The sequence below is a fragment of the Streptomyces sp. 3330 genome (genome assembly GCF_031456635.1).
GTDB lineage: Bacteria > Actinomycetota > Actinomycetes > Streptomycetales > Streptomycetaceae > Streptomyces.
Genome location: NZ_JAVDVA010000005.1, coordinates 55661 through 109195, shown reverse-complemented (window position 1 = coordinate 109195; position 53535 = coordinate 55661). Strand labels below are relative to the sequence as shown.

General features: G+C 70.1%; 67 protein-coding genes (2 of these 67 only partly in view). 14 read left to right on the top strand and 53 right to left on the bottom strand.

The window, feature by feature from the left end; genetic code table 11:
• Positions 1 to 1984 carry the 3' portion of a glycoside hydrolase family 3 N-terminal domain-containing protein gene (locus J2X68_RS10715; RefSeq protein WP_310432223.1) on the top strand. The gene continues 320 nt to the left of window position 1, outside the view, so the window shows 1984 of its 2304 coding nt (coding positions 321–2304); the start codon falls outside the window, past its left edge; it ends in the stop codon at positions 1982 to 1984.
• Positions 1985 to 2095: 111 nt separating this feature from the next.
• Here the strand turns inward: J2X68_RS10715 and J2X68_RS10710 are convergent, their stop codons facing one another.
• The 4 genes from J2X68_RS10710 to tsaB are packed head-to-tail and all read right to left on the bottom strand — an operon-like array spanning position 2096 to position 4662.
• The gene (locus J2X68_RS10710) at positions 2096 to 2350 is read right to left on the bottom strand and encodes a hypothetical protein (protein WP_310432222.1); all 255 of its coding nucleotides are present in this window, start codon (positions 2348 to 2350) and stop codon (positions 2096 to 2098) included.
• Positions 2347 to 3444, bottom strand: coding sequence for a tRNA (adenosine(37)-N6)-threonylcarbamoyltransferase complex transferase subunit TsaD (tsaD, locus tag J2X68_RS10705; RefSeq protein WP_310432221.1), 1098 nt, complete (start codon positions 3442 to 3444; stop codon positions 2347 to 2349). The genes J2X68_RS10710 and tsaD overlap by 4 nt, the downstream gene beginning before the upstream one ends.
• Positions 3437 to 3967: a GNAT family N-acetyltransferase gene (locus tag J2X68_RS10700; RefSeq protein ID WP_310432459.1), complete on the bottom strand. Its 531-nt coding sequence runs from the start codon at positions 3965 to 3967 to the stop codon at positions 3437 to 3439. Before J2X68_RS10700 ends, tsaD begins: the two co-directional genes overlap by 8 nt.
• A gap of 41 nt (positions 3968 to 4008) precedes the next feature.
• Positions 4009 to 4662, bottom strand: a complete 654-nt coding sequence (tsaB, locus tag J2X68_RS10695; RefSeq protein ID WP_310432220.1) for a tRNA (adenosine(37)-N6)-threonylcarbamoyltransferase complex dimerization subunit type 1 TsaB — start codon at positions 4660 to 4662, stop codon at positions 4009 to 4011.
• Between the two features lie 111 nt (positions 4663 to 4773).
• Between tsaB and J2X68_RS10690 the strand changes: the two genes are divergently transcribed.
• The gene (locus J2X68_RS10690; RefSeq protein ID WP_310432219.1) at positions 4774 to 5325 is read left to right on the top strand and encodes a hypothetical protein; all 552 of its coding nucleotides are present in this window, start codon (positions 4774 to 4776) and stop codon (positions 5323 to 5325) included.
• 160 nt (positions 5326 to 5485) lie between these two features.
• Positions 5486 to 5656, top strand: a complete 171-nt coding sequence (locus tag J2X68_RS10685; protein WP_310432218.1) for a hypothetical protein — start codon at positions 5486 to 5488, stop codon at positions 5654 to 5656.
• Positions 5657 to 5707: 51 nt separating this feature from the next.
• On the opposite strand, the gene tsaE is transcribed toward J2X68_RS10685, so the two are convergent.
• The 6 genes from tsaE to J2X68_RS10655 form a co-directional block, all read right to left on the bottom strand.
• Positions 5708 to 6238 (bottom strand): tRNA (adenosine(37)-N6)-threonylcarbamoyltransferase complex ATPase subunit type 1 TsaE, encoded by a 531-nt coding sequence (gene tsaE / locus J2X68_RS10680; protein ID WP_310432217.1) that lies wholly within the window; start codon positions 6236 to 6238, stop codon positions 5708 to 5710.
• On the bottom strand, positions 6207 to 7457 hold the full coding sequence (locus J2X68_RS10675; RefSeq protein ID WP_310432216.1) for an alpha/beta hydrolase: 1251 nt from the start codon (positions 7455 to 7457) through the stop codon (positions 6207 to 6209). Before J2X68_RS10675 ends, tsaE begins: the two co-directional genes overlap by 32 nt.
• 55 nt (positions 7458 to 7512) lie before the next feature.
• Positions 7513 to 8676 carry an alanine racemase gene (gene alr / locus J2X68_RS10670; RefSeq protein WP_310432215.1) on the bottom strand — a complete coding sequence of 388 codons (1164 nt, stop codon included), beginning with the start codon at positions 8674 to 8676 and terminating at the stop codon, positions 7513 to 7515.
• A 34-nt stretch (positions 8677 to 8710) separates the two neighbouring features.
• Positions 8711 to 9586, bottom strand: a complete 876-nt coding sequence (locus J2X68_RS10665; RefSeq protein WP_310432214.1) for a L,D-transpeptidase family protein — start codon at positions 9584 to 9586, stop codon at positions 8711 to 8713.
• A 153-nt stretch (positions 9587 to 9739) separates the two neighbouring features.
• Positions 9740 to 11179 (bottom strand): NAD(P)H-hydrate dehydratase, encoded by a 1440-nt coding sequence (locus J2X68_RS10660; protein ID WP_310432213.1) that lies wholly within the window; start codon positions 11177 to 11179, stop codon positions 9740 to 9742.
• A 168-nt stretch (positions 11180 to 11347) separates the two neighbouring features.
• Complete coding sequence (locus J2X68_RS10655) at positions 11348 to 11719, bottom strand: holo-ACP synthase (protein WP_310432212.1); 372 nt, start codon at positions 11717 to 11719, stop codon at positions 11348 to 11350.
• A 186-nt stretch (positions 11720 to 11905) separates the two neighbouring features.
• On the opposite strand from J2X68_RS10655, the gene J2X68_RS10650 reads away from it, so the two are divergent.
• Positions 11906 to 12895 (top strand): hypothetical protein, encoded by a 990-nt coding sequence (locus tag J2X68_RS10650; RefSeq protein WP_310432211.1) that lies wholly within the window; start codon positions 11906 to 11908, stop codon positions 12893 to 12895.
• Complete coding sequence (locus tag J2X68_RS10645) at positions 12892 to 14643, top strand: insulinase family protein (RefSeq protein WP_310432210.1); 1752 nt, start codon at positions 12892 to 12894, stop codon at positions 14641 to 14643. Before J2X68_RS10650 ends, J2X68_RS10645 begins: the two co-directional genes overlap by 4 nt.
• A gap of 158 nt (positions 14644 to 14801) precedes the next feature.
• Here J2X68_RS10645 and glmS read toward each other — a convergent pair whose 3' ends face one another.
• Positions 14802 to 16649 (bottom strand): glutamine--fructose-6-phosphate transaminase (isomerizing), encoded by a 1848-nt coding sequence (gene glmS, locus J2X68_RS10640; protein WP_310432209.1) that lies wholly within the window; start codon positions 16647 to 16649, stop codon positions 14802 to 14804.
• Positions 16650 to 16811: 162 nt separating this feature from the next.
• Between glmS and coaA the strand changes: the two genes are divergently transcribed.
• Both coaA and J2X68_RS10630 read left to right on the top strand, forming a co-directional pair.
• On the top strand, positions 16812 to 17780 hold the full coding sequence (gene coaA / locus J2X68_RS10635; protein WP_310432458.1) for a type I pantothenate kinase: 969 nt from the start codon (positions 16812 to 16814) through the stop codon (positions 17778 to 17780).
• Positions 17781 to 17796: 16 nt separating this feature from the next.
• Positions 17797 to 18735, top strand: coding sequence for a DUF389 domain-containing protein (locus tag J2X68_RS10630; RefSeq protein ID WP_310432208.1), 939 nt, complete (start codon positions 17797 to 17799; stop codon positions 18733 to 18735).
• 163 nt (positions 18736 to 18898) lie between these two features.
• On the opposite strand, the gene glmM is transcribed toward J2X68_RS10630, so the two are convergent.
• The 3 genes from glmM to rplM form a co-directional block, all read right to left on the bottom strand.
• Positions 18899 to 20257 (bottom strand): phosphoglucosamine mutase, encoded by a 1359-nt coding sequence (gene glmM, locus J2X68_RS10625; protein ID WP_310432207.1) that lies wholly within the window; start codon positions 20255 to 20257, stop codon positions 18899 to 18901.
• Between the two features lie 272 nt (positions 20258 to 20529).
• Positions 20530 to 21051: a 30S ribosomal protein S9 gene (rpsI, locus tag J2X68_RS10620; protein WP_310432206.1), complete on the bottom strand. Its 522-nt coding sequence runs from the start codon at positions 21049 to 21051 to the stop codon at positions 20530 to 20532.
• A gap of 40 nt (positions 21052 to 21091) precedes the next feature.
• A complete protein-coding gene (gene rplM, locus J2X68_RS10615; RefSeq protein ID WP_310432205.1) occupies positions 21092 to 21535 on the bottom strand; it encodes a 50S ribosomal protein L13 in 444 nt (147 codons plus the stop codon).
• A 440-nt stretch (positions 21536 to 21975) separates the two neighbouring features.
• Here rplM and J2X68_RS10610 point away from each other — a divergent pair, with 440 nt between their 5' ends.
• Positions 21976 to 22848, top strand: a complete 873-nt coding sequence (locus J2X68_RS10610; protein WP_310432204.1) for a hypothetical protein — start codon at positions 21976 to 21978, stop codon at positions 22846 to 22848.
• 28 nt (positions 22849 to 22876) lie between these two features.
• On the opposite strand, the gene truA is transcribed toward J2X68_RS10610, so the two are convergent.
• The 31 genes from truA to rpsJ all read right to left on the bottom strand — a co-directional run bounded on the left by truA (position 22877) and on the right by rpsJ (position 40477).
• A complete protein-coding gene (gene truA, locus J2X68_RS10605) occupies positions 22877 to 23734 on the bottom strand; it encodes a tRNA pseudouridine(38-40) synthase TruA (RefSeq protein WP_310432203.1) in 858 nt (285 codons plus the stop codon).
• 124 nt (positions 23735 to 23858) lie between these two features.
• The gene (gene rplQ, locus J2X68_RS10600) at positions 23859 to 24356 is read right to left on the bottom strand and encodes a 50S ribosomal protein L17 (protein ID WP_310432202.1); all 498 of its coding nucleotides are present in this window, start codon (positions 24354 to 24356) and stop codon (positions 23859 to 23861) included.
• Positions 24357 to 24534: 178 nt separating this feature from the next.
• Positions 24535 to 25557 (bottom strand): DNA-directed RNA polymerase subunit alpha, encoded by a 1023-nt coding sequence (locus J2X68_RS10595; protein WP_062640332.1) that lies wholly within the window; start codon positions 25555 to 25557, stop codon positions 24535 to 24537.
• A 154-nt stretch (positions 25558 to 25711) separates the two neighbouring features.
• Positions 25712 to 26116, bottom strand: coding sequence for a 30S ribosomal protein S11 (gene rpsK / locus J2X68_RS10590; protein WP_010354218.1), 405 nt, complete (start codon positions 26114 to 26116; stop codon positions 25712 to 25714).
• 71 nt (positions 26117 to 26187) lie between these two features.
• Entirely contained in the window at positions 26188 to 26568 is a 381-nt protein-coding gene (gene rpsM, locus J2X68_RS10585; protein WP_020132619.1) for a 30S ribosomal protein S13, read from the bottom strand.
• 230 nt (positions 26569 to 26798) lie between these two features.
• Complete coding sequence (gene rpmJ, locus J2X68_RS10580) at positions 26799 to 26912, bottom strand: 50S ribosomal protein L36 (protein WP_003998809.1); 114 nt, start codon at positions 26910 to 26912, stop codon at positions 26799 to 26801.
• Positions 26913 to 26984: 72 nt separating this feature from the next.
• A complete protein-coding gene (infA, locus tag J2X68_RS10575; RefSeq protein WP_003948620.1) occupies positions 26985 to 27206 on the bottom strand; it encodes a translation initiation factor IF-1 in 222 nt (73 codons plus the stop codon).
• A 306-nt stretch (positions 27207 to 27512) separates the two neighbouring features.
• The gene (gene map, locus J2X68_RS10570; RefSeq protein ID WP_310432201.1) at positions 27513 to 28349 is read right to left on the bottom strand and encodes a type I methionyl aminopeptidase; all 837 of its coding nucleotides are present in this window, start codon (positions 28347 to 28349) and stop codon (positions 27513 to 27515) included.
• A gap of 105 nt (positions 28350 to 28454) precedes the next feature.
• Positions 28455 to 29117: an adenylate kinase gene (locus tag J2X68_RS10565; protein ID WP_310432200.1), complete on the bottom strand. Its 663-nt coding sequence runs from the start codon at positions 29115 to 29117 to the stop codon at positions 28455 to 28457.
• Positions 29117 to 30430, bottom strand: coding sequence for a preprotein translocase subunit SecY (gene secY / locus J2X68_RS10560; RefSeq protein ID WP_310432199.1), 1314 nt, complete (start codon positions 30428 to 30430; stop codon positions 29117 to 29119). Before secY ends, J2X68_RS10565 begins: the two co-directional genes overlap by 1 nt.
• Positions 30431 to 30687: 257 nt before the next feature.
• Entirely contained in the window at positions 30688 to 31143 is a 456-nt protein-coding gene (gene rplO / locus J2X68_RS10555) for a 50S ribosomal protein L15 (RefSeq protein ID WP_171398930.1), read from the bottom strand.
• 2 nt (positions 31144 to 31145) lie between these two features.
• The gene (gene rpmD / locus J2X68_RS10550; protein ID WP_005313525.1) at positions 31146 to 31328 is read right to left on the bottom strand and encodes a 50S ribosomal protein L30; all 183 of its coding nucleotides are present in this window, start codon (positions 31326 to 31328) and stop codon (positions 31146 to 31148) included.
• Positions 31328 to 31933, bottom strand: coding sequence for a 30S ribosomal protein S5 (gene rpsE / locus J2X68_RS10545; protein ID WP_020132624.1), 606 nt, complete (start codon positions 31931 to 31933; stop codon positions 31328 to 31330). Before rpsE ends, rpmD begins: the two co-directional genes overlap by 1 nt.
• A gap of 64 nt (positions 31934 to 31997) precedes the next feature.
• A complete protein-coding gene (gene rplR / locus J2X68_RS10540) occupies positions 31998 to 32381 on the bottom strand; it encodes a 50S ribosomal protein L18 (RefSeq protein WP_020132625.1) in 384 nt (127 codons plus the stop codon).
• 3 nt (positions 32382 to 32384) lie between these two features.
• On the bottom strand, positions 32385 to 32924 hold the full coding sequence (gene rplF / locus J2X68_RS10535; protein ID WP_057602881.1) for a 50S ribosomal protein L6: 540 nt from the start codon (positions 32922 to 32924) through the stop codon (positions 32385 to 32387).
• A gap of 24 nt (positions 32925 to 32948) precedes the next feature.
• The gene (rpsH, locus tag J2X68_RS10530; RefSeq protein WP_028807312.1) at positions 32949 to 33347 is read right to left on the bottom strand and encodes a 30S ribosomal protein S8; all 399 of its coding nucleotides are present in this window, start codon (positions 33345 to 33347) and stop codon (positions 32949 to 32951) included.
• Between the two features lie 209 nt (positions 33348 to 33556).
• Complete coding sequence (locus J2X68_RS10525) at positions 33557 to 33742, bottom strand: type Z 30S ribosomal protein S14 (protein ID WP_030890724.1); 186 nt, start codon at positions 33740 to 33742, stop codon at positions 33557 to 33559.
• Positions 33743 to 33747: 5 nt separating this feature from the next.
• Positions 33748 to 34305 carry a 50S ribosomal protein L5 gene (gene rplE / locus J2X68_RS10520; RefSeq protein WP_030788262.1) on the bottom strand — a complete coding sequence of 186 codons (558 nt, stop codon included), beginning with the start codon at positions 34303 to 34305 and terminating at the stop codon, positions 33748 to 33750.
• On the bottom strand, positions 34305 to 34628 hold the full coding sequence (rplX, locus tag J2X68_RS10515) for a 50S ribosomal protein L24 (protein WP_030039760.1): 324 nt from the start codon (positions 34626 to 34628) through the stop codon (positions 34305 to 34307). Before rplX ends, rplE begins: the two co-directional genes overlap by 1 nt.
• Before the next feature lie 2 nt (positions 34629 to 34630).
• A complete protein-coding gene (gene rplN / locus J2X68_RS10510) occupies positions 34631 to 34999 on the bottom strand; it encodes a 50S ribosomal protein L14 (RefSeq protein ID WP_003992364.1) in 369 nt (122 codons plus the stop codon).
• 100 nt (positions 35000 to 35099) lie between these two features.
• Complete coding sequence (gene rpsQ / locus J2X68_RS10505) at positions 35100 to 35387, bottom strand: 30S ribosomal protein S17 (protein WP_057602880.1); 288 nt, start codon at positions 35385 to 35387, stop codon at positions 35100 to 35102.
• Positions 35387 to 35611, bottom strand: coding sequence for a 50S ribosomal protein L29 (gene rpmC, locus J2X68_RS10500; protein WP_005481220.1), 225 nt, complete (start codon positions 35609 to 35611; stop codon positions 35387 to 35389). Before rpmC ends, rpsQ begins: the two co-directional genes overlap by 1 nt.
• Positions 35611 to 36030: a 50S ribosomal protein L16 gene (rplP, locus tag J2X68_RS10495; RefSeq protein WP_006140905.1), complete on the bottom strand. Its 420-nt coding sequence runs from the start codon at positions 36028 to 36030 to the stop codon at positions 35611 to 35613. The genes rpmC and rplP overlap by 1 nt, the downstream gene beginning before the upstream one ends.
• A gap of 5 nt (positions 36031 to 36035) precedes the next feature.
• Entirely contained in the window at positions 36036 to 36863 is an 828-nt protein-coding gene (rpsC, locus tag J2X68_RS10490) for a 30S ribosomal protein S3 (protein ID WP_020132630.1), read from the bottom strand.
• Positions 36863 to 37210, bottom strand: a complete 348-nt coding sequence (rplV, locus tag J2X68_RS10485; RefSeq protein ID WP_003974262.1) for a 50S ribosomal protein L22 — start codon at positions 37208 to 37210, stop codon at positions 36863 to 36865. The genes rpsC and rplV overlap by 1 nt, the downstream gene beginning before the upstream one ends.
• A 41-nt stretch (positions 37211 to 37251) precedes the next feature.
• Positions 37252 to 37533 (bottom strand): 30S ribosomal protein S19, encoded by a 282-nt coding sequence (gene rpsS / locus J2X68_RS10480; protein ID WP_020132632.1) that lies wholly within the window; start codon positions 37531 to 37533, stop codon positions 37252 to 37254.
• Positions 37534 to 37545: 12 nt separating this feature from the next.
• Positions 37546 to 38382 carry a 50S ribosomal protein L2 gene (rplB, locus tag J2X68_RS10475; protein ID WP_020132633.1) on the bottom strand — a complete coding sequence of 279 codons (837 nt, stop codon included), beginning with the start codon at positions 38380 to 38382 and terminating at the stop codon, positions 37546 to 37548.
• 40 nt (positions 38383 to 38422) lie between these two features.
• Positions 38423 to 38842 (bottom strand): 50S ribosomal protein L23, encoded by a 420-nt coding sequence (gene rplW / locus J2X68_RS10470; protein WP_020132634.1) that lies wholly within the window; start codon positions 38840 to 38842, stop codon positions 38423 to 38425.
• The gene (gene rplD, locus J2X68_RS10465) at positions 38842 to 39498 is read right to left on the bottom strand and encodes a 50S ribosomal protein L4 (protein WP_057602879.1); all 657 of its coding nucleotides are present in this window, start codon (positions 39496 to 39498) and stop codon (positions 38842 to 38844) included. Before rplD ends, rplW begins: the two co-directional genes overlap by 1 nt.
• A 7-nt stretch (positions 39499 to 39505) precedes the next feature.
• A complete protein-coding gene (gene rplC / locus J2X68_RS10460) occupies positions 39506 to 40150 on the bottom strand; it encodes a 50S ribosomal protein L3 (RefSeq protein WP_020132636.1) in 645 nt (214 codons plus the stop codon).
• Between the two features lie 18 nt (positions 40151 to 40168).
• Positions 40169 to 40477, bottom strand: coding sequence for a 30S ribosomal protein S10 (gene rpsJ, locus J2X68_RS10455; RefSeq protein WP_003948644.1), 309 nt, complete (start codon positions 40475 to 40477; stop codon positions 40169 to 40171).
• A gap of 533 nt (positions 40478 to 41010) precedes the next feature.
• Here rpsJ and J2X68_RS10450 point away from each other — a divergent pair.
• Complete coding sequence (locus J2X68_RS10450) at positions 41011 to 41616, top strand: RNA polymerase sigma factor (protein WP_310432198.1); 606 nt, start codon at positions 41011 to 41013, stop codon at positions 41614 to 41616.
• Complete coding sequence (locus tag J2X68_RS10445; protein WP_310432197.1) at positions 41609 to 42625, top strand: hypothetical protein; 1017 nt, start codon at positions 41609 to 41611, stop codon at positions 42623 to 42625. Before J2X68_RS10450 ends, J2X68_RS10445 begins: the two co-directional genes overlap by 8 nt.
• Before the next feature lie 106 nt (positions 42626 to 42731).
• Here J2X68_RS10445 and tuf read toward each other — a convergent pair whose 3' ends face one another.
• From tuf to J2X68_RS10420, 5 genes are all read right to left on the bottom strand, one after another.
• Positions 42732 to 43925, bottom strand: coding sequence for an elongation factor Tu (gene tuf / locus J2X68_RS10440; protein WP_057602878.1), 1194 nt, complete (start codon positions 43923 to 43925; stop codon positions 42732 to 42734).
• Between the two features lie 155 nt (positions 43926 to 44080).
• Complete coding sequence (gene fusA, locus J2X68_RS10435) at positions 44081 to 46207, bottom strand: elongation factor G (RefSeq protein WP_310432196.1); 2127 nt, start codon at positions 46205 to 46207, stop codon at positions 44081 to 44083.
• A 39-nt stretch (positions 46208 to 46246) separates the two neighbouring features.
• Positions 46247 to 46717 (bottom strand): 30S ribosomal protein S7, encoded by a 471-nt coding sequence (rpsG, locus tag J2X68_RS10430; RefSeq protein ID WP_020132641.1) that lies wholly within the window; start codon positions 46715 to 46717, stop codon positions 46247 to 46249.
• Positions 46718 to 46720: 3 nt separating this feature from the next.
• The gene (gene rpsL, locus J2X68_RS10425; protein ID WP_003948652.1) at positions 46721 to 47092 is read right to left on the bottom strand and encodes a 30S ribosomal protein S12; all 372 of its coding nucleotides are present in this window, start codon (positions 47090 to 47092) and stop codon (positions 46721 to 46723) included.
• A gap of 257 nt (positions 47093 to 47349) precedes the next feature.
• On the bottom strand, positions 47350 to 48447 hold the full coding sequence (locus J2X68_RS10420; RefSeq protein ID WP_310432195.1) for a glycosyltransferase family 2 protein: 1098 nt from the start codon (positions 48445 to 48447) through the stop codon (positions 47350 to 47352).
• Positions 48448 to 48587: 140 nt separating this feature from the next.
• Between J2X68_RS10420 and J2X68_RS10415 the strand changes: the two genes are divergently transcribed.
• On the top strand, positions 48588 to 49865 hold the full coding sequence (locus tag J2X68_RS10415) for a hypothetical protein (protein WP_310432194.1): 1278 nt from the start codon (positions 48588 to 48590) through the stop codon (positions 49863 to 49865).
• A gap of 147 nt (positions 49866 to 50012) precedes the next feature.
• Here J2X68_RS10415 and J2X68_RS10410 read toward each other — a convergent pair whose 3' ends face one another.
• From J2X68_RS10410 to J2X68_RS10400, 3 genes are read right to left on the bottom strand one after another with little or no spacing between them, the layout of a single operon-like run.
• Positions 50013 to 50300, bottom strand: a complete 288-nt coding sequence (locus tag J2X68_RS10410; RefSeq protein WP_310432480.1) for a hypothetical protein — start codon at positions 50298 to 50300, stop codon at positions 50013 to 50015.
• Positions 50297 to 50962 carry a hypothetical protein gene (locus tag J2X68_RS10405; protein WP_310432193.1) on the bottom strand — a complete coding sequence of 222 codons (666 nt, stop codon included), beginning with the start codon at positions 50960 to 50962 and terminating at the stop codon, positions 50297 to 50299. The genes J2X68_RS10410 and J2X68_RS10405 overlap by 4 nt, the downstream gene beginning before the upstream one ends.
• Positions 50955 to 51272, bottom strand: a complete 318-nt coding sequence (locus tag J2X68_RS10400; RefSeq protein WP_310432192.1) for a WhiB family transcriptional regulator — start codon at positions 51270 to 51272, stop codon at positions 50955 to 50957. The genes J2X68_RS10405 and J2X68_RS10400 overlap by 8 nt, the downstream gene beginning before the upstream one ends.
• A 222-nt stretch (positions 51273 to 51494) precedes the next feature.
• Here J2X68_RS10400 and J2X68_RS10395 point away from each other — a divergent pair, with 222 nt between their 5' ends.
• The 3 genes from J2X68_RS10395 to J2X68_RS10385 all read left to right on the top strand — a co-directional run.
• Entirely contained in the window at positions 51495 to 51986 is a 492-nt protein-coding gene (locus J2X68_RS10395; RefSeq protein ID WP_310432191.1) for a helix-turn-helix transcriptional regulator, read from the top strand.
• Between the two features lie 682 nt (positions 51987 to 52668).
• Positions 52669 to 53082 carry a hypothetical protein gene (locus J2X68_RS10390; protein ID WP_307164906.1) on the top strand — a complete coding sequence of 138 codons (414 nt, stop codon included), beginning with the start codon at positions 52669 to 52671 and terminating at the stop codon, positions 53080 to 53082.
• Positions 53083 to 53380: 298 nt separating this feature from the next.
• Positions 53381 to 53535, top strand: partial view of a hypothetical protein gene (locus J2X68_RS10385; protein WP_020132649.1) — the start only. The gene runs 448 nt beyond the window's last position; 155 of the gene's 603 nt are visible here — the first part of the coding sequence; it begins with the start codon at positions 53381 to 53383; the stop codon falls past the right edge of the window.

Sequence of the window (53535 nt, the reverse complement as noted above, 5' to 3'; positions counted from 1 at the left end):
CGCCCACGAGGAGTGCCTGGCCGGTTTCACCGCCTGGCGGGCGACCGCCTACCCGGTCCCGCTGGCCTGGGGCGCCGCCTTCGACCCGCCGCTGGTGGAGGAGATGGGCCGGGCGATCGGCCGCGACCTGCGCGCGGTCGGCGTGCACCAGGGCCTCGCCCCCGTCCTGGACGTCGTCCGCGACCCGCGCTGGGGACGGGTCGAGGAGACCATCGGCGAGGACCCGTACCTGGTCGGCACGGTCGGGACGGCCTATGTCCGCGGGCTGGAGTCCGCCGGGATCGTCGCCACTCTCAAGCACTTCGCGGGGTATGCCTCCTCGGCGGGCGCCCGCAACCTGGCCCCGGTGCGGGCGGGCACCCGGGAGTTCGCCGACGTGACCCTGCCGCCCTTCGAGATGGCGCTGCGCGAGGGCGGCGCCCGCTCGGTCATGGCGGCCTACACGGAGCGCGACGGTATCCCGGCCTCCGCCGATCCCGAGCTGCTGACCCGCCTCCTGCGGGAGGAGTGGGGCTTCACCGGCACGGTCGTCGCCGACTACTTCGGCATCGGCTTCCTCCAGACCCTGCACCGGGTCGCCGGCACCCCCGCGGAAGCGGCCCACCTCGCCCTGGCGGCCGGCATCGACGTCGAGCTGCCCACCGTGAAGTACTACGGGGAGGCCCTGATCGCGGCCGTGCGCGCCGGCGGGCTCCCCGAGGAGCTGGTCGACCGGGCCGCCCGCCGCGTCCTGCTCCAGAAGTGCGAACTGGGCCTGCTGGACGAGGACTGGCAGCCGCCGAGCCCCGAGTCGGTCGACCTCGACACGGCGGGGAACCGCGCCCTGGCCCGCCGGCTGGCGGAGGAGTCGGTGGTCCTGCTGGACAACCCCGACGGGCTGCTCCCCCTCGCCCCCGACACCCGCGTCGCGGTGGTCGGCCCGCGGGCCGCCGACGCGCTGGCGATGCTGGGCTGCTACTCCTTCCCGTCCCATGTCCTCACCCACCACCCCGAGGTGGACCTGGGCATCGGCATCCCCACCGTGCTGGAGTCCCTGCGGACCGAACTGCCCGACGCGAAGGTCACGTTCACCGAAGGGTGCGGGGTCTCGGACCCGGACCCCTCCGGCTTCACCGAGGCCATCGCCCGCGCCGCGGAGGCGGACGTCTGTGTGGCCGTCCTGGGCGACCGGGCGGGCCTGTTCGGCCGCGGCACCTCGGGCGAGGGCTGCGACGTGGCCGACCTGACCCTGCCCGGCGTCCAGGGCGAACTGCTGGACGCGCTGGTCGCGACGGGCGTCCCGGTCGTCCTGGTCCTGCTCACCGGCCGCCCCTACGCGCTCGGCCGCTGGCACGGGCGGCTGGGAGCGGTCGTCCAGGCGTTCTTCCCGGGCGAGGAGGGCGGCCCGGCGGTGGCGGGCGTGCTGTCGGGCCGGGTGAACCCCTCGGGCCGCCTCCCGGTGAGCGTGCCGCGCCTGCCGGGCGGCCAGCCCTGGACCTACCTCCAGCCGCCGCTGGGCCTGGCCGGCGAGGTCAGCAACCTGGACCCGACCCCGCTGTACCCGTTCGGACACGGGCGCACGTACACGGAGTTCGGGTGGGAGGACTTCTCCGGCCCGGACGCGGAGATCGGCACGGACGGCTCGTACGACCTGGCGGTCACGGTCCGCAACACCGGGGAGCGGGCGGGCGCCGAGGTCGTGCAGCTCTATCTGCACGACCCGGTGGCGAGCGTGACCCGTCCCGACGTACGACTGATCGGCTATCAGCGGCTGGAGCTGGCGGCGGGCGGAGCGGCGCGGGTGACCTTCCGCTTCCACGCCGACCTGTCGGCGTTCACCGACCGCGCGGGACGCCGGGTGGTCGAACCCGGGGATCTGGAGCTGCGGCTGGGGACGTCCAGCGGACAGACGCGGGAGGTCGCCCGGGTGCGGCTCACCGGACCGGTGCGCGAGGTGGGGGCCGAGCGGCGGCTGCGGTGCGAGGCGGACGTCCTGCCGCGTTGACGCGTCCACGGGCGGTGCCCGTCCGCGGCGACGACGCGGTGCACTCCCCCGGGGCCCCGGCACCCGGCGCGCCCGGGGCACGGGGGCGCGAGGGCACGGGGGCCGGAGGCGCTACCCGTCGACCGGCTCGAACCGCCACCGGTGCGGTGCCCGGCTCGCCAACCCCGCTTCGGGATCCGGGAGTTCGGGGAGGACGGCCTCGTGGTCGGCGTCCCACCAGGTGATGACCAGCACCCGGTCCTGCGGGGCGCGGAAGGTCTCCCGGCGCGCGGGAGCGGGCGCGAGGTCCTGCGCCCGCGCCCAGGCCAGCAGTTCCTCGCCCCGGCCGGCGACCGCCCGGGCCTCCCACATCAGCGCGACCGTCATGAGTACAGGTTGCCCTTGCTGACCTCGTGGACGTGGTCGTGGCCGGGGGCGTTGCCGGGCACGTGCGGGTCGGTCACCGGCAGCGAGGAGTCCGCCGACAGGTCCCAGCCGGAGGCGGCGCGTCCCCGGGCCACCATCTCCGCGCCCAGGGCGGCCACCATCGCGCCGTTGTCCGTGCACAGCTTGGGGCGCGGGACGCGCAGCCGGATCCCGGCGGCCTCGCAGCGCTCCTGGGCCAGGGCCCGCAGCCGGGTGTTCGCGGCCACGCCGCCGCCGATCATCAGGTGGTCGACGCCCTCGTCCCGGCAGGCCCGTACGGCCTTGCGGGTCAGCACGTCCACGACCGCCTCCTGGAAGGAGGCCGCCACGTCACGGACCGGGACCTCCTCGCCCGCCGCGCGCTTCGCCTCGATCCAGCGGGCGACCGCCGTCTTCAGACCGGAGAAGGAGAAGTCGTACACCGGGTCCCGCGGGCCGGTCAGGCCGCGCGGGAACGCGATCGCCTTCGGGTCGCCCTCCCGCGCGTAACGGTCGATGACCGGGCCGCCCGGGAAGCCCAGGTTCAGCACCCGGGCGATCTTGTCGAAGGCCTCGCCCGCCGCGTCGTCGATCGTCGCGCCCATCGGACGGACGTCGGAGGTGATGTCGGTGGACAGCAGCAGGGACGAGTGGCCGCCGGACACCAGCAGCGCCATCGTCGGCTCGGGCAGCGCGCCGTGCTCCAGCTGGTCCACGCAGATGTGGGAGGCGAGGTGGTTCACGCCGTAGAGGGGCTTGCCGAGGGCGTAGGCGTACGCCTTCGCCGCCGAGACGCCGACCAGCAGGGCGCCCGCGAGGCCGGGACCGGCGGTGACCGCGATGCCGTCGAGGTCCTTCGGGCTCACCCCCGCTTCCTTCAGCGCCCGCTCGATGGTCGGGACCATCGCCTCCAGGTGGGCCCGGGACGCCACCTCCGGCACGACCCCGCCGAAACGGGCGTGCTCGTCGACGCTGGAGGCGATCGCGTCCGCCAGCAGGGTCGTCCCGCGCACGACGCCGACGCCGGTCTCGTCGCAGGAGGTCTCGATCCCCAGAACCAGGGGTTCGTCAGCCATTGTTCTCGGTTTCCTGTGTCCCTTGTACCGGGGTCGGTACGGATGTCGATGGATCGGTCAGCCGCATCACCAGGGCGTCCACGTTCCCCGGCTGGTAGTAGCCGCGCCGGAAGCCGATGGCCTCGAAGCCGAAGCGCTCGTAGAGCTTCTGGGCGCGGACGTTGTCGATCCGGCACTCCAGCATGACCTCGCCGCACTCGAAGGCGGTCGCCGCGCGCAGCAGCTCCGTCAGCAGGCGGCCGCCGAGCCCGGTGCCCCAGTGGCCGCGGGCGACGGCGATGGTCTGGACGTCGGCGACCGCGGCGAAGCCGCTGTCGGACCCCGTGCCGGCGGCGGCCAGGCCCGCGTACCCGACGATCCGCTCGCCCTCGGGCGTGGTCTCGACCGCGACGACATAGCGCCGGGTCGCCTCGGGGCCGCGGGCATGGGCCAGGTCGGACCAGAACATGCCCCGTGACCAGGCGTCCTCGGGGAAGAGGTCCTTCTCCAGCTCCAGCACGGGTTCGATGTCCCACCAGCGCATCTCCCGCAGCACGGGCCGGCCGGACGGGTTGGCGGCGTCGGTCACTTGGGGGTGACCACCTTGTAGTTCTTCGGCACCTGGGCGTCCGGCCTGCGCAGGTACAGCGGGCGCGGGGCCGGCAGCTCCTCGCCCCGGGCCAGCCGCTCGGCGGCCAGCGAGGCCAGGGCGGCGGCGGAGACGTGCTCGGGCTCGTGCGCGTCCGGGAAGGTGTCCGGGTACAGCAGCGCGCCCGCGCCCACGGACGGCAGTCCGGCCACCTCGTCGGCGATGTCGGCGGGCCGGTCCACCGCGGGCCCCGAGACGCGGGTCCGGGAGTTGTCGTACCGCGCCCAGTAGACCTCCTTGCGGCGGGCGTCGGTCGCCACGACGAAGGGGCCTTCGAGGTCGGAGGCGTAGGCGAGGCCGTCGAGCGTGCACAGGCCGTGCACCGGGACGCCGAGCGCGAGCCCGAAGGTGTCGGCGGTCATCAGGCCGACTCTCAGTCCCGTGTACGGGCCGGGGCCGACGCCGACGACGATCCCGGTGACGGCGTCGAGACTGCGCCCGGCGCCGGCGAGCAGCCGGTCCACGGCCGGCAGCAGCAGCTCGCCGTGCCGGCGCGCGTCCACCTGACTCGAGGAGGCGATGACGTCCGTGCCGTCGTGGAGCGCGACGGTGACGGCGGGGGTGGCGGTATCCAGAGCGAGCAAGAGCACGCAAACAGCCTACGGCTCCCGTGCCCCGGACATGGCCGCACCGGTCGGAGGCGTGAGGACTGCTAACGTCGCCGCGAAACGTGACGTACGGGACAGACTGGGTGGTCGTCGATGCCAAGCAACAGCGCGACTTTCGTGGCCGGGCTCACCTCGGCGGCTCTGGCGACGGTCGCGTTCCTGACGTTCCAGGCGTCGGCCGAGGCGCCGGCCGACCTGTCCCGGCCGCAGCGCAGCGGCGCTCCCGCGAAGGCGGTGAAGGCGCCCCGGGACAAGGACCGTCCCGCCGCGCTGCCGGCCGACTCCGGTCTCGGCGCGCGGGTCGTCTACTCGCTGGACGACGACCGGGTGTGGCTGGTGAGGCCGGACGGCGCGGTCAAGCGCACGTTCAAGGTGGCCCCCGGCAGTGTGGACCCGCTCCCGGGCACCTACGCGGTCACCTCCCGAGCGGGCGCCGTCACCGGCACCGACGGCACGCCGATCGAGCACGTCGTGCGCTTCGCGACCGTGCACAACGTGACGATCGGTTTCAGCGCGGCGCTGGACGGCTCGCTGCCCGAGCCCGACCCGACGGTGAAGACGGGCGGCATCCGGCAGACCGTCGCGGACGGCGACGCGATGTGGGACTTCGCGACGATCGGCCAGACCGTCGTCGTGATCCCGTAGGCGCCGCTCGTCCCCGGACGGCACGGCCGAGTGTCTCGTGAACGTTCCGACAAGACGTCGGCAAAATGTTGCGCCGGGTGTCCCGCGCGTGGTCACATGGTATCAACTTCGTAGTTAGGTCTACCTAACTACGCCCGCCCCCGAACCTCAGGAGGCGTCCATGTCGGTCACCGAACCCGAGGGCCGGCCGTCGCGGCCGTTCACGCTCGCCGGTGTGTCCATGCGGGAGCTGCTCGCCTCGTGCGCGGCCGCGGAAGCGGTCTCGACCCCTCCGCGGCTGCCCGACCCGGCGCTCGCGAAGCAGCCGGTGGAGCGCCCCGAGGCGGCGTGAGGCCCCACCGGCGGCCGGTCGCGGCCACCCGTCCGGCCCACCGGGCGCTGGTCAGGCCGACAGCACGCCGAGGTCCACCGGGGCCCAGCGCTCGCCGAGCCCCGTCACCGTCACGTGCCGCACCTCGTCCGTGGTGTCGCCGACGGCCCGGTGGATGAGGACCTGGAGCCGCTCGTCGGTCAGCTCCTCGACCTTGCCCTCGCCCCACTCCACGACGATCACGGACGCGGGCAGTGACACGTCCAGGTCGAGGTCCTCCATCTCGTCGAGCCCGCCGCCCAGGCGGTAGGCGTCGACGTGGACGAGCGGCGGCCCGTCCCCGAGCGGGGGGTGGACACGGGCGATCACGAACGTCGGGGAGGTGACCGCGCCCCTCACCCCGAGCCCCGCGCCGAGCCCGCGGGTGAGCGTCGTCTTGCCCGCGCCGAGTTCCCCGCTGAGCATCACGAGGTCGCCCGCGCGCAACAGCTCGGCGAGCCGGCGGCCCAGCTCACCCATCTGTTCGGGGGAGTTCACGACGATGTCGACGCGGTTTCCGAGAGACCCGGGCTCAGCCGGGTTGTGCGCTGCTGGTGCTTCCATAGCCGTTCACGGTAGCTCCTGCGGGCACGGCGCCCGCGCGGGTGAGCAGGTCGGCGAGGCGGTCGGTGACCACTTCCGGGTGTTCCAGCATCACCAGGTGCCCGGCGTCGGGCACGAGGACCAGTTCGGCGTCCGGCAGCAGGTCGGCGATCGCCTCGCTGTGCTCGCTCGGTGTGACGAGGTCCCCGATCCCGGCGAGCACCAGCACCGGCATGTCGGTGAAACCGGCCAGCGCCCCGGTCTTGTCGTGGTCCGTGAACGCCGGGTAGAACTCGGCGACCACGTCGATCGGCGTGCCCTCGATCATCCGCTCGGCGAACCGCGCCACCGCCGGATCCACGTCCCGCGAAGCGAACGAGTACCGCTTGATGATCCCGGCGAAGAGATCGGCGGTGGCCCGCCGCCCCTTCTCCACCAGCGCCGCCTGCTGGCCCAGCGCCTTCAGCACCCCCGGCAGCACCCGCCGCACCGCGTTCACGCCCGCGACCGGCAGCCCGAAGTTGACCTCGCCGAGCCGCCCCGACGACGTGCCCACGAAGGCCGTGGCGACGACCCGCTCGCGGATCAGCTCGGGGTGCAGCGCGGCCAGGGCCATCACCGTCATACCGCCCATGGAGTGCCCGACGAGCACCACCGGCCCCTCCGGCACGGCCGCGTCGATGACGGCCCTCAGGTCGTGCCCCAGCTGATCGATGGTGACCGGTTCGCCGTCCCGTATCTGGGCCGTGCCGCGCCCGGACCGGCCGTGACTGCGCTGGTCCCAGTACACCGTCCGTACGACACCGCGCAGGGCCGCCCGCTGGAAGTGCCAGGAGTCCTGGTTGAGGCAGTAGCCGTGACTGAAGACCACGGTGACGGGGAGCGGGGCCTTGCGCCCGAAGAGCCTGCGCCGCCGGTTCGCCGGTCCGCCCTGCGGCTCGACGTCGTCGACCTCGTAGTACAGCTCGGTGCCGTCCTCGGCGTACGCCTTGCCGGGGGTGCCGCGCAGGCCGCCGTACGGGCCCGTCGCGTCGAGGGCGAGCCGGGCCTTCGCCCGCATGCCGCGCCCGACGGTCATCCGCTCCAGGGCGACGCCCGCCGCGGCGCCCGCGGCGATCACGCCTATCGCGGCGCCGGCGATGCCGGTCGCCCTGCGCCACCCCCCGCCCGCCCCCGTGGCGGAGGCGGCAACCACCGCCGAGGCGGCGCTCGCCACCGCCTCCGCGCTGCTCTCGCTCACGTACCGCTCCTCTGTGGCCGATGCCCGTGTACTGACTGCGGGTTACCCGTCCTGGTCACTCATTCACATAGACGCGAGGAACGCGTGATCCGATGCGCGTGACGATCTCGTACCCGATGGTTCCGGCCGCCTGGGCCCAGTCCTGCGCCGTGGGTTCACCGCGGTCGCCCGGTCCGAAGAGGATCGCCTCCGCGCCGGGGCCGGGCTCGTCGCCGCCGAGATCGACGACGAACTGGTCCATGGCGATCCGGCCGGCCGCCGTCCGCCACTTGCCGGCGACCAGCACCGGTCCGCTCCCCGAGGCGTGCCGGGGAACACCGTCCGCGTAGCCGAGCGGGACCAGCCCGAGGGTGGTCTCGCCCGGGGTGACGTAGTGATGGCCGTAGCTGACGCCGTGGCCGCCCGGGACGTGCTTCACGAGGGCCAGCGAGGCCGCGAGGGTCATCACCGGGCGCAGCCCGAAGTCGGCGGCGGAGCCCAGTTCGGGGCTGGGCGAGAGGCCGTACATCGCGATGCCCGGGCGGACCAGGTCGAAGTGGGTCTCCGGGAGCGTGAGCGTGGCCGGGGAGTTGGCGATGTGCCGCACCTCGGGCCGCACGCCCTGCCGCTCGGCGTAGGCCACCATCTCGTGGAAGCGGTCGAGCTGGGGCGCGACGGAGGGATGCCCGGGCTCGTCGGCGCAGGCGAAGTGCGACCACAGCCCGGTGACCCGGAGCAGCCCCTCGCCCTCGGCCCGCAGCGCCTCGCCCACCAGCTCGGGCCAGTCGGCGGGCTGGCAGCCGTTGCGCCCGAGCCCGGTGTCGGCCTTGAGCTGCACGCGGGCGGCCCGCCCGGCGGCCCGTGCCCCCTCGACGGCCTCCCGCAGAGCCCAGAGCCCGCTCACCGACACGTCGATGCCGGCCTCGACGGCCTCCCGCCAGGGCCCGCCCGGCGTCCACAGCCAGCACATGATCCTGACGTCCGCCGGCAGCCCGCCGTCCGCGCGCAGCGCCAGCGCCTCCTCGGGTGTGGCGGTGCCCACCCAGCCGGCGCCGGCCGCGACCGCGGCGCGGGCGCAGGGGGCGGCGCCGTGCCCGTACCCGTCGGCCTTCACCACGGCCATGAACTCCGCGCCCGGCGCCTTGGCGCGCAGCGTACGCACGTTGGCCCGCAGCGCGGCCAGGTCGATCTCGGCACGGGCGCGCGAGGGGGCGGCGGGCGGCTTGGCAGTCTCAGTCATCGCGCCCAGTGTCTCAGAGGGCCCGGACAGCCCCCTAGGTACCGGGCCGGTGCCCCCACACGTAGACCCGGTCGCCCTTCTTCAGGACACCCCACAGCCTGCGCGCGTCGGCGACGGTGAGATTGACGCAGCCCATGGAGCCGACGGTGGTGTGGATGCTGTCGTAGACGGCGTGGAAGGCCTGCCCGCCGTCGAAGAACTGCGCATACGGCATAGGGGCGTTGTAGAGCGTCGAGACGTGGTTCTTGTGCCGCCAGTAGATGGTGTGCCACCCCTTGCGGGTCGGGTGCACGGCCCGTCCGCTGCGCATCGACACGGGGCCGAAGACGACCTTCGTGCCCTTCTGCACCCAGGTCAGCTGCCGGTCGAGATCGACGCAGGCGACCCGGTGGGTGCGCACCGGGCACTTCTTGCGGGCGTTGGGGTTCTTCCGCGCGGCGACGAGCTGCATCCGCGCCCAGGTGACGGGCCCGGCGAACCCGATCGCGGGCTGGATCCCCTGCTGCCGCTGGAACGCCCGGATGGCCTTGCAGTCGGCGGCGGACTGCTTCCCGTCCACGGTCAGCTTCAGCCACCGCTCGACCGCCCGCTGGTAGGGCCCGGCCTGCTTGCTGCACGCCACCCGGGTCATCACCTCGTCCAGCGGCACGTGCTCGACGAGCGCGTACGTGCCCTCCGCCGCGTCCCGCGGCTCGACGGCGTCCTCGGCGGCGGTGGGCGTGTAGACCCTCGGCGCGAGCACCTGGTCGGGCGTGTCGATCTCCCAGGAGGGAGAAGACGGAGGGAAGGGGGCGGACGGGGTGGACGGAGGGGCCGGAGGGGCCGGAGGCGGAGCGGCGCGAGCGGGCGTGCCCAGGGGAAGAAGCGCGACGGCGGCCAGGAGGAGAGCCGCGGTTCGTGTGCTGAACATCCGATCAGACAAGCGCGCCCGATACGTCCCTCCGGACTGCCGCGCGGCGGCTTCACCCTTTCAGCGGGGGGACGGTGGTCCCATCCGTACGGCGTTCGAGGACACCGCCCGTTCAGTGCCGAAAGGCCGCAAAGGGGTCGGCGACCCGGCCCCTCACCGCCGCACGTCCCGCCAGGCCCCCGCGACCGCCGCGGCCACCTCGTGCGCGCCCACCGGCGCGCCGTCCGCGGCGAACCGCCCCGCCAGCCCGTGCAGATAGGCCCCCGCGCTCCCCGCGTCCAGCGCGCTCAGCCCCGCCGCCAGCAACGACCCCGCGAGCCCGGACAGCACGTCACCGCTGCCGGCCGTGGCCAGCCAGGCCGTCCCCGTCGCGTTCACCCGCACCACCCCCGCGCCCCCGGCGTCCGCGACCAACGTCGTCGACCCCTTCAGCAGGACGGTCGCCCGGTAGCGGGCCGCCAGCTCCCGCACGGAACGCAGCCGGGCCCCCTCCACCTCCTCCCGCGCCACCCCCAGCAGCGCGGCCGCCTCCCCCGCGTGCGGCGTCATCAGCGTCGGCGCGGTCCGCCCCCGCACCGCGTCGGCGTCCGCGAGCCGCAGCCCGTCGGCGTCGATCAGCACCGGCACGTCGGCGTCCAGCACCTCCGCCACCGTCTGCGCGTCGTCCCCGGCGCCCGGCCCGACCACCCACGCCTGCACCCGCCCGGCCTGCCGGGGCCCCCGGTCGGAGACGAGCGTCTCGGGGAACCGCGCCACGACCGCGTCCCCGGCCGGCCCCACGTACCGCACGGCCCCCGCACCGCCCCGCAGCGCGCCCGCGACGGCCAGCACGGCGGCCCCCGGATACCGGGCGGAACCGGCGGCGATCCCGACGACACCCCGCCGGTACTTGTCGCTCTCCCCGCCGGGCACGGGCAGCAGGGCGGCCACGTCCGCGTGCTGGAGGGCCGCCAGCTCGGGCTCGGCGGGCAGCTCGCCCCCGAGCCCGATGTCGACGAGCCGCACCGAACCGGCGTACTCCCGCGCCGGATCGACGAGCAGCCCCAGCTTGTGCGTCCCGAAGGTGACGGTGAGGTCGGCGCGGATCGCCTCCCCGTGCACCTCGCCGGTGTCCGCGTCGACCCCGCTGGGCAGATCGACGGCGACGACGGCGGCCCCGGTCCCGGCGACGATCGCGGCCAGCGAGGCGGCGTCCGGCCGCAGCCCGCCCTTCCCGCCGATCCCGACGATGCCGTCGAGCACCAGGTCGGCCCGCCGGACGACGGGTTCGGCGCCGGCGGCCTCGACCGCGCGCCCGCCGGCCCCCCGCAGGGCCGCCAGTCCACCGGCGTGGGTCCGCCCGGGCGCAAGCAGCACCGCGGTCACGCCCGCCCCGCGCCGGGCGAGCCGGGCGCCGGCGTACAGGGCGTCACCGCCGTTGTCGCCGCTGCCGACCAGCAGCACGACCCGGCGCCCGTACACCCGCCCCAGCAGGTCGGCGCAGGCGGCGGCGAGCCCGGCGGCGGCCCGCTGCATGAGGGCCCCTTCCGGAACCCGGGCCATCAGCTCCCGTTCGGCACGACGGACGGTCTCGACGCGGTAGGCAGTACGCATACGGTCGAGTCTCCCCCGGACTCCCCCGCCCCCGCACGCCGTCGGCCCACGTCCCGTTCCGCGGCCCGTGCCTCGGTCCGCCCCGCGGGCGGCGGGCGGCTCGGACGGCGTGGGGCTTCTCCTCGGTTCGCGGGCGTCCCGCACCGCGCCCGCGGGCCGCCCGGCGGCTCAGCCCTCGGCGACCACCACGGCCGAGGCGACCCCCGCGTCGTGACTCAACGACACATGCCAGCTGCACACCCCCAGTTCGGCCGCCCGCGCCGCGACGCTCCCCCGCACCCGCAGCCGGGGCCGCCCGTTCTCCTCGACGTACACCTCCGCGTCCGTCCACAGCAGCCCGGGCGGCGCCCCCAGCGCCTTGGCGAGAGCCTCCTTCGCGGCGAACCGGGCCGCCAGCGAGGCGACGCCGCGCCGCTCCCCGCTCGGCAGCAGGAGCTCGCTGTCCAGGAACAACCGCCGGGCCAGCCCCGGCGTGCGTTCCAACGACGCCGCGAACCGCTCGATCTCGGCCACGTCGATACCGACCCCGATGATGCTCATGCCGAGCACCCTACGGCCGGACCGTCACAGCCTGCTGCTAGCCTGCGGCGACTTGATCAAGCCGGGTCGCACCGGATGACTCCGCATCACATCGCGCGGTCATCCGGTCACCTCGGTGAAGAACCCGCCGCGCGCCCTGGGGGGCCAGCCCGCGCGCCGCGGACGGCTACGCCAGGGGGCGGAGGAATGACCAGCACCACCAACGGCATGTCCGGAGGCGGACCCACGAGCGCCGGGGGACCCACCTTCGACCCGTACGACAACACACCCGAGCTGATCCCGCTGCGCACCGCCGCGCAGGCCGGGCACTGGCCGACGGTGCGGGCCTTCTTCGCGGGGCTCGACTCGGTCGACAAGCTCGCCTCCGCCGCCGGTCTGCTCGCCGACATCGCCGGCGTCGAGAACTTCCTGGAGCGGGCGGCGGCGGAATCGCCCGGCGACCCGCTGCCCCGCACGCTGCTCGCCCAGCGGTACGTCTACATCGGCTGGGACATCCGCAGCGGCGCCCGCGCCCAGCACGTCTCGCGGGACCAGTTCGCCCAGTTCCACGACTGGCTGCGCCGGGCCGAGCACCTGCTGATCGAGATCTGCGCCGAGCACCCCTCGTACGCCCCCGCCTGGACCGCCCGGCTGATGACCGCGCGCGGGCTCCAGCTGGGGCAGGCCGAGGCGCGCCGCCGCTACGACCGCCTGTCCGCCCACCATCCGCACCACTTCCACGCACAGGTCCAGCTGCTCCAGCAGCTGTGCCCGAAGTGGAGCGGCTCCTGGGAGGCGGCGCACGGCTTCGCCCGCGAATGCGCGACCGCGGCCCCCGACGGCTCGAACTCCGGCGCCCTGGTCGCCCTCGCGCACATCGAGCGCTGGCTGGACCTGGACGGCGGCGAGGACGCGGCCTACATGCGGGGCCCGTCGGTCCGCGACGACCTGCGCCACGCCGCCCAGGTCTCCGTGCTGCACCCGGCCCACCGGCCGGACTGGAACTCGATCGGCGCGCACAACGCGTTCGCGTTCGCCTTCTCGCTCGGCAACCACTGGGACCACGCGGCCCCGCACTTCGCCTTCCTCGGCGACCGCGCGTCCGAGTCCCCGTGGCACTACGTGCCCGACAAGAAGTCCGCGTTCCTCAAGTCCCGCAAGGCCGCGCTGGAATCCCGAGGAGGCGGCAACCGATGACCACCGACCTGCACGAGCCCGACCGCGCCGCTCTCGCCGCGCTCGACGGCCTCGTCTCGTACACCACCACCCAGCACATCCCGACCCTCTACGCCCCGGCCTCCGGCAAGGAGATCACCGCCGGCCTGTTCTTCCGGGTGGGCCGCGCCGACGAGACGCTGGCCACCGCCGGCCTCACCCACCTCGTCGAACACCTCGCCCTGCACCGCCTCGGCCTGTCCGATCTGCACTACAACGGCGCGACGGCGAACGCGTACACCCTCTTCCACGTCACCGGCGGCGAGGAGGAGGTGGTCACCTACCTCAACAGCGTGTGCGCGGGGCTGCGGGACCTGCCGATGGAGCGGCTGGAGACCGAGAAGGAGATCCTGCGCACGGAGGCGGCAGGCCGCGGCGGCGGCCCCCAGCAGCAGATGCCGCTGTGGCGGTACGGCGCCCAGGGCTACGGCCTGTCCAGCTACAACGAGCTCGGTACCTGGAGCCTGACCCCCGACCAGGTGCGCCACTGGGCCGAGACCCGCTTCACCAGGGACAACGCGGTGCTGTGGATCACCAGCGACCACGTCCCCGCGGGTTTGGACCTCACGCTCCCCGAGGGCGCCCGCTTCCCCGCGCCGGCCGCGACCAGCGCCCTGCCGACCACGCCCGCGTACATCAGCGGCGACGACGGCCATGTCGTCCTCACCTCGGTGCTCCGCCGCTCGACCGCGGCCAGCGTGTTCGCGGACGTCCTCGGCCGGGCCCTCTTCCAGGACCTGCGCCAGGAGGGCGGCTACTCCTACTCCGCGGAGGCCGACTACGCCCAGCGGGACGCCGACTTCGCCACCCTCACCGCGTACGCGGACTCGCTCCCGCAGAAGCAGGACGCGGTCGTCGGCGGCTTCGTCGACACGCTCGCCCGGCTGCGCGCGGGCCGCATCGAGCAGTCCGAGCTGGACTCCGTCCGCGCCAAGCTCCTCAAGATGTACGACACCCCCGACCTCGCGGCCGCCGCGCTCCCCTCCTACGCGCTGAGCCTGCTGCTCGGACACCGGATCCTCACCCCCGAGCAGCACCGGGCCGAGCTGAACGCGGTGACCACGGACGACCTGCGCGAGGTCGCCCGGGAGACCTGGGACAACGCGCTCCTCCAGGTGCCGGGCCGGGGTGTCGACTGGGCGGGGCTCACCCTCGCCCCCCAGCACTCCCGGGCCGCCCTGACCGGCACCCGCCACCAGTCCCTGGAGGACGACGAGGTCACCCTGGTCATCGGCGCCGAGGGAGTGAGCCTGCTGACCCCGCGGGGCCCGGTCACCGTCCGCTACGACGCCTGCGCGGCGATGACCACCCGGCCCGACGGTGCCCGCACCCTGACCGGCCACGACGGCTTCTCGGTCACCGTGGAGCCCACCCTGTTCCGAGGGGTGACGCCGGAACGCGTCGCCGCCCTCGACGCCGCCGTGCCCGCGGAGGCGACGGTACGGATGCCGGCCCGCGAGCCCGACCGCGTCCCGCAGCCGCGCAAGCGGACCTCCGGCCCGCGCTCCTCCGGCAACGGCCGCTCCACCGCGGGCTGGACCACCGCGCTCTGGCTCGTCGGCCTGCTCGCGGCGGTGTGGGGACTGCTGTGCGCCGTCATCACCGCCGACGAGGCCGCGGCCGCCGCCCCGGAGTGGGACGCGGTGGCCGGCGTCTGGATCCTGGAACTCCCCCTCGCCTTCGCGACCTGGAAGGTGTTCGCGGCAAGGCGGCAGCGCAGGCGGAGCTGACGCGTCGCTCCTGACCGTGGGCGACCGCTACGGCGATCACCCACGGTCAGGTGCGCGGGAACCCGCGTGCCGGTCGGCCCGCATCGGCGCCCGCCCGCGCACCACGTCCGCCCGCGCGCAGCACCCGCCCCGTCGGGCCCCCGCTCAGCGAACGCCGCTCACTCCACCGTCACCGACTTCGCGAGGTTGCGGGGCTGATCCACCTCGTTGCCCCGCGCCGTCGCCAGCTCGCACGCGAAGACCTGCAACGGGACCGTGGCGACCAGCGGCGACAGCAGCACCGGCGTGACCGGGATCCGCACCAGATGGTCGGCGTACGGCACCACCGCCTCGTCCCCCTCCTCCGCGATCACGATCGTCCGCGCGCCCCGGGCCCGGATCTCCTGGATGTTGGACACGATCTTGTCGTGCAGGACGGACCGCCCCCGTGGCGAGGGCACCACCACGACGACCGGCAGATCCTCCTCGATGAGCGCGATCGGCCCGTGCTTCAGCTCGCCCGCGGCGAACCCCTCCGCGTGCATGTAGGCGAGTTCCTTCAGCTTCAGCGCGCCCTCCAGGGCGACGGGGTAGCCGACGTGCCGCCCGAGGAACAGCACGGTGTCCTTGTGGGCGAGGGACCGCGCCAGCTCCCGCACCGGCCCCATGGTCTCCAGCACCCGCTCGACCGCGCCGGAGATCTGCGCGAGGTCCCGGACGACGGCCCGGATCTCGTCGCCCCACTTGGTGCCGCGCACCTGCCCGAGATAGAGCGCGACGAGATAACAGGCCACCAGCTGCGTCAGGAACGCCTTGGTCGAGGCGACGGCCACCTCCGGCCCGGCATGCGTGTACAGCACCGCGTCCGACTCCCGGGGGATCGTCGACCCGTTGGTGTTGCAGATCGCCAGCACCTTGGACCCCTGCTCGCGCGCGTGCCGCAGCGCCATGAGCGTGTCCATCGTCTCGCCGGACTGGGAGATGGCGATGACCAGCGACCGCGAGTCGAGAATCGGGTCCCGGTAGCGGAACTCGCTGGCCAGCTCCACCTCGCACGGGATCCGCGTCCAGTGTTCGATGGCGTACTTGGCGATGAGGCCCGCGTGGAAGGCCGTGCCGCACGCGACGATGACGACCTTGTCGACCTCCCGCAGCTCGGCGGCCGGGATCCGCACCTCGTCGAGCGACAGCACCCCGGAGGCGTCGACACGGCCGAGCAGGGTGTCGGCGACGGCCTTGGGCTGCTCGGCGATCTCCTTGAGCATGAAGTAGTCGTAGCCCCCCTTCTCCGCGGCCGACGCGTCCCAGTCGACGTGGTAGGAGCGGACGTCCGCCGGGCGCCCGTCGAAGCCGGTCACCGTCACCCCGTCCCGCCGCAGCTCGACGACCTGGTCCTGCCCCAGCTCGATCGCCGACCGGGTGTGCGCGATGAACGCGGCGACGTCCGAGGCGAGAAACGCCTCGCCCTCCCCGACCCCCACCACGAGCGGCGAGTTCCGCCGCGCGCCGACCACCACGTCCGGCTCGTCCGCGTGCGCCGCGACCAGCGTGAACGCACCCTCCAGCCGCCGGCACACCAGCCGCATGGCCTCGGCGAGGTCGGCCGTCACCGAGAACTCCTCGGCCAGCAGGTGGGCGACGACCTCGGTGTCGGTCTCGGAGAGCAGCTCGTGCCCCCGCTCGGCCAGCTCGGCCCGCAGCCCGGCGAAGTTCTCGATGATCCCGTTGTGCACGACGGCGACCCGTCCGGCGTTGTCGAGATGCGGATGCGCGTTGGCGTCCGTCGGCCCGCCGTGGGTGGCCCACCGGGTGTGCCCGATGCCCGTCGTCCCGGTCGGCAGCGGCCGGGCCGCGAGCTCCTTCTCCAGATTGACGAGCTTGCCCGCCTTTCTCGCGGCGGCGAGCCCGCCGTCCGCCAGAACGGCGACTCCCGCCGAGTCGTAGCCCCGGTACTCCAGCCGCCTCAGCCCGGCCATGACGACCTCTAGCGCCGACTGAGACCCCACGTATCCCACGATTCCGCACATGCGCGGCAGCCTACGGCCGAATCACTCCCGGAAAGAGCCTCCGCGTGCCCGATTTCGGAAATTCCCACGGCTGTACGCCGCCTCGGCCGAGCGTGACGGACCCCACCCGCCATCCCGTTCAAACTCCGTTAACAATGGACTGTGATCTCTCCGGTCTCCCCGATGCCCCGGAGCGCCCACCGGCACAGGCCGGAGGCGACTCCCTACGTCGACCTCACCCGCTCCGAGTGGAGCGCGCTGCGGGAGAAGACCCCGCTGCCGCTGACCGCCGAGGAGGTCGAGAAGCTGCGCGGCCTCGGTGACGTCATCGACCTCGACGAGGTGCGGGACATCTACCTCCCGCTGTCGCGCCTCCTCAACCTCTACGTGGGCGCCACCGACGGCCTGCGCGGCGCCCTGAACACCTTCCTCGGCGAACAGGGCTCGCAGTCCGGCACCCCGTTCGTCATAGGCGTCGCGGGGTCGGTGGCGGTCGGCAAGTCCACGGTCGCCCGGCTCCTGCAGGCCCTGCTGTCCCGCTGGCCCGAACACCCCCGCGTGGAACTGGTCACCACGGACGGCTTCCTGCTCCCCACCGAGGAGCTGGAGGCCCGCGGCCTGATGTCCCGCAAGGGCTTCCCCGAGTCCTACGACCGCCGCGCGCTGACCCGCTTCGTCGCCGACATCAAGGCGGGCAAGGGCGAGGTCACCGCGCCGGTCTACTCCCACCTGATCTACGACATCGTCCCGGACCGCAAGCTCACCGTCCGGCGCCCCGACATCCTCATCGTCGAGGGCCTGAACGTCCTTCAGCCCGCCCTGCCCGGCAAGGACGGCCGCACCCGCGTCGGCCTCGCCGACTACTTCGACTTCAGCGTGTACGTCGACGCGAGCGCCGAGGACATCGAACGCTGGTACCTCAACCGGTTCCGGAAACTCCGTCAGACCGCCTTCCAGAACCCGGACTCGTACTTCAGGAAGTACACCCAGGTCTCCGAGGAGGAGGCCGTCGACTACGCCCGCACCCTCTGGCGCACCATCAACAAGCCGAACCTGGTGGAGAACATCGCCCCCACCCGGGGACGGGCCACCCTGGTGGTCCGCAAGGGCCAGGACCACAAGGTGCAGCGGCTGAGCCTGCGCAAACTCTGACGGCTACCCTGCCTCCATGCTGCACCTGCGCCTGATCACCCCGACCGGCAGCACCGACGACGTGGTCGCGCTGATCGAGAACACCGTCGGCACCACCCACCTCGTGGTGATGCCGGGGGCCGCCCGCAACCCGGCCGGCGATGTCGTGCTGTGCGATGTGGCACGCGAGGCCGGCGACGAACTCCTCAGCGGTCTACAGGAGTTGGGCCTCGACCAGGACGGCTCGATCGCCGTGGAGAACATCGACCTGTCGCTCTCGACGCGCGCCGACAGGGCCGAGAAGGAAGCGCCGGGCGAGGGCGCCGACGCGGTCCTGTGGGAGCACCTCACGGACGCCACCCACGAGGAGTCGACGCTCTCCGTCACCTACCTCGCGTTCATCACCCTCGCCACGGTGATCGCGGCCTGCGGTGTGGTGCTCGACAACGCGGTCCTCATCGTGGGCGCGATGGCCGTGGGCCCGGAGTTCGGCCCGTTGGCCGGCGTGTGCACGTCGATCGTGCAGCGCGCTCCCCGGCTGGCCCTGCGCTCGCTGATCGCCCTGCTGGCCGGTTTCGCGGTGGCGATGGCGGTGACGGTGGGCTTCAGCCTCTTCATGGACGCGATCGACCTGTTCAGCAAGGAGCAACTGGAGGCCGACCGGCCCCAGACCGGCTTCGTCTACGCCCCCGACGCCTTCTCGTTCATCGTGGCCCTGCTGGCGGGCGCCGCCGGCACCCTCTCCCTGACCTCGGCGAAGTCCGGCGCCCTGGTCGGCGTGGCCATCTCGGTCACGACGGTCCCGGCGGCCGCCAACGCCGCCGTGGCCCTCAGCTACGGCGACATGGCACAGACCCGGGGTTCGACGGAGCAACTCCTGCTGAACCTCCTGGGCATCATCCTCGCGGGCACCCTGACCCTGCTGGCCCAGAAGTGGCTCTGGTCGAAGCAACGGCAACGCGCGAACGCGGGCTAGCGCGAGAGCCCTGCTCGCGGAGACCCGGGGGGGCGGGGCGACACCGCCCGGCCCCCCGCCTCCAGGGGTGCGGGGCTCCGCGGCTCCGCCGCGCGGGCGCGGCGAGCCGCGGCCCGCACGTACGGAACCCCACACGAAACCGCCCGCGAGGCGGCCGCGCCGTTTAACCCAGCGCCGACTTCACGACATCCGCCAGCCGCCCGGCGACCGACCGGGCCTGGTCGATGTCGGCGGCCTCGACCATCACGCGCACCAGCGGCTCGGTCCCGGAAGGACGCAGCAGCACCCGACCGGTGGCACCGAGCTCCCGCTCCGCCTCGGCGACGGCGGCCGCCAGCTCGGCCGAGTCCCGGACACGCGACCTGTCGACGTCGGGCACATTGATCAGCACCTGCGGCAGCCGCTCCATCACGGAGGCCAGTTCCCGCAGCGAACGCCCGCTCTCGGCGACCCGGGCGGCCAGCATCAGCCCCGTCAGCGTCCCGTCGCCGGTCGTCGCGTGGTCGAGGATGATCACGTGCCCGGACTGCTCGCCGCCGAGCGCGTAGCCGTGCTCCTTCATCTCCTCCAGCACATACCGGTCGCCGACGGCGGCCTGCACGAGCTGGATGCCCTCACGCTCCATGGCCAGCTTGAAGCCGAGGTTGGACATGACGGTCGCGACCACCGTGTCGGACCGCAGGGCGCCCCGCTCCCGCATGGCGAGCGCGAGCACGGCGAGAATCTGGTCCCCGTCGATCTCGTCACCCGTGTGGTCCACGGCCAGGCACCGGTCGGCGTCGCCGTCGTGGGCGATGCCGAAGGCGGCCCCGTGCTCGATGACGGCGGCCTTCAGCTTGTCCAGGTGCGTGGAACCGCACCCGTCGTTGATGTTGAGCCCGTCCGGCTCGGCCCCGATGGTCACGATCTCCGCGCCGGCCCGCGCGAACGCCTCCGGCGACACCCGGGCGGCGGCGCCGTGCGCCTCGTCGAGGACGATCTTCAGCCCGTCCAGCCGGTTGGGCAGCACGGCGATGAGGTGCGCCACATAGCGGTCGAAGCCCTCGTCGTACGACCGCACGCGACCGACGCCGCTGCCGGTCGGCCGGCTCCAGGGCGCGCCGGTGCGGTGCTCCTCGTAGACGGACTCGATCCGGTCCTCGAGCTCGTCGGCGAGCTTGTGGCCGCCGCGGGCGAAGAACTTGACGCCGTTGTCGGGCATGGCGTTGTGGCTGGCGGAGAGCATCACGCCGAGATCGGCGCCGAGCACTCCGGTGAGGTAGGCGACGGCGGGCGTCGGCAGCACGCCGACCTTCAGCACGTCCACGCCGGCGCTCGCCAGACCCGCCACCACGGCGGCTTCCAGGAACTCCCCGGACGCGCGCGGGTCACGTCCGACGACGGCCACCGGCCGGTGGCCCTCGAACGTGCCCGCCTCGGCCAGCACATGCGCCGCCGCGACGGACAGGCCGAGCGCCATCTCCGCCGTCAGATCCGCGTTGGCGACACCGCGCACGCCGTCCGTGCCGAAGAGTCGTCCCACTTGTCCTCCTGAGGAAGCGTCAGTTTCAAAAGCTCTGCGGGTGCGTCGGACGGTCGACCGGTCGGCCGGTCCACGGCGGCTCCGCATCCAGGCATTGGATGCCCTGAACATCCGATCACACAAGCCTTTGAGCACCTTGTGCCGTTATACGCCCACGGCTGCGAGAAAACGAACGCCCCGGCGACACTGTGGCGTGCCGCCGGGGCGTTCGGAGTACGCACGAGCGAACCGCGCGGGTCCGACCCGGAATACGTACGAGCAGGCAGCGAAGCTTAGCGCTTGCTGTACTGCGGGGCCTTGCGGGCCTTCTTGAGACCGGCCTTCTTGCGCTCGACCGCGCGGTCGTCACGCGTGAGGAAGCCGGCCTTCTTGAGGACGCCACGGTTGTTGTCGACGTCGGCCTCGTTCAGCGCGCGGGCGACACCGAGACGGAGCGCACCGGCCTGACCGGAGACACCGCCACCCGAGATACGGGCGATGACGTCGTAGCGGCCTTCGAGCTCGAGCACCTTGAAGGGCTCGTTGACTTCCTGCTGGTGCACCTTGTTCGGGAAGTAGTCCTCGAGGGTGCGACCGTTGATCTTCCACTTGCCGGTGCCCGGAACGATCCGGACGCGGGCGATGGCGTTCTTGCGGCGACCCAGGCCGGCGGCCGGCTGGGGCTCGCCGAAGCGGGAGGCCAGGGACTCCGAGGTGTACTCACCCTCGACGGGGACCTCGGACTCGGTGGTGTAGCTGTCGATGTCGACGAGCTCGGTCTCTTCGAGCGGCTGCTCGGCAGTGGTCTCGGCCACGGTTCTCCTCAGTTCTTTTCAGCTAGGGGTGTGGCCGGAATTACTGCGCGACCTGGGTGATCTCGAACGGCACGGGCTGCTGCGCCGCGTGCGGGTGCACGTCACCCTTGTAGACCTTCAGCTTCGAGAGCATCTGACGGCCCAGCGTGTTCTTGGGGAGCATGCCCTTGACGGCCTTCTCGACGGTCTTCTCGGGGTTGTTCGCGAGGAGGTCGTCGTAGCGCACGGAGCGCAGACCGCCCGGGTACCCGGAGTGGCGGTACGCCATCTTCTGGGTCCGCTTGTTGCCGGAGAGGTGCACCTTGTCGGCGTTGATGATGATGACGAAGTCACCGGTGTCGACGTGGGGCGCGTAGATCGGCTTGTGCTTGCCCCGGAGGAGGGACGCGGCAGTGGTGGCGAGACGGCCCAGGACGATGTCCTGAGCGTCGATGACGTGCCACTGGCGCGTCACATCGCCGGGCTTGGGGCTGTACGTACGCACGGTTCGTAGCCTTCGCTTCTTCAGTGAATTGGTCCTGACAAGGTCACCGAAGACGATCACGACAGCCCAGACCGCACTGCGGTGACGCAAACCGCGTGCTGGTCGCTGGTCATCGGCCCGGTGGACCGGTGTAAGGGCCCGTCCCGTGAGAAGAGCAAGCCAATACACAACGAAGATGCAGGATACCCGCGTCTCGGGGGCCGGGTCAAAACGGGGCCTGTCGCCCGATCACGCGTGAGCATGTCAGCCTCACCGGAACCCGCCGCCGGAAACCTGGTCCCGGAGTGGCCTGCGCCACACTACAGGTCCCGGCCTGGGCATATGCCGCACCAACCACCCGGAGATGTCACCTTTGCCCGCAGTCGCTCCGGGAACAGCGGGCACTCCGGCGCCCGTTGAGGCGGAACAGCATCCCCCGCTCCCCGTCTAAGATGCGGCCCATGAGCTATGGGCAGGGGGGACCTCAGTCCCAGTGGGATCCGTGGAAACCGAACTCCCAGCAGCCGTGGACCAGCGGCGATGACGGCCGGACCCCGGACTGGGCCGCGCTCGCGGAGGCGTCCGAGACGCGCAACAAACGCCGGCGGCTGTTCTTCATAGGCGGCGGCGTGCTCGCCACGGTCGCCATCGGCACCGCCGTGGCCATGGCCGTGGTCTCGGCGAGCGGCAGCGACGAGGCGAACAAGCCGACGTCCTCACTGCCCGCCGCCGACCTGCCGAGCGCGTCCGGCACCCCGTCCTTCGCGCCGACCAGCGCGCCGCCGCCGCTGGACCCGAAGGAGTTCGTCGCCAGCAAGGCCAAGGACACCGCCCCCAACGGGCCGGACCTGCTCTTCCCCGGCACGCAGCTGACCATGGGCTCGGCCGTGTACAAGAAGGGCCCCAAGGCCGACAGCACCAACTGCACCACCGGGGTCCAGGGCACCCTGCCCAAGGTGCTCACCGCCAACGACTGCACGCGCCTCATGCGCATCACCTACACCAAGGACAACATCGCGGTGACGGTCGGTGTGGCGGTCTTCGACACCGAGGCACAGGCCCTCAAGGTCAAGAGCCAGGCCGACAAGAAGAGCATCGTCAAGGCCCTCACCGGCGGGGACGTGAAGGCCTTCTGCGACGGCGCCATCTGCCGCTCCACCACCAACTCCTACGGCCGGTACGCCTACTTCACCATCACGGGCTTCACCGACGGCAAGGACGTCACCACCAAGGACACGGCCGTCTTCACCGCGGGCGACGACCTCGCGGAGTTCGCCTTCCAGCGGATCCGCCAGCGCGGCGAGGCCCAGGCGTCCGCGGCGGCCGCGAACTGACCGCGGACGCCGACGCGGGGCCGGAGCGTCAGCAGCACCCGGCCCCGGGCAGTGTCCGCCTGTTGCGCGCCTCCTTGTTGCGCGCGGCGAGCAGTTCGTCGGCCGGGTAGCCGACCTCCTCCAGCGTCAGCCCGTGCGGCCGTACGACATGCACGGCGGAGTCCCGCACGCCCGCGGCCAGCACCTTGCCGGGCCACTCCGGCCCCCGGTGGCCGTCGCCGACGAACAGCAGCGCCCCGATCAGGGAACGCACCATGTTGTGGCAGAAGGCGTCGGCCCGGACGGTCGCCGTGACGACCCCGTCCTCCCCGCGCGCCAGGCTCAGCTCCTGGAGCGTGCGGATCGTCGTCGCCCCCTCCCGCCGCTTGCAGTAGGCCGCGAAGTCGTGCTCTCCGAGCAGCCGCCGGGCGGCCTCGTTCATGGCGTCGACGTCGAGCGGCCAGTCGTGCCAGAGGACGTGGCTGCGCAGCAGGGGGTCGACTCCCCCCGGGTTGTCGGTGACCCGGTACGCGTAACGGCGCCAGATCGCCGAGAACCGCGCGTTGAAGCCCGCGGGGGCCTCCGCCAGGGACCAGATGCGCACATCCTTGGCGAGCCGCCCGGCGAGCCGCTTGAGCAGCTTCTCCCGGTGCTCGGCCCAGAGGTCCTCCGGCAGGTCGACGTGCGCCACCTGCCCGCGCGCGTGCACACCGGCGTCCGTCCGCCCGGCCACGGTCAGCTCGTACGTGGTCTCCCTCGACCGGGTCACGGTCCGCAGGGCGTCCTCGATCTCCCCCTGCACGGTCCGCCGCCCGCCGGCCTGCTTGGCCCACCCGGAGAACCCGCTCCCGTCGTACGAGAGGTCCATCCGCACCCGTACGAACCCGGGCTGTACTTCGTCACTCACCCCTAGATCCTCTCCACCCTGCGATCTTCGAAGGACGCCCCCGGGAACGGGCCCGGGAAGCGCCTTCGGAAACGCGGAACGGGCCCGCCCCGAAGGGCGGACCCGTCCACTGCCAGGCGATGCCTCAGGCGTCCTTGGACTCCTCGGCCGCAGCCTCGTCGGCCGGCTTGGTGTCCTCGACGGCCTCGTCCTTCTTGACGGCGTCTTCCTTGACCGCACGCTTGGTGGCGGCCTCGGCCTCACCGGTGGCCTGCTGCGCGACGGTCAGCGCCTCGACCAGCTCGATGACAGCCATGGGCGCGTTGTCGCCACGGCGGTTACCGATCTTGGTGATGCGGGTGTAGCCACCCGGGCGGTTCTCGTACCGCGGGCCGATCTCGGTGAAGAGCGTGTGCACGATGCTCTTGTCCGTGATCACCTGGAGCACCTGACGGCGGTTGTGAAGGTCGCCCTTCTTCGCCTTGGTGACCAGACGCTCGGCGTAGGGACGCAGCTTGCGCGCCTTCGCCTCGGTGGTGGTGATGCGGCCGTGCTCGAAGAGCGACTTCGCGAGGTTCGCGAGGAGCAGCTTCTCGTGCGCGGCGCTGCCGCCCAGACGGGCACCCTTGGTGGGCTTCGGCATGGTCTTTCTCCTAGGTGTCTGCCCCGGCCGTATCAGGTACCGGGGTCAGTGTCCGAGCGGGCGATTGCCCGTCGAAGATCCGACGAGCCCCGAAGGGCCGAGTCGGAAGGGGCGCGGGGAGCTGTGCGACGAGCCACAGCGCCCCCGCACCCGGGAACCGGCAGTCGGTCCCGAGCTCTCAGTACTGCTCGGTCTCGACGAAGCCGGCGTCCGCGTCGTCGTCGGCGCCGAAGGCGTCGGCGGCGGCGGTCGGGTCGAATCCGGGCGGGCTGTCCTTGAGCGCGAGGCCCATGCCGGCCAGCTTCGCCTTGACCTCGTCGATGGACTTCGCACCGAAGTTGCGGATGTCCAGCAGGTCGGCCTCGGAACGGGCGACGAGCTCACCCACGGAGTGGATGCCCTCACGCTTGAGGCAGTTGTACGACCGAACGGTGAGCTCGAGCTCCTCGATCGGCAGGGCGAGATCAGCGGCGAGGGCGGCGTCCGTGGGGGACGGGCCCATGTCGATGCCCTCGGCGTCGATGTTCAGCTCGCGGGCGAGACCGAACAGCTCGACCAGCGTCTTACCGGCGGAGGCCATGGCGTCACGGGGACGCATCGCCTGCTTGGTCTCGACGTCGACGATCAGCTTGTCGAAGTCGGTGCGCTGCTCGACACGCGTGGCCTCGACCTTGTACGTGACCTTGAGAACCGGCGAGTAGATGGAGTCGACCGGAACCCGGCCGATCTCCTGGCCCACCTGCTTGTTCTGCACGGCGGAGACGTAACCGCGACCGCGCTCGACGGTCAGCTCCATCTCCAGCTTGCCCTTGCCGTTGAGCGTGGCGAGGACGAGGTCGGGGTTGTGCACCTCGACACCGGCCGGGGGCGCGATGTCGGCGGCGGTGACCAGACCCGGGCCCTGCTTGCGCAGGTACATCACGACCGGCTCGTCGTGCTCCGAGGAGACGACCAGCTGCTTGATGTTGAGGATCAGGTCGGTGACGTCCTCCTTGACGCCCGGCACGGTGGTGAACTCGTGCAGCACGCCGTCGATACGGATGGACGTGACCGCCGCACCCGGGATCGAGGACAGGAGGGTCCGGCGGAGGGAGTTGCCGAGGGTGTAACCGAAGCCCGGCTCCAGCGGCTCGATCACGAACCGGGAGCGGAATTCGTCGACGACCTCTTCGGTCAACGAGGGACGCTGAGCGATCAGCATGTGGCGATCAGATCCTTCTTTCGTGGACGCCCGCTATTTGACGCCCGACGGAACCGTGCGTTTTCACCGCACGGGTACTGCAAGGGTACGGGCGATACGGCCCTTTACAGAGCCGTACCGCCCGAAAGCCTTCAGACCGACAAGCGGTCGTGCGTCAGACGCGACGACGCTTCGGCGGACGGCAGCCGTTGTGCGGGGTCGGGGTGACGTCCTGGATGGAGCCGACCTCGAGGCCCGTCGCCTGGAGGGAGCGGATGGCGGTCTCGCGACCGGCGCCCGGGCCCTTGACGAAGACGTCGACCTTGCGCATGCCGTGCTCCTGCGCGCGACGGGCAGCCGACTCGGCGGCCATCTGCGCGGCGAACGGCGTGGACTTGCGCGAGCCCTTGAAACCGACGTGGCCGGCGGAGGCCCACGAGATCACGTTTCCGGCCGGGTCCGTGATGGACACGATCGTGTTGTTGAACGTGCTCTTGATGTGCGCCTGGCCGTGCGCGACGTTCTTCTTTTCCTTGCGGCGCACCTTCTTGGCAGCGCCCTGACGACCCTTGGGGGGCATCTACAAACTCCTACGGGGAGGTGGTCGGTCCTACAGCGAAGACCGCTGATGAAGCGTTGTCCCGCTGAGGACTACTTCTTGCCCGGCTTCTTCTTGCCGGCGATGGCGCGACGCGGGCCCTTACGGGTACGAGCGTTCGTGCTGGTGCGCTGACCGCGGACAGGCAGACCGCGACGGTGACGGAGACCCTGGTAGCAACCGATCTCGACCTTGCGGCGGATGTCGGCCTGGATCTCGCGACGGAGGTCACCCTCGGTCTTGATGTTGGCGTCCACGTACTCGCGGATCGCGACGAGCTGCTCCTCGGAGAGGTCGCGAACGCGGGTGTTCGGGTCGACGCCGGTCGCTGCCAGCGTCTCCTGGGAGAGGGTCCGGCCGATGCCGAACACGTAGGTGAGGGCGACCTCCACACGCTTTTCGCGCGGGATGTCGACACCGGAAACGCGTGCCATTCAATGGCTCCAGTTGATCTTCGGAGGTCTTCCGCAGAACCGACTCCCATCCGCCGGCCTCCTCCTGCCGCTCTCAGAGCGCGGCCGAGGATTTGGTACGAACGGGTCCCCGGCCTCCGAGCCGGGGGTGTCAGGAGGGAGAACCCGCCTGGGATCTGCGTATGAACAAAACTGCTCGCGTCGCGCGAAGTCTCTGCGATGTCGATGCAGAGGGTGTGATCTGTAAGCGATCAGCCCTGGCGCTGCTTGTGGCGCGGGTTCTCGCAAATGACCATGACCCGACCGTGACGGCGGATCACCCTGCACTTGTCGCAGATCTTCTTGACGCTCGGCTTGACCTTCATGGGATGTGAGGTTCTCCGGGTCAGTTGCCGGCAACCCCGCACGCGAGACCGCGCACAGGGCCTGGGCAAGATCTACTTGTAGCGGTAGACGATCCGGCCACGCGTCAGGTCGTACGGAGACAACTCCACCACGACCCGGTCGTCAGGGAGGATACGGATGTAGTGCATACGCATCTTGCCGCTGATGTGTGCCAGGACCTGGTGGCCGTTCTGGAGCTCGACCTTGAACATGGCGTTCGGAAGAGACTCGACGACAGTGCCCTCGATCTCGATGGCACCTTGCTTCTTGGCCACGCTTCGCCCTTCGAATCGACTACCTTGATCGACTCCCCTGCGTTTCCCCGAGGGGTGCATGCAGACATGCGGGTGCACGAGAGCCGACGAGTCAGTCTACGTCAGGCCCCGCCGAAAGACGAATCGAGAAGTCTGCCCCGCGGGCGAGATCCTTAAGCGACCCGCGCGCCCGCCCCGGCGTCCGAGGACGAGGCCGACCGGGCCGGAACGGGCGTCCGGGGGCACGGCACCCGGTGCGGGAAGGGCAGGGGAAGGAAAGGGGCGACGGGGGCGAGAAGCCCCGCAGCGCGCCCCGGAAGGGGGTCCTCAGGCCAGCGGGTCCGGCGCCGCCACGACCCCGTGCTCCGCCAGCTTCGCCTTGCCCCCGTCGACGGCCGTCAGCACCAGCGGGCCCGCCTCGGTCAGCGCGACCGAGTGCTCCCAGTGCGAGGACCAGGTGCCGTCGGTCGTGATGACCGTCCAGTCGTCCTCGAGGACCTCGGTGCGCGGGGTCCCCAGGGACACCATCGGCTCGATGGCCAGGCAGAAGCCGGGGACCAGCTTCGGCCCCTTGCCCCGCCGGCGGTCGACGTAGTTCAGCAGGTGGGGGTCCATGTGCATCTCGGTGCCGATGCCGTGGCCGCCGTAGTCCTCGACGATCCCGTAACGCCCACCGCCCGGCTTGGGCTGACGGCGGATGTACGTCTCGATCGCGCGCGAGACGTCGACCAGCCGGCCGCCCGTCTTCATGGCGGCGATGCCGGCCCACATCGACTCCTCGGTGACCCGGGAGAGCTCGATCAGTTCCGGAGCGTGCCCCGAGCCGACGAACGCCGTGTACGCCGCGTCACCGTGCCAGCCGTCGACGATCGCGCCGCAGTCGATGGAGATGATGTCGCCGTCCTTGAGGACGACCTCGTCGGAGGGGATGCCGTGCACCACCACGTCGTTCACCGAGGTGCAGATCGTCGCGGGGAAGCCGCCGTAACCGAGGAAGTTCGACTTGGCGCCGTTCTCCGCCAGCACCTTGCGGGCGACGTCGTCCAGGTCCTTCGTCGTCGCCCCCGGCACCGCCGCTTCGCGCGTGGCCGCGTGGATGGCGGCGACGACCAGCCCCGCCTCACGCATCTTGGCGATCTGCTCGGGGCTCTTGATCTGCACCATGGGGGGCCTGCGCTCTCCGTCACTCAGGTCGGTCGGGTTACGTATGCACACAACAGTACGGCCGTGGAGTCCCGAAGGACTCCACGGCCGTACGGGGAGCGACGACTACTCGTCGTCGCCCTCACGCTTCAGTGCGGCCAGCGCACGGGCGGTGACCTCTTCCACCGGGCCCATGGCCTCGATGGTCACGACCAGGCCCTGCGACTTGTAGTAGTCGATGATCGGCTCGGTCTGCGTGTGGTAGACCTCGAGCCGCGTGCGGACCGTCTCCTCGGAGTCGTCGTCCCGCTGGTACAGCTCGCCGCCGCAGACGTCGCAGACGCCTTCCCGGGCGGGCTTCTTGTACGTCACGTGGAAGACGTGCGAGGAGTCGTTGCGGCAGATGCGCCGGCCGGCGATCCGCTTGACGACCTCCTCCTCCGGGGCCTCCAGGTCCAGTACCGCGTCCAGCTTGATGCCCTCGAGGGTGAGGAGCTCGTCCAGCGCCTCGGCCTGCGAGACGTTGCGCGGGAAACCGTCCAGCAGGAAGCCGCGCTCGGCGTCCGGCTGCTCCATGCGGTCCTTGGCCATGGCGATGGTGACCTCGTCGGGGACGAGGTTGCCGGCGTCCATGTAGGACTTCGCGAGTTTCCCGAGTTCCGTCTGCTGGCTGATGTTGGCGCGGAACAGGTCGCCCGTGGAGATGTGCGGAACGCGGAGCTTCTCGGCCAGACGTGTGGCCTGCGTTCCCTTTCCGGCGCCCGGCGGCCCGACGAGGACGATACGCATCAGCGGAGGAACCCTTCGTAATTGCGCTGCTGGAGCTGGCTCTCGATTTGCTTCACCGTCTCGAGACCGACACCCACGATGATCAGGATGCTGGTACCACCGAACGGGAAGTTCTGGCTTGCCCCGAAGCCAACCAACGCCATCGTCGGTACAAGAGCGATCAGACCCAGATACAGCGAACCCGGCCAGGTGATCCGGTTGAGTACGTAGGAGAGGTACTCAGCGGTCGGTCGGCCAGCCCGGATGCCCGGGATGAAGCCACCATACTTCTTCATGTTGTCGGCTACTTCCTCGGGGTTGAAGGAGATAGCCACGTAGAAGAACGCGAAGAAAACGATCAGCAGGAAGTACATGCTGATGTAGATCGGGTGGTCACCCTTGGTCAGGTTGGTCTCGATCCAGGTCTTCCAGCCGGAGGTCCCGCTGGAGAACTGGGCCACGAGAGCCGGGATGTAGAGCAGCGACGAGGCGAAGATGACCGGGATCACACCGGCCTGGTTCACCTTCAGCGGGATGTACGTCGAGGTACCGCCGTAGGACCGGCGGCCGATCATGCGCTTCGCGTACTGCACGGGGATACGGCGCTGGGCCTGCTCGACGAAGACCACCAGACCGACCATGACCAGGCCGACCAGGATGACGGTGCCGAACTCGATCCAGCCGTCCGCGAGCGTGCCCTGCTTCTTGATGGCCCACAGGGCCGAGGGGAAGGTCGCGGCGATCGAGATGAACATCAGGATCGACATGCCGTTGCCGATACCGCGGTCGGTGATGAGCTCGCCGAGCCACATGACCATGGCCGTACCGGCGGTCATCGTGATGACCATGACGATGGTGGTGAAGATCGCGCGGTCCGGGACGATGCTCGAGGCGACCGTGCAACCGGAGAACAGGGCGCCGCTGCGGGCGGTGGCCACCAGGCCGGTGCCCTGCAGGATGGCGAGCGCCACGGTCAGGTAACGGGTGTACTGCGTGATCTTCGCGGTGCCGGCCTGGCCCTCCTTCTTGAGGGCTTCCAGACGCGGGATCACCACGGTCAGCAGCTGAAGGATGATGCTCGCGGTGATGTACGGCATGATGCCCAGCGCGAAGATGGTGATCTGGAGCAGCGCGCCGCCGCTGAACATGTTCACCAGACCGAAGAGGCCCTGGTTGCCGGACGCCTCGTCCACACACCGCTGAACGGACGTGTAGTCGACACCGGGAATCGGAATATGTGTTCCGAGCCGGTAGATGACGATGATGGCGAGCGTGAAGAGCAGCTTCTTGCGCAGGTCGGGCGTCTTGAACGCCCGGGCGAACGCGGTGAGCACGGTGCCTCCTGCGACCCCCACGCATCTGCGTCAAGGGTGACGGTCTTGAGGGTCCAATAAGAACAACGACAACGACAACGACATGTGTAACGGTCGACTGCCGCTCAAGGTGCCCCATGGGAAGCATCTTGTGAAAGTGGGCAGTGCAGGTCACCTTACCGGCGAGAGTACCGCCCTAGGAACGACCAACCGGGGATACCCCATATGTGGGGTATCCCCGGTCGGGATCGCTCAAGTCATCGAGGCGCCTGTGGTGTTCAGACGAGCTCGGTGACGGTACCGCCGGCAGCGGTGATCTTCTCCTTGGCGGAGCCGGAGACGGCGTCGACCGTCACCTGCAGCGCCACGGAGATCTCGCCCTGGCCGAGGACCTTGACGAGGCTGTTCTTGCGAACGGCGCCCTTGGCGATGAGGCCCTCGACGGTGACCTCGCCACCCTCGGGGTACAGCGCCGCCAGCTTGTCGAGGTTCACGACCTGGAACTCGGTCTTGAACGGGTTCTTGAAGCCCTTGAGCTTCGGGAGACGCATGTGGAGGGGCATCTGCCCACCCTCGAAGCGCTCCGGAACCTGGTAACGGGCCTTCGTGCCCTTGGTACCACGACCGGCCGTCTTACCCTTCGACGCCTCACCACGACCGACACGGGTCTTCGCGGTCTTGGCGCCCGGGGCGGGACGGAGGTTGTGGATCTTGAGCGGGTTGTTCTCCGCCATGATCAGTCGACCTCCTCAACCGTCACGAGGTGGCGGACGGTGTGCACCATTCCGCGGAACTCGGGGCGGTCCTCCTTGACGACCACGTCGTTCAGGCGCTTGAGCCCGAGCGAACGCAGCGTGTCGCGGTGGTTCTGCTTGCTGCCGATGTACGACTTCGTCTGCGTGATCTTGAGGCGGGCCATTACGCACCAGCCCCGGCACGCGCACGAAGCAGAGCCGCGGGAGCGACGTCCTCGAGGGGCAGACCGCGGCGGGCCGCGATCTCCTCGGGACGCTGCAGGCCCTTCAGGGCCTCCACGGTCGCGTGCACGATGTTGATCGCGTTCGACGAACCGAGCGACTTCGACAGGATGTCGTGAACGCCGGCGCACTCGAGCACAGCACGCACCGGGCCACCGGCGATAACGCCGGTACCGGGGGAAGCAGGCTTGAGCAGGACAACGCCCGCGGCCTTCTCGCCCGTGATCGGGTGCGGGATGGTGCCCTGGATACGGGGGACCTTGAAGAAGTGCTTCTTGGCCTCTTCCACACCCTTGGCGATCGCGGCCGGCACCTCCTTGGCCTTGCCGTAACCGACACCGACGGTGCCGTCACCATCGCCCACCACGACCAGCGCGGTGAAGCTGAAGCGACGACCACCCTTCACAACCTTGGCGACACGGTTGATCGCGACGACGCGCTCAACGTACGCGGTCTTCTCGGCGGCAGCAGCGCCGCCGTCACGGCCCTTCCGGTCCCGCCGCTCGCCGCCACCGGCACCGCTTCCGCGGCGCTGGGGTCCAGCCATTGGATTACCTCTCTCTTTTTCCGCTAGCTACGCAGCGACCTAGGTCGCTAGCGCGACGGGCGACTCAGAACTTGAGTCCGGCTTCGCGGGCGGCGTCCGCCAGGGCGGCGATACGCCCGGCGTACTGGTTGCCACCACGGTCGAACACGACAGCCTCGACACCGGCGGCCTTGGCGCGCTCGGCGACCAGGGCGCCGACCGACTTGGCCTGCGCGGACTTGTCGCCCTCGCCGCCGCGGATCGTCGTGTCCAGGGTCGACGCCGACGCCAGGGTGTGACCCTTGATGTCGTCGATGACCTGGGCCACGATGTGGCGGTTCGAGCGCGTCACGACGAGACGCGGACGCTCAGCCGTACCCGAGATGTGCTTACGGATCCGGATGTGGCGACGCTTGATCGCGGCACGCTTGTAAGCGTCGCCCTTGAGGATCTTCTGTCCGTATGCCATGGCTTACTTACCCGCCTTTCCGACCTTGCGGCGGATGACTTCGCCCTCGTACTTGACACCCTTGGCCTTGTACGGGTCGGGCTTGCGCAGCTTGCGGATGTTGGCCGCAACCTCGCCGACCTTCTGCTTGTCGATGCCCTCGACCGAGAACCGGGTGGGGTTCTCGACCTTGAAGGAGATTCCCTCGGGGGCCTCGACGGTGATCGGGTGGCTGTAACCGAGCGCGAACTCGAGGTTCGAGCCCTTCGCGGTCACGCGGTAACCGACACCACTGATCTCGAGCTTCTTCACGTAACCCTGGGTCACGCCGGTGATCATGTTCGCCACCAGCGTGCGGGACAGGCCGTGCAGGGCCTTGCTCTGACGCTCGTCGTTGGGGCGGGTGACGTTCAGAACGCCGTCCTCACCCTTGGCGATCTCGATCGGCGCAACGACGGTGTGGGTCAGCGATCCCTTGGGACCCTTGACCGAAACCGTCTGGCCGTCGATGGTGACGTCCACGCCGGCGGGAACCGTGATAGGGAGCTTGCCAATGCGCGACATAGCTGTTTCCTCCGTTCCCTTCCGCTACCAGACGTAGGCGAGAACTTCTCCGCCTACGCCCTTCTTGCCGGCCTGCTTGTCGGTGAGGAGACCGTGCGACGTGGAGATGATCGCCACGCCGAGGCCGCCCAGCACCTTGGGCAGGGAGGTGGACTTCGCGTAAACCCGGAGACCGGGCTTGGAGATCCGCTTGATGCCCGCGATGGAGCGCTCACGGTTCGGGCCGAACTTGAGCTCGAGGGTGAGGTCCTTGCCGACCTCGGCGTCCTCGACCTTCCAGCCCGTGATGAAGCCCTCCTGCTGGAGGATCTCCGCGATGTGAGACTTGATCTTGGACGCCGGCATCGTCACGGAATCGTGGTACGCCGAGTTCGCGTTCCGCAGACGCGTCAGCATGTCTGCGATCGGATCAGTCATGGTCATGAATTGGCCTGTGGCCTCTCTCGCCGGGGTTTCCTGGTGCGCCATCCCTCTCCCCGATCCGAGACGGGACGGGTGCGGCGCGGTGGACCTACGGCGTAGTAAGTCGTACGGGCGTCAGGTGCCCAACCCTCCAAGCCTAAGCCATGAAGAGGTGGGCAACTGACACGCCCATTGCTTACCGAGAGCCTCTGGAACCCTTAAAAGGGGGTTTACCAGGAGCTCTTGGTCACGCCCGGCAGCTCGCCGCGGTGAGCCATCTCACGAAGGCACACACGGCAGAGGCCGAACTTGCGGTACACGGAGTGGGGACGGCCGCAACGCTGGCAGCGGTTGTACGCACGCACAGCGAACTTGGGCTTACGAGCAGCCTTTGCGATCAGAGCCTTCTTCGCCATCTCGCTCACGCCTCCTTGAAGGGGAAGCCGAGGTGACGAAGGAGCGCACGGCCCTCAGCGTCGTTGGTCGCCGTGGTGACCACGGTGATGTCCATACCCCGGACACGGTCGATCTTGTCCTGGTCGATCTCGTGGAACATGACCTGCTCCGTGAGACCGAAGGTGTAGTTGCCACGGCCGTCGAACTGCTTGGGGGACAGACCACGGAAGTCGCGGATGCGCGGGAGCGCGAGCGACAGGGTGCGGTCCAGGAACTCCCACATGCGGTCGCCACGAAGCGTGACGTGGGCACCGATCGGCTGACCCTCACGCAGCTTGAACTGCGCGATGGACTTGCGGGCCTTGGTGACGGCCGGCTTCTGACCGGTGATCGTGGTGAGGTCGCGGATGGCGCCCTCGATCAGCTTGGAGTCGCGGGCGGCGTCGCCCACACCCATGTTGACCACGATCTTGACGAGGCCGGGGATCTGCATGACGTTCTCGTAGGAGAACTCCTCACGCAGCTTGCCCGCGATCTCCTCGCGGTACTTCGTCTTGAGACGCGGAGTCGTGGTGGTAGCCATCAGATGTCCTCACCCGTCCGCTTGGCAACGCGGATCTTGTTGCCCTCGTCGTCGAAGCGGTAACCGACGCGCGTGACGACCTTGTTGCCGTCCTTCTCCACGACCAGCTGAACGTTGGACACGTGGATCGGGGCCTCGGTGGTCACGATGCCGCCGGCCTGGGAGCCCTTGGCGGTCGGACCGGCCTTCGTGTGCTTCTTGACCCGGTTGACACCCTCGACCAGGACACGGTCCTCGCGGGGGAAGGCCGCGATGACCTTGCCCTGCTTGCCCTTGTCCTTACCCGTGATGACCTGGACCAGGTCGCCCTTCTTGATCTTCATGCTTACAGCACCTCCGGAGCCAGCGAGATGATCTTCATGAACTTCTTCTCGCGCAGCTCCCGGCCGACCGGGCCGAAGATGCGGGTGCCACGAGGGTCACCGTCGTTCTTCAGAATGACAGCGGCGTTCTCGTCGAAGCGGATGTACGAGCCGTCCGGACGGCGGCGCTCCTTGACGGTGCGAACGATGACCGCCTTGATGACGTCACCCTTCTTCACGTTGCCGCCGGGGATCGCGTCCTTGACGGTGGCGACGATGACGTCACCGATGCCCGCGTAGCGGCGACCGGAGCCACCGAGCACACGGATGCAAAGGATTTCCTTCGCACCAGTGTTGTCGGCGACGCGCAGTCGCGACTCCTGCTGGATCACGTCTATCTCCTGTGTGTCTGCCGGTTCCCCGCAGGGGCCTCAAACGAGGACCCCTGCGGAGCCTGGCGGAACTGTCCTGCGAGGGATGCCCCGCAGGAAATTACTTGGCCTTCTCGAGGATCTCGACGACGCGCCAGCGCTTCGTGGCGGACAGCGGCCGGGTCTCCGCGAGGAGGACACGGTCGCCGACGCCCGCGGCGTTCTGCTCGTCGTGAGCCTTGAGCTTGTTCGTACGGCGGATGACCTTGCCGTACAGCGCGTGCTTCACACGGTCCTCGACGGCGACGACGACGGTCTTGTCCATCTTGTCGCTGACGACGAGACCCTCACGGGTCTTGCGGAATCCGCGCGCCTCAGTGGTGTTCTCGGTCACGTTGCTCTCGCTCATCAGGCGCTCTCCACCGTCTCGATGCCCAGCTCGCGCTCACGCATCAGGGTGTAGATCCGCGCGATGTCCTTGCGGACGGCCTTCAGCCGACCGTGGTTCTCGAGCTGACCCGTCGCCGCCTGGAAGCGGAGGTTGAACAGCTCTTCCTTGGCTTCGCGGAGCTTGTTGAGAAGCTCCTCGTCACCCAGTTCGCGCAGCTCGGACGCCTTGGTACCGGCCGACATCACGCTTCACCTGCCTCGCGCTTGACGATCCGGCACTTCATCGGCAGCTTGTGGGCTGCGCGAGTGAGGGCCTCACGGGCGATCTTCTCGTTGGGGTAGGACAGCTCGAACATGACCCGGCCCGGGTGCACGTTCGCGATCCACCACTCCGGAGAACCCTTACCGGAACCCATGCGGGTCTCGGCAGGCTTCTTCGTGAGCGGGCGGTCCGGGTAGATGTTGATCCAGACCTTGCCGCCACGCTTGATGTGGCGGGTCATCGCGATACGGGCCGCCTCGATCTGGCGGTTGGTCACGTACGCCGGCGTGAGGGCCTGAATGCCGTACTCGCCGAACGAGACCGTCGTACCGCCCTTGGCCTGACCACGGCGCTTCGGGTGGTGCTGCTTGCGGTGCTTGACCCTACGGGGGATCAGCATGTCGGTCAGGCCTCCGTTCCGGTGCTCTCAGCCGGAGCGGCAGCCGGAGCGTCGGCCTTGGGGGCCTCGGCAGCGGGAGCCTGCTGCGGCTTGCGACCGCGACCGCCACGCTCGCCACCGCGGCCACCACGGGCCGGGCGGTCAGCGCCGCCACGGGCCGGGCGGTTGCCGGCGCGGGCAGCAGCGTTCTCGGCGCGGACCTCGGCGATGTTCTTGACGTCGCCCTTGTAGATCCAGACCTTCACGCCGATGCGGCCGAAGGTCGTCTTGGCCTCGAAGAAGCCGTAGTCCACGTTCGCGCGGAGCGTGTGCAGGGGCACACGGCCCTCGCGGTAGAACTCCGAGCGGGACATCTCGGCGCCACCGAGGCGGCCACCGCACTGGATCTTGATGCCCTTGGCGCCCGCCTTCATCGCCGACTGCATGCTCTTACGCATGGCGCGACGGAAGGAGACGCGGGAGGAGAGCTGCTCGGCGACGGCCTGAGCCACCAGCTGAGCGTCGACCTCGGGGTTCTTGACCTCGAGGATGTTCAGCTGGACCTGCTTCTTGGTCAGCTTCTCCAGGTCGCCACGAATACGGTCGGCCTCGGCGCCGCGGCGGCCGATGACGATGCCCGGACGCGCGGTGTGGATGTCGACGCGGACCCGGTCACGGGTGCGCTCGATCTCCACCTTCGAGATACCGGCGCGCTCCATGCCGGACGTCATCATCCGACGGATGGCGACGTCCTCGCCGACGTACTCCTTGTAAGACTTGTCGGCGTACCAACGGGACTTGAAGTCCGTGGTGATGCCGAGCCGGAACCCATGCGGGTTAACCTTCTGGCCCATTACCGGGTTCCTTCCTTACTGCTGACGACCACGGTGATGTGGCTGGTCCGCTTGCGGATCCGGTAGGCACGGCCCTGGGCACGCGGACGGAACCGCTTCAGGGTCGGACCCTCGTCGACGTACGCCTCGGAAATGAAGAGGCTGTCGGCGTCAGTGTGGTCGTAGTTGTGCGCGGCGTTGGCAATGGCGCTGTCCAGCACCTTGCCGACCGGCACGCTCGCGGCCTGCGGGGCGAAACGCAGGACCGCCTGAGCCTCCGTGGCGTCCATGCCACGGATAAGGTCCACCACCCGGCGGGCCTTCATGGGCGTGACGCGGATGTACCGCGCCTGGGCCCTGGCTTCCATGGTTGTCCTTCCAGTGTCTGTCATGGTCATTCCACCCCGCGTTAGCGGCGCTTCGACTTCCGGTCGTCCTTGACGTGACCCCGGAAGGTGCGCGTCGGCGAGAACTCGCCGAGCTTGTGGCCGACCATCGACTCGGTGACAAACACCGGAATGTGGGTCTTGCCGTTGTGCACCGCGATCGTGTGACCCAGCATGGCCGGGATGATCATCGAGCGACGGGACCAGGTCTTGATGACGTTCTTGGAACCGGCTTCGTTCTGGGCGTCCACCTTCTTTACGAGGTGTCCGTCGACGAAGGGCCCCTTCTTGAGACTGCGCGGCATCTAAACCCGCTCCTAGCGCTTCTTGTTCGTCTTGCGGCGGCGGACGATGTACTTGTTCGAAGCCTTCTTCGGCGAACGAGTACGACCCTCCTTCTGACCCCAGGGGCTGACCGGGTGGCGACCACCGGAGGTCTTGCCCTCACCACCACCGTGGGGGTGGTCAACCGGGTTCATCGCCACACCGCGAACGGTCGGGCGGACGCCCAGCCAGCGCTTACGGCCGGCCTTGCCCCAGTTGATGTTGCTCTGCTCGGCGTTGCCCACCTCGCCGACCGTGGCGCGGCAGCGCTGGTCGACCAGACGGATCTCACCGGACGGCATACGAAGGTGGGCCATCGTGCCCTCCTTCGCGAGCAGCTGCACCGAGGCACCGGCGGAGCGGGCGAACTTGGCGCCGCCACCGGGACGGATCTCGATCGCGTGGATCGTGGTACCGACCGGGATGTTGCGGAGCGCCAGGTTGTTGCCCGGCTTGATGTCGGCCCCGGGACCGTTCTCGACGCGGTCGCCCTGCGACAGGTTGCGGGGGGCGAGGATGTAGCGCTTCTCGCCGTCCGCGTAGTGCAGCAGCGCGATGCGCGCGGTGCGGTTGGGGTCGTACTCGATGTGCGCGACCTTCGCCGGCACGCCGTCCTTGTCGTGACGACGGAAGTCGATCACTCGGTAGGCGCGCTTGTGTCCGCCACCCTGGTGGCGAACGGTCACACGACCGGCGTTGTTACGGCCGCCCTTGCTGTGCAGCGGGCGGACCAGCGACTTCTCCGGCGTGGACCGCGTGACCTCGACGAAGTCGGCGACGCTGGAGCCACGACGGCCCGGCGTAGTCGGCTTGTACTTGCGGATTCCCATTATTCAGTCCTCGTCCGATATCGGACGATCCGGACCGCCCTCAGGCGGTCGGACCGCCGAAGATGTCGATACGGTCGCCCTCGGCAAGGGTCACGATCGCGCGCTTCGTGCCGGCACGCTGACCGAAACCGGTCTTCGTGCGCTTGCGCTTGCCGATGCGGTTGATCGTGTTGACGCCGGTGACCTTGACCGAGAAGACCGCCTGGACGGCCTGCTTGATCTGGGTCTTGTTGGCGTTCGGGGCGACGATGAACGTGTACTTGTTCTCGTCGAGGAGCGCGTAGCTCTTCTCCGACACGACCGGCTTCAGCAGCACGTCACGAAGGTCCGTGAACGCCTTGCTGGGCGCGGTGACGACGGTGTTCTTGCCTTCGGTGGCGTGGCGCTTCGCCTTGGCGACGCGCGCAGCCTTGGCGACCTTGGCCGCCTTGGAGGCGATGCTCGGGTGACGCGTAGCCATCAGGCGTCACTCCCTTCGGTGTCGTTGGCCTTCGGGCCGGCGACGAAGGACTCGAGAGCGGCCTGGGTGAAGACCACGTCGTCCGAGACGATCACGTCGTACGTGTTCAGCTGGCCCGGCTCCAGGATGTGCACCTGGGGCAGGTTGCGGGCGGACAGCCACGCGGCCTCGTCGGCGCGGTCGACGACCAGGAGCAGGTTCTTGCGCTCCGAGATCTTGCCGAACAGCGTGCGAGCGGCCTTCGTGGAGGGAGCCTCGCCCTCGATCACGCCGGTGACGACGTGAATGCGGTTGTGGCGGGCCCGGTCGGTGAGGGCGTGACGCAGAGCGGCAGCCTTCATCTTCTTCGGGGTCCGCTGCGAGTAGTCACGCGGCTGCGGGCCGTGGACGACGCCACCGCCGGCGAACTGCGGCGCGCGGGTCGAGCCCTGGCGCGCACGGCCGGTGCCCTTCTGACGGTAAGGCTTCTTACCGCCACCGCGAACCTCGCCGCGGGTCTTGGTCTTGTGCGTGCCCTGACGGGCAGCCGCGTTCTGCGCGACGACGACCTGGTGGATCAGCGGGATGCTGACCTTCTCCACGCCGAAGATCTCCGCGGGGAGCTCGACGCTACCGGTCTTCTCGCCTGCAGGCGAAAGGATGTCAACAGTGCTCATCGGTACCTCAGGCCCCCTTGGCCGCAGTGCGGACCAGGACGAGGCCGCCGTTCGGACCGGGGACAGCGCCCTTGATGAGCAGCAGACCCTTCTCCGCGTCAACGGCGTGGACGGTCAGGTTCTGGGTGGTGACACGCTCGTTGCCCATGCGACCCGCCATGCGGAGGCCCTTGAACACGCGGCCCGGGGTGGCACAGCCACCGATGGAACCGGGCGAGCGGTGCTTGCGCTGGGTGCCGTGTCCGGCGCCGAGGCCCTTGAAGTTGTGACGCTTCATGACACCGGCGAAGCCCTTGCCCTTGCTCTTGCCGGTCACGTCGACCTTCACGCCGGCCTCGAACACCTCAGCGGTGATCTCCTGGCCGAGCGTGTACTCGGAGGCGTCCGCGGTGCGGATCTCGACGAGGTGACGACGGGGAGTGACGTCGGCCTTGGCGAAGTGACCCTTGAGGGGCTTGTTCACCTTGCGCGGGTCGATCTCGCCGAAGGCGATCTGGACGGACTCGTAGCCGTCGCTGTCGTTCGTACGGACCTGGGTCACGACGTTGGGGCTGGCCTTGACGACGGTGACCGGAACAACGCGGTTGTTCTCGTCCCACACCTGCGTCATGCCGAGCTTCTCGCCCAGGATGCCCTTGATCTGCTTAGCCATTCTTCAGATCACCGGCCCCTAAAGCTTGATCTCGATGTCGACACCGGCCGGGAGGTCGAGTCGCATCAGAGAGTCAACGGTCTTGGGAGTCGGGTCGAGAATGTCGATCAGGCGCTTGTGCGTGCGCATCTCGAAGTGCTCGCGCGAGTCCTTGTACTTGTGCGGCGACTTGATGACGCAGTACACGTTCTTCTCAGTGGGCAGCGGCACCGGGCCCGCGACCGACGCACCAGTGCGGGTCACCGTCTCGACGATCTTCTTCGCCGAGGAGTCGATGACCTCGTGGTCGTAGGCCTTGAGCCGGATGCGGATCTTCTGTCCCGCCATGGCTACTCAGTAGTCCTGTCTCTTCTAACGCTCTGGAACCAGATGGTCCGTTTACTTCGTTTCTCCGACCCACGCGGTCGGGTGTGTCGCGCTCCCGCCGACACAGATGCCCCTTGTTCGAACATCCCTGCTGGGAAAGCACGGCCCTTCCGGAACCGCAAGCCGGGGACGAAAGGTCCACCGGGTGCCTGGTCGGCGCTCCATTGACGCTTCCCGAAAGATTCCCGTACGTCCGCCCCAGCGCTGCCAAGAGGCAGTTAGGGCGACGAGTACTGTGGGACTCGCTTTCGGTCCTCCCGGCGGGAGGCGCGCAACATCAACACTCGACCGAGCAACTCCGACAGTCTGCCATATGGGGCACTCCCTTAGCCAATCAAGCCGGAGACAATACCCCGGACGTGACGTAGGTCAAACGCCGACCGGGCCGACCAGGGCCCTTTGCGCCCCGGGACGTGAGGCCGGTCACCGTGAACCCGTTCGAGGGCTGCGGGTAACAACCGGTGCATCCGACCGACGGCAGACACGGAGACCGCGTGAACAGCCCCCCTGGCGGACATGACGAGGACGCCGCCGTCATCGCCGACTCACTGGCCCGGCCCGAGGCGTTCGGGGAGATCTACCACCGGCACGCGGCGGTGATCCACCGGTACGCGGCCCGCCGACTGGGCGAGAACGCGGCCGAGGACATCACCGCGGAGACCTTCCTGGCCGCGTTCCGCGCGCGCGGGCGCTACGACATGTCCCGCGCCAAGGCCCGGCCCTGGCTGTACGGGATCGCCGCGAACCTGATCGGCAAGCACCGCCGTACCGAGGTGCGGGCGCTCAGGGCCATGGCCCGCACGGGCCACGACCCCGTGGCCGACTCCTGGACCGACCGCAGCGACAGCCGGGTGGCCGCCCAGGCCGCCCAGGGCCGCCTGGCCGGCGCGCTGGCCGGTCTCTCGCGCGGCGACCGGGACGTCCTGCTGCTGGTCGCCTGGGGGGACCTCGGCTATCAGGAGGTCGCCGAGGCGCTGTCCATCCCGGTGGGCACCGTGCGTTCCCGCCTCAACCGGGCCCGCAGAAAGGTCCGCCGCGCACTCGGTGACGTGGACCCCACGTTCGTACCCGACGCCCCGGAGGTGATCGGCCATGGCTGAGCCGGCGATGGACGAGATGACAGCGGTCCGGCGGCTGCGCGCCGACGCCCCTGTGCCCGACCACGCCCGGCTCGCCCCGGCCCGCCGACGGCTGCTGGACGAGATCGAGGGACGACCCCGGCGCGGGTACGGCGGCTGGCGGCTCAGGGCGCTCGGCGCGGTCGCCGCGGTGGTCGCGGCGGCCCTGCTGTCCACACTGACGCTGTGGGGGGACCCCACGGCGCCCGCGGATCGGACCGCGCCCGCCCCGGCGCACCGGTGGGTCTACCAGGAGATCCGGTACGACAGCTGGCCGTGCCTGTGGAACTTCGCCGCGCTGGGGTACGGCGGGGCCGGCGCGTTCTACCTGACGTCCGGACCACAGCCGTGCGCCGAGCAGCCCGCCCGCCGGACGGACGACGAGAGGTGGATGCGTGACGACGGCTCGAGGCAGGCCGTCGTCGACGACGCCGCGAGCGGTGCGAAGGGTGTGCACGAGTGGACGCCCCCCGACGAGACGTTCCTCTCGCCCCGGGCCGCCGACGCTCTGGTGGCCGACCTCCCCGAGGACCCCGCCGCCGCGCTGCGGCTGATCCGGGAGCGGTCCGTCTCCGACCGCGGCACCGACCGGGACAGGCTCACGCAGGCCCAGCGCGATTTCGACGCGGTGGTCGAGGTCCTCTCGGGAGCCACGACCGTCCCCTCCGGCAAGGCCCGTACGATCCACCGCATCATCACCGGTCTCGCCGGAGCCACCGAGCCCGTCGACACGACCGACGGCAAGGGACGGAAGGTCCTGGCGATCGGCATCGACGGCAACTTCCGCGACTACGCGTGGGAGCGCAACAGCATGCAGGTGCTGCTCGACCCGGAGACCTTCACCTACCGCGGTGTCCGCTGGGTGGCGGGCATGGACTACTACGTGGGCGGCAAGGCTTCGGGCGGCCCGTTCGTGCCCAGGGGCACCACGGTCGGCATGGCCACCCGTCTCACCACCGTCGTCGTCGACCAGGCCGGCGACCGGGACTGAGCCCGGGGCGACGCCGGCACGCGAAAGGGCCCGTACGACCGGAGTCGTACGGGCCCTCTCAGGTGCTTCAGCTCAGGCTGGAGCTACCAGGTCGATCGGCCAAGAACTACTTGGTGATCTTGGTGACCTGGCCGGCGCCCACCGTGCGACCACCCTCACGGATGGCGAACTTCAGGCCCTCTTCCATGGCGATGGGCTGGATGAGCTCCACCTTCATCTCGGTGTTGTCACCCGGCATCACCATCTCGGTGCCCTCGGGGAGGGTCACCACGCCGGTCACGTCCGTGGTACGGAAGTAGAACTGCGGACGGTAGTTGTTGAAGAACGGCGTGTGGCGGCCACCCTCGTCCTTGGACAGGATGTAGGCCTGGGCCTCGAAGTCGGTGTGCGGCGTGACCGAACCCGGCTTGATGATGACCTGGCCGCGCTCGACGTCCTCGCGCTTGATGCCACGGAGGAGCAGACCGACGTTCTCACCGGCCTGGCCCTCGTCGAGCAGCTTGCGGAACATCTCGATACCGGTGACCGTGGTGGTGGTCTTCTCGGTCTTGATACCGATGATGTCGACGGTCTCGTTGACCTTCAGGATGCCACGCTCGATACGGCCGGTGACGACCGTGCCGCGACCGGTGATCGTGAAGACGTCCTCGATCGGCATGAGGAACGGCTTGTCGACGTCGCGCTCCGGCTCCGGGATCGACTCGTCGACGGCCTGCATGAGGTCGAGAACCGACTGACCCCACTCCGCGTCGCCCTCGAGGGCCTTGAGCGCGGAGACCTTGACGACCGGCAGGTCGTCGCCCGGGAACTCGTACTCGGAGAGGAGCTCACGCACCTCGAGCTCGACGAGCTCCAGGATCTCCTCGTCGTCCACCATGTCGGCCTTGTTCAGGGCGACGACGATGTACGGAACGCCGACCTGACGGGCCAGGAGCACGTGCTCCTTGGTCTGCGGCATCGGGCCGTCGGTGGCGGCGACCACGAGGATCGCGCCGTCCATCTGCGCGGCACCGGTGATCATGTTCTTGATGTAGTCCGCGTGACCCGGGCAGTCGACGTGCGCGTAGTGACGCGTCTCCGTCTGGTACTCGACGTGCGCGATGGAGATGGTGATACCGCGCTGACGCTCCTCAGGAGCCTTGTCGATCTGGTCGAAGGCCGAGGCCTCGTTCAGGTCCGGGTACTTGTCGTGCAGCACCTTGGTAATGGCGGCCGTGAGGGTCGTCTTACCGTGGTCGATGTGACCGATGGTGCCGATGTTGACGTGCGGCTTAGTCCGCTCGAACTTCGCCTTCGCCACGGGGGTCCTCCTGGGAGTGGTTCTGGAACGCCTTGCTTCATCGGCGCCAGGTGATCTTTGCTGGAAAGCCCGGGTCCAGGGGGCAAACATCCAGGGATGCGGCTGTTTGCCCCCGAGGCTCCGGAGTCAAGCCTACGGCGTGTAAACCGAGTGTGTTACTCGCCCTTGGCCTTCGCGATGATCTCCTCGGCGACGTTCCGGGGAACCTCGGCGTAGGAGTCGAACTGCATCGAGTAGCTTGCGCGACCCGACGTCTTGCTGCGGAGGTCGCCGACGTAGCCGAACATCTCCGACAGGGGCACCAGGCCCTTGACGACGCGGGCACCGGCCCGCTCCTCCATGGCCTGGATCTGGCCACGGCGGGAGTTGATGTCGCCGATGACCTCGCCCATGTAGTCCTCGGGCGTGGTGACCTCGACGGCCATCATCGGCTCGAGCAGCACGGGGCTGGCCTTGCGCGCGGCCTCCTTGAAGGCCTGCGAACCGGCGATCTTGAACGCGAGCTCGGAGGAGTCCACCTCGTGGTAGCCACCGTCGAGCAGGATGACGCGCACGCCGGTCATCTCGTAACCGGCGAGGATGCCGAACTGCATGGCCTCCTGCGCACCGGCGTCGACCGAAGGGATGTACTCCTTCGGGATGCGACCACCGGTCACCTTGTTCACGAACTCGTACGAGGCGTCGCCGCCCTCGATCGGCTCGATCGCGATCTGCACCTTCGCGAACTGGCCGGTACCGCCAGTCTGCTTCTTGTGCGTGTAGTCGACCCGGTCGACCGCCTTGCGGATGGTCTCGCGGTAGGCGACCTGCGGCTTGCCGACGTTGGCCTCGACCTTGAACTCACGGCGCATACGGTCGACCAGCACCTCGAGGTGCAGCTCGCCCATGCCACCGATGATGGTCTGGCCGGTCTCCTCGTCCGAGTGGACCTGGAACGACGGGTCCTCTTCGGCGAGGCGCTGGATCGCGATGCCCAGCTTCTCCTGGTCGCCCTTCGACTTGGGCTCGATGGCGACCTGGATGACCGGAGCCGGGAAGTCCATGGACTCCAGGATCACGGGCTGCTTGTCGTCGCACAGCGTCTCGCCGGTCGTGGTCTGCTTCAGACCCATGACGGCGACGATGTCGCCGGCGCCGACCGCCGCGATCTCCTCACGCTTGTTCGCGTGCATGCGGTAGATCTTGCCGATGCGCTCCTTCTTGCCCTTGACGGAGTTCAGCACGGCAGTGCCGGACTCCAGGCGGCCCGAGTAGACCCGGACGAAGGTGAGCTTGCCGAGGTGCGGGTCGCTCATGATCTTGAACGCCAGCGCCGACAGCGGCTCGTCGTCGGACGGCTTGCGCTTGACGATCTCCTCCGGGTCCTTCACGTCGTGGCCCTCGATGGCCTCGACGTCCAGGGGGGAGGGGAGGTAGCGCACGACCGCGTCGAGCAGGGGCTGGACGCCCTTGTTCTTGAACGCGGTGCCACAGAACACCGGGGTGACCGTGGTGTCGTTGGACTTGCCGGACGCGATGGTGATGCGACGGATCGCGGCGTACAGCTGCTCCACGGACGGCTCCTGGCCCTCCAGGTACAGCTCCATGATCTCGTCGTCGTTCTCGGCGACGGTCTCGACGAGCTTGCCGCGGTACTCCTCGGCAGCCTCGGTGTGGGTGGCCGGGATGTCGACGACGTCGTACATCTCGCCCTTCTCCGCCTCGGCGGACCACACGAAGGCCTTCATCGTGACCAGGTCGACGACGCCCTTGAAGTCGGCCTCGGCACCGATCGGCAGCTGCATGACGATCGGCTGCGCGCCGAGGCGGCTGCTGATCATGTCGACACAGCGGTGGAACTCGGCACCGGTCCGGTCGAGCTTGTTGACGAAGCAGATACGCGGGACGCCGTAGCGGTCCGCCTGACGCCACACGGTCTCGGACTGGGGCTCGACACCCGCGACGCCGTCGAACACCGTCACGGCACCGTCGAGCACCCGGAGGGAACGCTCCACCTCGACGGTGAAGTCGACGTGGCCCGGGGTGTCGATGATGTTGATGGTGTGGTCGACGTCGGCAAGCGGCCAGTGACAGGTGGTGGCAGCAGAGGTGATCGTGATGCCACGCTCCTGCTCCTGCTCCATCCAGTCCATCGTGGCGGCGCCGTCGTGGACCTCACCGATCTTGTAGGAAACGCCGGTGTAGAACAGGATCCGCTCGGTGGTGGTCGTCTTGCCCGCGTCGATGTGGGCCATGATCCCGATGTTGCGGACCTTGGCCAGGTCAAGTGAAGTGGTAGCCATAAGGCTTCAGTCTTCTCTCGGTCTCGATGTGGGTAGCGACTACCAGCGGTAGTGCGCGAAGGCCTTGTTGGACTCGGCCATCTTGTGGGTGTCCTCGCGCTTCTTCACAGCGGCGCCGAGGCCGTTGGACGCGTCGAGAAGCTCGTTGAGGAGGCGCTCGGTCATGGTCTTCTCGCGACGGGCGCGGGAGTAACCGACGAGCCAGCGCAGCGCCAGGGTGCTCGCGCGACCCGGCTTGACCTCGATCGGGACCTGGTAGGTCGCGCCACCGACACGGCGGGACTTGACCTCGATGGTCGGCTTGATGTTCTCGAGAGCGCGCTTCAGCGTGATGACCGGGTCGTTGCCGGTCTTCTCGCGCAGGCCCTCCATGGCGCCGTAGACGATGCGCTCGGCGGTGGAGCGCTTGCCGTTCAGCAGCACCTTGTTGATGAGCGACGTGACAAGAGGAGAACCGTAGACCGGGTCGATGATGACCGGGCGCTTCGGGGCAGGGCCCTTACGAGGCATTTCTTACTTCTCCTTCTTGGCGCCGTAGCGGCTGCGGGCCTGCTTACGGTTCTTGACACCCTGGGTGTCGAGCGAACCGCGGATGATCTTGTAGCGAACACCGGGCAGGTCCTTCACACGGCCACCACGCACGAGCACGATGGAGTGCTCCTGCAGGTTGTGTCCCTCACCCGGAATGTAAGCAGTGACCTCGATGCCGCTGGTCAGACGCACACGCGCGACCTTACGCAGGGCCGAGTTCGGCTTCTTCGGGGTGGTCGTGAACACACGCGTGCAGACGCCGCGACGCTGGGGCGAACCCTCGAGTGCGGGCGTCTTGTTCTTCTCGACCTTGTCCTGCCGGCCCTTCCGGACCAGCTGCTGGATCGTAGGCACTACTTCTCCGGTTTCTGTGTGCCGAATGGTGAAGCTAACCTGGAACTTCGCCGACCCACGCGGTCGGGTGTGTCGAATCCGGCGGACTTCCGCCGCGAGGCGGGAAGAGGCGCAGATCACGGTGGCCGCTAGCTAGGCCCCGTGTGCGGTTGAAGACACGCACGAGGGCCAGGGCACACCCCAGGCACAAGGTCTGAGCGTACCTAGCGCATTCACTCCGGTCAAAACAGAAGCCCCGCTCCCGACACGCCGGAGGTTCACGAGCGCCGCCCCAGCCCCTGTGGTAGCGGCGCCGCCGGGTCCGCGGAACCCCCCGGGGGCGGCGCCGGGGACGGCACGACCGGGTCCCCGGCGGGGAACGGCCGCCGCGCCGCGTCCGCCGCCGTCCCCGCAGCCGCGCCGGCCGCCGTGTCGTGACCGATGAAGTACGTCGGACGGTTCTGGACGGCCGTGTAGATACGGCCGACGTACTCGCCGAGCAGACCCACGCAGACCAGCTGGACCGCGCCGATGAACAGCACGCCGATGAAGAGGGACGTCCAGCCGGGGACGGTGTGCTGGAAGGCGTGGGCGCTCAGGGTGTAGATCATCAGGACCAGGCAGACCAGGAACGCGAAGGCGCCCAGCCAGGTGGCGATGCGCAGGGGCGCCGCCGAGAAGCCCGTGACGCTGTCGACGGCCAGCCGGATCATCCGGCCGAGGGGGTACTTGCTCTGGCCCGCCGGTCGCGGGGCGCGCTCGTAGCGGACCTCGCCGCTGGGGAAGCCCAGCCAGGGCACGAGGAGGCGGTAGACCCGCTGCTGGTCCGGCAGGGCCTTCAGGGCGTCCACCGCGGCCCGGCTCAGCAGCCGGAAGTCCCCGGCCTGGGCCGGCACCGACGGACCGGCGAGCCGGCGGACCAGCCGGTAGTACAGGCCCGCCGTCCACCGCTTGAAGCCGGTGTCGCTGGCCCGGTCGGCGCGGATGCCGTAGACGATGTCGAGGCTCTCTGCGCGGGCCAGCTCCAGCATCTCGGGAATCTTCTCGGGCGGGTCCTGGAGGTCGGCGTCGATGCTGACGACGTACGCGCCGTGCGCCCGGTCCAGGCCCGCGGTGAGGGCGGCCTGGTGGCCGGAGTTGCGGCGCAGGCCGATGACCCGCAGTTCCGGCCAGCCGAGCCGGAAGGCGGCCAGCAGCTCGGCCGTGCGGTCGGTGCTGCCGTCGTCGACCGCGACGACCTCGTAGCCGACGCCGAGGTCCGCGAGGACCGGGCGCAGCCGGCTGACCAGCGCGGGAAGAACCTCTTCCTCGTTGTACATGGGTATGACGACCGACAAGACGGTCGCCGCGGCCGTGGTCTCCGGCACCTCGGTCATCCGTCCTCCCCCAACCTGTGGCGCACATGTGCGACTCTGTTGCGATCTTATGACCGCACTCTTATGACCACACTTCACGATCATCCGGACAACCGTGCCGCCCCTGGTGTCCGGCGATCGGCCGAGGGGGGACCCCAGCCATGAGCACGGCTTCCAGCGACACGGCGACGGGCTCCGCCGTGCCCGACGGGCCCGAGGAGCGCTCGCGGAAACCGCGCCGCCTCACCCTGCCGGACGGTGTACGACCGTACCTCGCCCCGCTGGTCCTCTACGGCGTCACGAAGCTCGTGGGCCTCACCGTCTTCGCCTGGCTCCTGGAGTCGGCCGACGAATACCAGAAGAAGAACCCCCGCTTCGGCGGCGGCGCCCACTGGTGGGACGTCCTCGCCACCTGGGACGGCTGGTGGTACCTCCAGGTCGCCGAGAAGGGGTACGACCCCCGCCCCCTGGAGCAGCTCGCGCCGGGCGGGCTGTTCACCGTCAAGCAGAACTCGGTCGCCTTCTTCCCGCTCTACCCGGGCCTGATCAGAGGCGTCTCCGAGATCACCGGGCTGGGGCTGTACGGCTCCGGGATCCTGGTCTCGGTGCTCGCCTCCTTCGTCGCGGCCGCCGGCATCTACGCCGTGGTCTCGACGCTCGCCGGGGTGCGGGCGGGCACGATCGCGGCGGGGCTGTGGGCGGTGGCGCCCGGCGCGGGCGTGGAGTGGGCGCTCTACTCGGAGTCCGTCTTCGTCGCCATCGCCTCCTGGTGCTGCTACTGCGTGATGAAGCGGCGGTGGGTCGCGGCCGGGCTGCTCGCCTTCGTGGCCGGGCTCAACCGGCCGACCTCCGCCGCGCTCATCGGCGCGGTCGGACTGGCCGCGATCGTCACCCTGGCCCGGCGGGAGAGCAGGCGCGAACACGGGATCTCGGGGCCCCTGTACGCCATGTTCGCCGCGCCGCTCGGCCTGCTCACCTACGTCACCTGGGTCGGCCTCAGCATGGGCGACCTCACCGCGTACTTCACGCTCCAGCGCGAGGGATGGGCGCACTACTTCGACTTCGGCTCCTACACCCTCCACGTGCTGGGCAACACGGCCGTGGGTCGCCACGACTACCTGTTCGCGTTCTCGGTCCCCGACCTCCTCGGCGTGCAGCTGGTGCTGGCGCTGCCCTTCCTGATCGCGCTGATGCTCCGCAAGAGGCCGCCGCTGGTGCTGGTCGCCTACACCCTGGCGAGCGTGATCACCGTGCTGGGCACCCAGCAGATGTTCGGCAACACGGGCCGGTATCTGCTGCCGGTCTTCCCGCTGCTGCTGGCCCCGGCGGCGGCACTGAGCCGGCTGAAGTGGCCGAGCCTGGCGGTGTTCTTCGGGACGGCGGCCATCGCGTCGGGGTGGTACGCGCACTACGTGATCTTCGAGTTGGGCATTCCGTAGGCCCGGGGCGGTGATCCGGGGCGGTGATCCGGGGCGGCGCGTCGGGGCGGCGGCTCGGTGGTCCGGGCGGCTCGGGTCGGTGTTCCGGGGCGATGATGCGGGGCGGCAGGTCGGGTCGGTGATCAGGGGCGGCGGACGGGCCGGAGGTCACCGGGCCCGGCGGGTGGCGCGTTCGGCGGCGAACACGTCCTCCAGACGGAAGAGCTGGGCCCGTCCCGCCTTGCCGGCCGGCTCCAGATGACCGAGCTGGACCCACTTGCGAATGGTGGCGGGTGCCACACCGACCTCCTGGGCCGCGAGCGGGCCGGGAATCAGGGTCGGCCGCTCGGCGGTGCGTCGGTCGGGGGTCCGCCGGTCGCCCGCGGAGCGTCGGTCGGCGGAGGGGCGTCGGTCGGAGGTCCGTCGGTCGGCGTCGGGCCGCTCGGGGCTGGTCATGCGCGCGCCCACTCCCTCTCGTCCCAGGTGTGCCGGTAGGCCGGGTCGTCGTGGCAGCCGCAGTCCGGTTCCGGGCAGCGGCAGGCCGGATTGACGCACAGGACGGCCGCCCGGTCGGGGAACGCCCGCAGGGAGACGGACTCGCACCAGGGGCAGCGGCCGGCGACCCGGACGACGGTCTCGGTGTCGCCCAGCGCGCGGGCGCAGCGGCGGGCCATCCGGCGGGTCTCGTCGCGCACGTGCGCGGCCAGGACGGTGTCGGCGGCCACGCGGTCGAGGAGGGACGCGATCCGGCGCAGCCGCTCGGGCACGGAGGCCCGGCGCGGGCGGGGCAGACCGAGCCGGTCGCGTACCGCCTCCTCCAGTTCGAGCACGCCGTCGGTGATGTCGCGGATGGCGTCGGAGACGTGCAGGCGGAGCGTGGCCGCACCGTGGCCGGGCGCCACGAGGCCGTGCCGCTGCTGAAGCAGCAACTGCTCCTCGCGCTCCTCGCGCAGACGGTCGCCGAGATCGGTGGGGGGCGGCGTCGCGGTGGCCGGGCGGTGGGCGGCGCCGGTGCGGCCGGGGACCAGTTCCGTGGACAGCTCGGGGAACTGCTGGAGAAGGGTGCCGATCCAGAGGGCGGCCTGGGCGGTGGGACGGTCCTCGCAGGATTCAGCCACGGGTGCCTCCCTGGGCGCGGGGGCGGGTGAGGCCGACGGCCGGGGCCGACGCGATGAGCTGCGCGGGCACGGGGACCGGGTGCCCGGAGCGCCAGAGGCGGCCGCCGCAGACGCCGTCGAACCAGTTGTCGGCCGGGGCCACCGCGTCTTCGCAGGCCCGCCGCACGCGGCAGCCGGCGCAGGCCCGGAGCGCGGGGGCGGCGACCTTGGCCTTCTTGGAGAAGACGACCCGTGGGGAGAGTCCGGCACAGGCGGCCGCGGACTGCCAACCGGGGGCTGACGGGCAGGAACTCGTTTCGGGCATGGACATGGGACCCCCCTGGGTTCGTGAACGAGCCGTACTCGGTGAACGCCCCCAAGACTTACAGATTGCGTGCGCGCCCGCAACGAGATTCGGCCGCACCCAGGCCTGCCCCTCCCCCGAATCTCCACGAACAGCACGAATTTTCCTCAGTGCTTGCTCGAGAGCACGTAATTCCGCGCGCGCAAGCAAGCTAAACTCTTGCCCACCCCCGAAGGAAGAGAGAAAGACATGACCAACCAGGGCTTGGACGCATTCGCCGCGTGGGTCGAAGACCTCATGCGCGAGCGCGGCTACGACATCGACAGTCCTCGCGGCGGCGGCAAGTCGAGGATCGCGGACGAGGCCGGGGTGCATCGCGCTGCGGTCACCCGCCTGCTCCAGCGGCAGAGCATGCCGGACCTGGAGACGACGCGCAGGCTCGCCCGCGTGCTCGGCGTGCCGGTCCGCGACATGCTCATCCGCTCCGGCCGGCTGACCGCGGAGGAACTGGCCGACCCGCACGACTACCTGGCCTCGCCCGCGCCCGGCGCGGATATCGGCCGTCGCCCCACGCTGGAGGAGGTCGCCGACCTGCTGGGCGTGCCCGCCGACCGGCGGGAGATGTTCGTCAGGGTGGTGGAGCAGTTCCTGCCGAGCGAGACCGAGTCCGAGGTGACGCGGGCGGGCGAGGACCGGCGGGTCCTGGTGGAGACGGCCGCGGCCGCGCCCACCGCCGACTGACCGCACCGGAACCGCCGGTCGCGCGTGTCGGGCCGGCGCCGATCGAAGGGCACCCGTGGGCCGACGGGAGCTCCGATCGACGAGTCGCCCCTCCCCGTCGAACCGCGAGAGCCCCCAGGGCCGCGCCCCGCTCGACGAGTCACCTCCCCGTTCCCGTGGGCCGAGAACTCCGGTCGACGGGCCACGCCCTTCCTGGAGCCGAGGGCTTCTGACGCCCCGAAGATCCCGAAGGGCCCGGTGGACGAGTCACCCCGCCCGTCACCCCGCCCCGCGGGCCGAGCGCTCCGATCGACGGGCCACCCTCTCCTGGGGCCGGGGCGAGGAACCCCGAGAGCCCCGAAAGCCCCGAAAGCCCCGAGAGCTCTGATGCCACGAGGGCTCCGGTCGCCGAGCCACCCCTCCTTCCCGCAGGCCGAGAGCTCGACCGACGAGCCCTCTCCCTCTCCCTGACCTGCGCTCCCGCCCCTCCCGTACCTCCTTTCACATCTCCCTCGCTGTTTTAGTTGCGTGCGCGCACGCTCGTCTGTCACAGTTGGTGCAGCGGCGGAGCTGTGACCGCGAGCCCCGAGCGGGCCGCACCCGCCGCCGTACGCCGGGCCGAGGCGCCGCGCGCCTCCCCTTCCCCGCCCCCGCGCGGCGCCCGCCCGGCGACTTCCCCTTCTTCACGGCGAGGTGACCCGGCATGACCACACCCACCCCACCGAGCGCCTTCCCGGACGTCGAGGCCCTGGTCGTCGACATCCTGGAGGCCGACTCGGCGCTCTCCACGGCGCTCGTCGCCGTCGAACCGCCCGCGAACTTCGACGGCACGACCGCCGCCGTCCTCGTCAACCGGCGCGGCGGCGCGTGGATCGGCGAGCTGCACGTCGACCAGCCGCTGATCGAGCTGGAGGTGTACGGCCCGACCAAGCAGGCCGCGCACGTCCTGGCCAACTCCGCCCGCCGCGCGCTGCTGGCCGCGGCCGGCAACCGGTACGGCACGAACCTCGTCACCGAGGTGGAGGAGCAGGACGGCCCGCGCTGGCTGCCCGACTACCTCTACTCCGCGGCCAACCGCTACGTCGGCGTGCTCAAGGTGTTCCTGGACGTCCACTGAGCCGAGACAGCCGTAGCCGTAGCCGTCCGTGGAGACGTCCGCGGACACGTCCGAGGTGGACGTCCGCAGAGACATCCGTCGAGACATCTGCGGCGAAGTCTGCGGAGGCGTCCGCCGCGACCTCTGCCGACGAACCCCGCGCGGGCGGTTCCCGCTGCGCGCCCCACCGACCGAAGGCCCCGCCGTCCGCACGGCGGGGCCTTCGCCGTACCCGGAGCGCTTGTCCACCGGGCGACGGCACCCAGCACCACCGCTCCACTCCACACCCCGTCACACCCCTTCCTAAGGAGACCCACCCATGGCAGGAACCAACTCCTCCGAGATCCGCATCGCAGGCGTCGGCCGGCTCTACGTCGCCGCCGCCGACACCAAGGTTCCGACGACCTTCTCCACCGACCCGTCCACCGACTGGGCCACCGGTTGGAAGAACCTCGGCTTCACCTCCGGTGAGGG

Bases quoted from the DNA above. Each gene is read 5' to 3' on its own strand.
- rplQ (WP_310432202.1), bottom strand. From the start codon at position 24,356: ATGCCGAAGCCCACCAAGGGTGCCCGTCTGGGCGGCAGCGCCGCGCAC.
- J2X68_RS10595 (WP_062640332.1), bottom strand. From the start codon at position 25,557: ATGCTGATCGCTCAGCGTCCCTCGTTGACCGAAGAGGTCGTCGACGAA.
- J2X68_RS10690 (WP_310432219.1), top strand. From the start codon at position 4,774: ATGCCAAGCAACAGCGCGACTTTCGTGGCCGGGCTCACCTCGGCGGCT.
- rplC (WP_020132636.1), bottom strand. From the start codon at position 40,150: ATGGCTAAGCAGATCAAGGGCATCCTGGGCGAGAAGCTCGGCATGACG.
- rpsC (WP_020132630.1), bottom strand. From the start codon at position 36,863: ATGGGCCAGAAGGTTAACCCGCATGGGTTCCGGCTCGGCATCACCACG.
- rpsS (WP_020132632.1), bottom strand. From the start codon at position 37,533: ATGCCGCGCAGTCTCAAGAAGGGGCCCTTCGTCGACGGACACCTCGTA.
- J2X68_RS10610 (WP_310432204.1), top strand. From the start codon at position 21,976: ATGAGCTATGGGCAGGGGGGACCTCAGTCCCAGTGGGATCCGTGGAAA.
- coaA (WP_310432458.1), top strand. From the start codon at position 16,812: ATGCCCCGGAGCGCCCACCGGCACAGGCCGGAGGCGACTCCCTACGTC.
- rpsG (WP_020132641.1), bottom strand. From the start codon at position 46,717: ATGCCTCGTAAGGGCCCTGCCCCGAAGCGCCCGGTCATCATCGACCCG.
- J2X68_RS10410 (WP_310432480.1), bottom strand. From the start codon at position 50,300: ATGACCAGCCCCGAGCGGCCCGACGCCGACCGACGGACCTCCGACCGA.
- rplE (WP_030788262.1), bottom strand. From the start codon at position 34,305: ATGGCTACCACCACGACTCCGCGTCTCAAGACGAAGTACCGCGAGGAG.
- rplP (WP_006140905.1), bottom strand. From the start codon at position 36,030: ATGCTGATCCCCCGTAGGGTCAAGCACCGCAAGCAGCACCACCCGAAG.
- rpmD (WP_005313525.1), bottom strand. From the start codon at position 31,328: ATGGCCCGCCTCAAGATCACGCAGACGAAGTCGTACATCGGCAGCAAG.
- J2X68_RS10665 (WP_310432214.1), bottom strand. From the start codon at position 9,586: ATGTTCAGCACACGAACCGCGGCTCTCCTCCTGGCCGCCGTCGCGCTT.
- J2X68_RS10645 (WP_310432210.1), top strand. From the start codon at position 12,892: ATGACCACCGACCTGCACGAGCCCGACCGCGCCGCTCTCGCCGCGCTC.
- J2X68_RS10415 (WP_310432194.1), top strand. From the start codon at position 48,588: ATGAGCACGGCTTCCAGCGACACGGCGACGGGCTCCGCCGTGCCCGAC.
- rplO (WP_171398930.1), bottom strand. From the start codon at position 31,143: ATGGCGGAGAACAACCCGCTCAAGATCCACAACCTCCGTCCCGCCCCG.
- fusA (WP_310432196.1), bottom strand. From the start codon at position 46,207: ATGGCTACCACTTCACTTGACCTGGCCAAGGTCCGCAACATCGGGATC.
- rpmJ (WP_003998809.1), bottom strand. From the start codon at position 26,912: ATGAAGGTCAAGCCGAGCGTCAAGAAGATCTGCGACAAGTGCAGGGTG.
- J2X68_RS10685 (WP_310432218.1), top strand. From the start codon at position 5,486: ATGTCGGTCACCGAACCCGAGGGCCGGCCGTCGCGGCCGTTCACGCTC.
- J2X68_RS10400 (WP_310432192.1), bottom strand. From the start codon at position 51,272: ATGTCCATGCCCGAAACGAGTTCCTGCCCGTCAGCCCCCGGTTGGCAG.
- J2X68_RS10395 (WP_310432191.1), top strand. From the start codon at position 51,495: ATGACCAACCAGGGCTTGGACGCATTCGCCGCGTGGGTCGAAGACCTC.
- J2X68_RS10525 (WP_030890724.1), bottom strand. From the start codon at position 33,742: ATGGCGAAGAAGGCTCTGATCGCAAAGGCTGCTCGTAAGCCCAAGTTC.
- J2X68_RS10710 (WP_310432222.1), bottom strand. From the start codon at position 2,350: ATGACGGTCGCGCTGATGTGGGAGGCCCGGGCGGTCGCCGGCCGGGGC.
- glmS (WP_310432209.1), bottom strand. From the start codon at position 16,649: ATGTGCGGAATCGTGGGATACGTGGGGTCTCAGTCGGCGCTAGAGGTC.
- J2X68_RS10650 (WP_310432211.1), top strand. From the start codon at position 11,906: ATGACCAGCACCACCAACGGCATGTCCGGAGGCGGACCCACGAGCGCC.
- rplD (WP_057602879.1), bottom strand. From the start codon at position 39,498: ATGAGCACTGTTGACATCCTTTCGCCTGCAGGCGAGAAGACCGGTAGC.
- rpsJ (WP_003948644.1), bottom strand. From the start codon at position 40,477: ATGGCGGGACAGAAGATCCGCATCCGGCTCAAGGCCTACGACCACGAG.
- rplX (WP_030039760.1), bottom strand. From the start codon at position 34,628: ATGAAGATCAAGAAGGGCGACCTGGTCCAGGTCATCACGGGTAAGGAC.
- rpsK (WP_010354218.1), bottom strand. From the start codon at position 26,116: ATGCCCCCCAAGGGTCGTCAGGGCGCTGCCAAGAAGGTGCGCCGCAAG.
- J2X68_RS10445 (WP_310432197.1), top strand. From the start codon at position 41,609: ATGGCTGAGCCGGCGATGGACGAGATGACAGCGGTCCGGCGGCTGCGC.
- alr (WP_310432215.1), bottom strand. From the start codon at position 8,676: ATGACTGAGACTGCCAAGCCGCCCGCCGCCCCCTCGCGCGCCCGTGCC.
- rplV (WP_003974262.1), bottom strand. From the start codon at position 37,210: ATGGAAGCCAGGGCCCAGGCGCGGTACATCCGCGTCACGCCCATGAAG.
- J2X68_RS10660 (WP_310432213.1), bottom strand. From the start codon at position 11,179: ATGCGTACTGCCTACCGCGTCGAGACCGTCCGTCGTGCCGAACGGGAG.
- tsaD (WP_310432221.1), bottom strand. From the start codon at position 3,444: ATGGCTGACGAACCCCTGGTTCTGGGGATCGAGACCTCCTGCGACGAG.
- rplR (WP_020132625.1), bottom strand. From the start codon at position 32,381: ATGGCATACGGACAGAAGATCCTCAAGGGCGACGCTTACAAGCGTGCC.
- rplW (WP_020132634.1), bottom strand. From the start codon at position 38,842: ATGGCTACGCGTCACCCGAGCATCGCCTCCAAGGCGGCCAAGGTCGCC.
- map (WP_310432201.1), bottom strand. From the start codon at position 28,349: ATGGTGCAGATCAAGAGCCCCGAGCAGATCGCCAAGATGCGTGAGGCG.
- rpsE (WP_020132624.1), bottom strand. From the start codon at position 31,933: ATGGCTGGACCCCAGCGCCGCGGAAGCGGTGCCGGTGGCGGCGAGCGG.
- rpsH (WP_028807312.1), bottom strand. From the start codon at position 33,347: ATGACCATGACTGATCCGATCGCAGACATGCTGACGCGTCTGCGGAAC.
- rpsQ (WP_057602880.1), bottom strand. From the start codon at position 35,387: ATGAGCGAGAGCAACGTGACCGAGAACACCACTGAGGCGCGCGGATTC.
- J2X68_RS10565 (WP_310432200.1), bottom strand. From the start codon at position 29,117: ATGCGTATCGTCCTCGTCGGGCCGCCGGGCGCCGGAAAGGGAACGCAG.
- J2X68_RS10700 (WP_310432459.1), bottom strand. From the start codon at position 3,967: ATGCGCTGGTGGGACATCGAACCCGTGCTGGAGCTGGAGAAGGACCTC.
- J2X68_RS10390 (WP_307164906.1), top strand. From the start codon at position 52,669: ATGACCACACCCACCCCACCGAGCGCCTTCCCGGACGTCGAGGCCCTG.
- rplB (WP_020132633.1), bottom strand. From the start codon at position 38,382: ATGGGAATCCGCAAGTACAAGCCGACTACGCCGGGCCGTCGTGGCTCC.
- J2X68_RS10655 (WP_310432212.1), bottom strand. From the start codon at position 11,719: ATGAGCATCATCGGGGTCGGTATCGACGTGGCCGAGATCGAGCGGTTC.
- J2X68_RS10420 (WP_310432195.1), bottom strand. From the start codon at position 48,447: ATGACCGAGGTGCCGGAGACCACGGCCGCGGCGACCGTCTTGTCGGTC.
- rpmC (WP_005481220.1), bottom strand. From the start codon at position 35,611: ATGTCGGCCGGTACCAAGGCGTCCGAGCTGCGCGAACTGGGTGACGAG.
- rpsM (WP_020132619.1), bottom strand. From the start codon at position 26,568: ATGGCACGCGTTTCCGGTGTCGACATCCCGCGCGAAAAGCGTGTGGAG.
- tsaE (WP_310432217.1), bottom strand. From the start codon at position 6,238: ATGGAAGCACCAGCAGCGCACAACCCGGCTGAGCCCGGGTCTCTCGGA.
- J2X68_RS10630 (WP_310432208.1), top strand. From the start codon at position 17,797: ATGCTGCACCTGCGCCTGATCACCCCGACCGGCAGCACCGACGACGTG.
- rplF (WP_057602881.1), bottom strand. From the start codon at position 32,924: ATGTCGCGCATTGGCAAGCTCCCTATCACGGTTCCCGCCGGCGTGGAC.